This is a genomic window from Pseudoalteromonas sp. SWXJ133, assembly GCF_015864365.1.
Taxonomy (GTDB): domain Bacteria; phylum Pseudomonadota; class Gammaproteobacteria; order Enterobacterales; family Alteromonadaceae; genus Pseudoalteromonas; species Pseudoalteromonas arctica.
Map to the genome: position 1 here is coordinate 1 of NZ_JADYXJ010000027.1, position 57,671 is coordinate 57,671.

Below are 57,671 nucleotides of genomic sequence, written 5' to 3' on the forward strand. Positions count from 1 at the left end.
GGCAGGCCAGACTGGTTCTTTATCCTGAGCCAATGGGGCCTGGAAAAATAAAAGGTCTGCTGTGCTCTTTGGATGATAAACAGGCTTTTGGTGCGCAGGCCATTCTTGATGTCTATTTCGAGCGCTGAGAAATTGAAAATAGCTATGGAGAAATAAAACACCAGATGCTTGAGGATAGTATTCTTTTGCGTAGTCAGACTGTAGATGGAGTCAATCAAGAGCTATGGGGTATATTGCTAGCCTACAATTTAATTCGAGTAGAGATAAGTCGAATAGCCAAAGAGGCTAAAGTCTCCCCGCTGAGAATTAGTTTTGTCATGGCTTTGCGGGATATACAGGATGAAATACTCTGGTGTGCCATCGCTTCGCCAGGTTCAATTCCAAAGAAATTAAGGGCGATGCGAGAACGAGTGAAACGTTATATTCTTCCAGAAAAAAGAAAACGGCCCAAAAGTAGGACCGTTCGAATTTCAAAAACTCGGTACACCATTAAGTCAAAGCATGCTTAACTGAATGGTGTTAGCTATAAAGCGGCTTTTAAGTTTAATTATTTACAATTAACGTTTGGTAAATACAAGGCCGCCATCATTTGCATCAATAACAATCACGCAACCTGGTAAGTAGTCTCCATTAAGTAACTTTTGTGCCAGCGGGTTTTCAATCGTTTGTTGAATAGCACGCTTAAGCGGACGTGCACCGTACACAGGATCAAACCCACTTGCTGCAATTCGCTCAAGAGCAGCATCGCTTATTTCAAGCAGATATCCCATCTCAGTTAAACGCTCACGTAATTTCATTAACTGAATATCAGCTATTTCTTTTATATGCTCGTTTGCTAACGGGTGGAACACGACAGTCTCGTCTATACGGTTAATAAATTCAGGCCTAAACTCATTAATTAATACTTCCATTACTTTAGCTTTAAGGGTCGTGTAATCATTATTACCCGCTTGCTCTTGGATAATATCTGAGCCTAAATTTGAGGTCATGATAATAACAGTATTTTTAAAATCAACGGTTCTACCCTGCCCGTCAGTTAATCGGCCATCATCTAATACTTGCAGTAAAATATTAAACACATCAGGATGCGCCTTTTCTATTTCATCAAGCAATATCACTGAGTAAGGTTTACGACGTACTGCCTCGGTTAAATAACCGCCCTCTTCGTAGCCCACGTAACCTGGAGGTGCCCCTACTAAACGTGCAACTGAATGCTTTTCCATGAACTCAGACATGTCGATACGCACCATGGCATCTTCGGTATCAAACATAAAACCAGCCAGTGCTTTTGTCAGCTCTGTTTTACCCACACCAGTTGGACCTAAAAATAAGAAAGAACCAATAGGACGATTAGGATCTGCAAGCCCGGCACGTGAGCGTCGTATTGCGTTAGAAACAGCAACAACCGCTTCATCTTGCCCTATTACTTTACTGTGTAACTTATCTTCCATTTGCAGCAGCTTTTCACGCTCACCTTGTAGCATTCTTGCAACAGGAATACCTGTCCAGCGAGACAGTATTTCAGCTATTTCATCTTCACCTACTTGGTTTTTAAGCAGGGTCATTTCTTGCATTTCGGCTTGTGAGGCTAAATCAAGTTTTCGTTCAAGCTCTGGAATTCGCCCATATTGCAGCTCTGACATACGCTGTAAATCACTTGCCCTTCGCGCTACATCTAAATCTAATCTTGCTTGTTCAAGCTCGGCTTTAATTACTTGCGTGCCTTGAAGTGATGCTTTTTCAGCATTCCATATCTCGTCTAGCTCACGATATTGCCCATCAAGGTCGGTGATCAACTCTTGCATTTCAGCTCGGCGTTTTTGACTTGCTTCGTCTTTTTCTTTCGCTAGTGCGTTATCTTCAAGTTTTAATTGAATAATACGACGTTCGAGTTTGTCTAATGACTCTGGTTTTGAATCAATTTGTAATCGAATTGAAGAACCCGCTTCATCTATTAAATCAATCGCTTTATCCGGTAACTGACGGTCGCTAATGTAACGATGAGATAACTGCGCCGCAGCAACAATCGCGGGGTCAGTAATTTCTACTGAATGATGTAACTCATATCGCTCTTTTAAGCCACGTAATATTGCAATGGTATCTTCAACAGATGGCTCTTCAATAAGTACCTTTTGGAATCGACGCTCAAGAGCTGCGTCTTTTTCTATATATTTACGGTATTCATCAAGCGTGGTTGCGCCAACACAGTGTAATTCACCGCGTGCTAATGCTGGCTTTAACATATTGCCTGCATCCATGGCGCCGTCACTTTTTCCTGCACCTACAATAGTATGTATTTCATCAATAAATAAAATAACCTGGCCTTCTTCTTTAGCCAATTCGTTTAATACTGATTTTAAACGTTCTTCAAATTCGCCACGGTATTTAGCACCCGCAACTAACGCCCCTAAATCAAGTGATAGTACGCGTTTATTTTTTAATCCTTCAGGTACTTCACCATTAATAATACGCTGTGCTAACCCCTCGGCAATTGCTGTTTTACCAACACCTGGCTCACCGATTAATACAGGGTTATTTTTAGTGCGGCGTTGTAGTACCTGAATCGTGCGGCGAATTTCGTCATCGCGACCAATAACGGGGTCAAGCTTACCTTGCTCTGCTCGCTCAGTTAGATCAATCGTGAATTTTTCAAGCGCTTGACGTGTTTCTTCGGCATTTGGGTCATCAACTTTTTGACCGCCGCGAATCGCTTTAATTGCAGTTTCAATTTTAGTCGAGGTAATATTTAACGACCTAAATATATCGCCAAGTGGACCTTTATCATCGCATGCCGCCAGTACAAATAATTCACTTGAAATATATTTGTCTTTGCGCTTTTGCGCGTACTTATCGCATAGATTAATAAGTGAAGCCATATTGTTTGATAGCTGGACATCGCCACCTACACCTTCGACCTTAAATAATTTTTCTATTTCTTGTGAAAGCTTGGTGTTGAGTTCGTCAGCGCTGACACCCGTTTGTGCAAATAATGCACGTACACTAGAGCCACTTTGCTTTAGCAATGAATACATTAAATGTACGGGTTCAATAAATTGATGATCACGCCCAAGGGCTAGCGATTGCGCATCAGAAAGCGCAGATTGAAATTTACTTGTAAATCTATCTAAACGCATGGTGTTACCTATTAAATAATCTAATTGCTTAATTAATGGGTATGTTTAGGTGTTTGTTCAAGGTGTAGGGGGAAATATAATGATTAAAGATACTAATTACTTGCGCCAGATCAAACTTGCCATACGTCCAGTTTGTCCATCTCGTCGATAAGAAAAAAACAAGTCACTTTGAGAGACTGTACAATAGTCGCCACCCGTAATACTTTTAACTCCTAGCTGGGTAAGTAAAGTACGCGCAATACCATAAATATCAGCAAGATATTTGCCATTAGTTTGTAGTGTAAATGCTTGAATAAATAAAGAGGACCTTTTTTTAAATAACTCAAATACCTCAGCCCCAACCTCAAATCGGCTTGGTCCAATTGCAGGCCCTAGCCACGCACTTATATTTTCATATTTTGTACTAAAGCATTCTAATGTATTTTTAATAATTCCCTGCTCAAGCCCTCGCCAGCCAGCATGTATAGCTGCAACTTCTTTTTCATCATCACTCACTAATAAAATAGGTAAGCAATCGGCGGTCATTATAGCCAAAGGCTGATTTAATAACTGAGTATAAAGCGCATCAGCATCGTGTAACTCGTCAAAATCAAAATGTTCATCAACAATAATAACATTAGAGCTATGAACTTGATTTAGCCACACGGCAGGTTTAGGTAGGAGGTTTGTTAATAATGAGCGGTTTTTTGATACATGATTTTGATTATCACCAACATGGAATCCCAAATTAAAACTTTTAAATGGGACTTTTGAAACACCACCTCCACAAGTAGTACTTAACGTTCCTACTTTATGAAGGTTTTGCCATGTCGCTGACAATAAGTGCATTATCTATCGATATCAGGATTAGCTTTAGTATCTTCACGTAGTGCATGTGTCATAGCAACCATATCATCAGGGATAGGTGCTTGCCATGTCATCATTTCACCCGTGATTGGATGCGCAATGCTCAATTTTACAGCATGTAGTGCTTGGCGTCTAAAGCTACGAAGTAACTCAAATAACTCGGGTGTTGCACCTTTAGGTGGACGTGGACGGCCGCCATAAGATTGATCGCCAATTAGCGGATGATTTAAATGTGCCATGTGCACACGAATCTGGTGAGTACGACCTGTTTCTAAGCGTAAGCGCAAGCGTGTATGAGCACGGAATTTTTCAGCAACACGATAGTGCGTGATAGCCGGTTTACCCAGTTCATGTACTGCCATATGAGTACGCTGAGTCGGATGGCGGCCAATCGCTTTTTCAACCATACCACCAGCAGTCATAGTACCATTACACAGTGCTTCATATTCACGCGTGAAGTTTTCACGCTTTTGTAGCGCTGTTACTAAATGCGTTTGTGCTGGAATCGTTTTAGCTACAACCATTAAACCGGTCGTGTCTTTATCTAAACGATGTACAATACCTGCGCGTGGCACGTTAATTATTTCAGGGTAGTAATGTAGTAATGCGTTTAGCACTGTTCCATTAGGATTACCTGCACCAGGGTGAACCACTAGGCCCATAGGTTTATTAATTACCAAAATATCATCGTCTTCATAAACAATGTTTAATTTGATATCTTGTGCTTCGTATTCGCGTGGTGCTTCAATTGTTGTTTCAACACTAACAACTTCACCACCGAGTAGCTTTTCGCGTGGAGTGTTGAAAATTTCACCATCTACGGTGATTTTATCATCCAATATCCACGTTTTTATACGAGAACGTGAATAATCAGGGAACAATTGTGCTAATACTTGGTCTAGACGTTTACCACCTAATTCGGTTGGAACGTCGGCTTGAAGAGAAATTTGCTCTGACATTAGTAACTTTACCCAATTTACCAGTGCAAGCTTTGCTCGACTGGGTTAGAATCGCTTTTAATAAAAGCATAATATAATACGCATAGTTTACTCGGTTTTACCGACTTGGCCTAGCCGAAGACATCGAAGGTAACAAATAAAATGATAAATAAAATAGGGAAACGTGCATTTGCCATTGTTTTTTCAGTTTCTGTACTTAGTTTAGGCGCTTGTTCGTCTGCTCCAGACCAAGAAGACATTCAACGTGTACCGAATAAGTCTGCACACGCTTTATATGAAGATGCAAAAGAAACACTAGATTCTGGTTTATATGCTCGTGCAATTGAACTTTTGAGTGCAATAGACTCTCGCTACCCATTTGGCCCATTCTCTAAACAAGTACAAATGGACTTAGTGTATGCACATTACCAATCAGGTAATACTGAACAAGCACTTGCAACCATTGACCGCTTTATTCGCTTAAATCCAAACCATAAAGACCTAGATTACATGTATTACATGCGTGGTTTAGTAAACATTAAAGCAGATAAAAATGCGTTCCAAGAGTACTTTGGTGTAGATAGAGCTGATAGAGATGCAAACCGTACACGTGTTGCATTTACTGATTTATCGACACTAGTAAAACGCTTTCCAAAAAGTGATTACGCGCCTGAAGCTAAGCGTCGTTTAGTATGGCTTTTAAATCGTATGGCACGTTATGAATTAAAAGTAGCCACTTACTATTATGAGCGTGAAGCTTATTTAGCTGCTGCTAATAGAGGTAAGTTTGTTGTTGAACACTACTCACAAAGCAGTTACTTGGATCCCGCGCTTGAAATGATGGAAAAAAGTTACGACCAATTAGGTTTAACTGAGCTTAGTGAGCACGCAAAGCAAACACGAAGACTAAATAAAAGAACTAAATAAACAAAAAGGCGCTTAGTAAGCGCCTTCTTACTGCGTAGTAAAAAATCTTAAATCGCTTCTTCATCTTCCTCAGCAGTACGAATACGTATTACACGCTCAACATCAGTGACAAATATTTTACCGTCACCGATTTTTCCTGTTTGTGCCGTTTTTACAATAACTTCAATTGCACGGTCTACATCTTCATCAGTCAATACAATATCAAGTTTTACTTTAGGTAAAAAATCAACCATATACTCTGCGCCACGATATAACTCAGTGTGACCTTTCTGACGTCCAAAACCTTTTACTTCGCTTACCGTCATACCTGTAATACCCACATCAGACAATGCTTCACGCACATCGTCTAACTTAAAAGGTTTGATAATTGCTTCTATTTTTTTCATATTAATTACTTTTGAAAGCTCCAGTTGTCTCGATTTTAGACAATCATGGTGTTCATAGCAAACAAAGCAATTGAATTACGGTGATAAAACAACCGATCATGATATAATTTACTATATAAAAATAGCATACTTAAATAACTAGCAGTAAATGAGATTAATATGAAAAATAAACAAAACGGATTCACTCTTTTAGAACTCATGGTAACCGTTGCTATCGTTGGGATCATTGCATCCATTGCGATTTGGAATAGCAGCGATATGCTAGAAGAAAATAGAGCTGAAAATTTTTTGTTGGAATTAAAAAGAAATATTGCATATGCACGTGCTCAAGCAGCAATTACTGATGAGATTGTTATTGTGTGTCCGGTACTCAGAGCCAAAAAGTTTGGCAGTTCTAATCTAACGTGTAAAAGTGAGTGGGGCTCGACCAGTACTGTGATCTTATTTATAGATTCTGATAACAATGGAGGCTATGATAGTGCGAATGATAGTCTACTACGCGTAATGTCGGATATATCATCTAATGATAAAATAAAATTCACAGGCGACAGCAGCCTTCGCTTTAATACTAGCGGCCGAATTACAGCAAATCTAGTCAACTCAAAAATCAAAGAATTTACCGGCTTTATCTATTGTCCAAATAGCGATAACGAAAATAATAAAGCACTTAACGTATCAGTCTCTGGGACTGCTTTTTATCTTGGTGATACCACTATTACGTGCGATTAAAAAACATACAACCTTATCTTGTCATATTCGTATCATTTACTAGACTAAGTTAATCATCTATTAACTCAGGTCTTCACGGATGAGATTAACAATATCAAAAAATAAGGGAATAACACTTCTTGAATTAATGGTATCGATTGCTGTTGTCAGTATTGTTAGTCAATTATCCATGTGGTTTTATCCAGATTTTTTAGCAAAAAACAGGTTAGATAATCATATAAGTCTCCTACACAGAAATATAAATTACGGCCGCTTATATGCCATTGAGAATAGCACTTATGTTACATTATGTGCGCTAAAAGACACCCAATGTAAAGAAGGTGAATGGGGTGGTCAAATGTCACTATTTACCGATAAAGATAATTCGACCACGCTAGATGACGATGAATTACTCTTAAGTACATTTGAGAAAGTGCACGAAGCTGACAATCTTGAGTACCCTCGTAGTGCAATTACTTTTCGTCCTGATGGATCGTTAAATGGTTTTCAAAATGGTACTTTTATATATTGCCCTAATAACAATAAAGCCAATCTCGAAGGATTGGCTTTATCTGTTAGTCAAACAGGTAGAATACGCATTAAATCAACAGATAAATGCCAGAAGAAATAACTCTAATTATCTTCCCCAACAGTAACCAATATCTTTTCCTTTGTCTGTTTTGTCCCCTTGCGCGCCTTTAGTACCTGTATCAGTTATTGATAACTCAGTGCAATCGCCGTCTCCTTTTACCGGCCCTGCCACCGGTTTAGCAGAGATTGTGAAGGTATTTTTATCAATGACTTTAATTGATAATTCAAAATGTCCATTTTCTGTCTTACTCTGAATCCCTATATCACTCGTTAACTCGGTATACTCTCTGTTATCGACAAAGTACTGTTCTTCTTTGTTTGCTGCATCCAATAATGCTGCGATGGCCTCTGCGCGAGAAGCACGCTTTACATATTCAGTATAGTTAGGCAGCGCGATTGAAGCGAGTATGCCGATAATAGCAACGGCTATCATCAGCTCAATTAAGGTAAATCCTCGTTGTTTTTTCATCTAATTTCCTTAATTATTAACTTCGTCATTTTCTTCACGTTTATAAATATATGTTTGTTGTGTTTTAAAGCCAAACCCTAGAGTATTATCGTTTACTAACTGAATCTTACCATCGACAATAGTTAAACTAGGACCCTTTATTTCAGGTGGTTTCATTGGGTTTTCAGCATCTTCACCTTTAATACCAGGCCCTATTAAATAAAACTGACTTTCTTGTGTTACGTCAACGGTTGGATTGTCATCGCATTTACCGTCACCATTACCATCCACACATGAGGGACCTTCACCAAAGTATAACTGGGGTGTATCTGGTACATCATAGCTTGTTGTAAATTTAAGATCGTCATACACTTTCGTACCATAATGTAAGTGAAATGCATATAAAGAACCACCACCACCACTTAGCGAGCATTGGTTTTCAGTCGATGTACCTGATGATGGGGTAAAACTTGTAAAGTATGCAACACCTCCAACTACTGTTGCAGCCGCTAGTGACTTCTCTGCTGCACCTAGCTCATACCTCCAGCCATTAAATTTAGCCAAATCAACTTCTAAATCAACAAAATCATCAACGTCATCTAGTGCATTGCCAAATGGGTCTGAATTCATTTGCATCAGATCAGCAGGTAAAATAGTATCTGGAGCATTCGTTTTATACGATTTTGTAACCGTATTTTCATCTCTGATCATAAACAATTGATCTTTTTCATTGGTGCCAGTTGGTTTTGAGCGATTACCACTACCAATAACTATCGCATCATACGGTGTATCTAAGCGTGTTATAACAGTGCTACCATTAATTGTTGTTTCGCTTACTTTACTATAAATTGTACGTGCTACGAGTGGCTTATAGAAAAAGCGCCTGTCCTCGGTTGCTTTATTACTACCAAGCTCAGCTAATTTAAAGTGACTAAATTCACTAGTATTAGTACCTGGCATATCTATGCGCCAAACATCTCCACCGGTATCTGCCGCATAAATTCTGTCTATATATCCATCATAATCTGAATCAAGTGTCGTTATATTAGCCGCAATACTATGCTTACCTTTAAAGCCATTTATATCGGGTGTTAATGCCCACACTCTTTTACCTGTTTCAGCTTCAACAATATAGATACCTCGTCCTACATTATCTTCACTTTTAATTGCCGCATCTTTATTGGTATCGTACCCCGCACCAAAAATTAATAAAGGCTTATCACCAAATGCTTTAATATAGGCTATTTGCGGTTTTGACCATGTTTGTGCAAGCTCTTTAAAGTCGCCCTTTCCGCCTTCAATCGGACTATCCCATAGCTTTTTAGGCTGATCGGGATTTGTTATATCTAGTGCGTAATAGTTTTCCCCACCACGACGCATCCCTGCAAATACCCACACTTTATCATTACCACTAGCATCAATAATACCGTCATTTAAGCCATCACTATTTAAGTTTTTATTATTAAAATAAACGCTAATTGGACCATCCATACCATATTTTTTACCCGTTTCTTTGCTACGTAGTGGTTGAATAATACTGTACAGTGATGAGGGAATAAATGCCCAGCTCTCAGACACTTCATTATTAGTATCATCGTCTTTGAACATATGTAAAAAGCCAGCATTAGTACCAATAAGAATACGAATATCATCATTACCGTAGTCAAGCGCTACTGGCTTTGAATGAAGAGGATCACCAAAAATATCATCTCTTTGATCCGTAGTATCCTTATCTTCATCTTCGTCATCAACATCAATACCCATAGCCCATTTTATATCTGAGCTAGATAAGCTGATTGGGTTATTAGTGATTAAATCAAGAATGTCACTAACTATTGATGTAGTAAATCGAACAATATCACCTTGTTTATCTGTATATAATGTTCTTCGTTCTTCGGCGTTAGTTCCTGTTAAGGTGCTTAGTTGATAATTAACGCCACCTTGCGCTACTAAGTTACCATCTGCTGACTTACCGGCAGGAAGCCAAAATGTTTTTGCATCAGTATCTATTAAACCATCAGAATCGAGAGCTACATTGTTTGTTGAATCAACAATATTACTACCTGACATTTTTAATTTTTTTAAGTTACCGCCCCAACGCGTATTTGTCTCTGGATAGAACATTGCAAAATAAATAGCATCTCTACTACGGGTTTGATCTACGTTGTTACTAGCAACAGAAGGAGATGAAAAGCTATCATTTACCTCTCTAATACGTGAAATAGTATTTTTTAGTGCTTTAGACAGCGCTTCTGATGTTCGAGCCTCTAGATATTGCCCACCACCAACAGTTGCTGCTTTATCGAGTAAATCAATTCCTCCTTGGCTCATTCCAGTACCAAAGCCAATAGTATAAAGGCGAGCTGTATCTAAAACATCACTTGTTGGTGTATACAAATCCACCGGTCTATCGGACGTCCCGTGTAAAATTTTAGCCATTGCGACTAAATAGCTATCGCTATATTTACCATCATCAAAAGGAATAGCATCAGTAAAAAGACTATTGTGGACATCGGCAATAAAGGAATCTCTATCATTTTCGTTTGTAGGGTCACCATCTGTCATTAAAATAATGTTTATTGAATTATCGCAGCGTAATGGATCACTATTACTCTGCTCAAAAGGAGATCTATAAGTTACGTTATTATCAATACTTTTGTCTCTATCATTATAGTATCGACCATAATCAAGGGTTTTCCCTGTTATATAGCGATAAGCCTCCCATAACGTCTCTGTTATTGGCGTTCCACCATTGGCAGGTAAATCATCAATATCTTGTAAAATATTAGATTTATTAGCTCCAACTTTAGCTACTACATACCCACCAGCACTGTCCTTGAATCGCATTAAACCAAAATCAATATCATCATTATCACTAACTAATTGAGTAATAGCTCTTTGCGCAACGTTTAAGCGGCTATCATTACAAGACACAACAGGATATCCAAAATCATAGTTATTCCCACTAGTTTTCGTACCATTATAAAACCGACTTGAACGTATACCTTGAAAACTAGACTCCTTTTTGTAGCATTGGTATTGATCGCTAAAAAGGACATTACTTTCAAAACACGTAATCCGTGAAAAGCGAGGAGTGGTTCTTGCTACCCCATCCCACTGGTAACAGCGATCTCCATCTGCAACATCAAAGGCCATACTGCCTGATGTATCAAAAATTAATAAAACTTTGGGCTTTTCGTCTGTTTCTACATTATGGTTAACATACAACTCAATGTCTTCTGCGCTTGCTGCTAGACTGACTACTATGCCCAGTAATCCTGCTAGCACTTTGTTTAATTTATAATTCATATTAAATTCCCTTACTTATGCTAGCCATCTCTTGTGCTACGCCAGTAACAATCGTGAGTGTATGCTTGCTTTTAGAACCGTACTCAATCGTGGTAGCAACTTGTACCATGTTGCACGATATACCCGCTGTAAAATTGAAACGTCGTGGGCACTCTAAATCAAGAGCTCCGTTATTAAGGTTTATCATTTTACTTTGCATATCGTCATGAGTCGCAATTACCATACCCTCTTTGTCAGCAGCAGCAATCGAGGTGACTTCATCAGGACTCAAGAAAAACTGGTTATTTGCACCTTTATTTGCTTCATTAGAAATCATGCGCTGTACTTCACCAATAAGTTCATTTTCAGCCACCTCACGCTCTTGAGCAGCATTGGTAATTTTAATGTCGATGCTACTACTACTCATAAGAGTCACAGCTATACCCGTTACAGCAATTACCATTATTAGAGCAGTGATCAGTACTACACCCTGCTGCTTTTTCTGTGATTGTTTTAAATGCGCCATAAATTTGATCCAACATTATTTAATCGAATAGTAGTGGTAAATACCGTGCGTCTGAAAGTATCGGTAAATTTCAATTCACGTTTATCTTTATCTTCACCTAATGTATAAGTTTGGTTTTTAATTTTAACTCCAGGGTCTGGCTGCAATGCGCGTATTAATAAAAAAACCTGTACAGTTAAAATACCCTTTCGATTTTCCCAATCAGTATGCTCAATACCTTTGATACTTCGGTAGGTATCTACACGGTTATCACTGTTTGTATCAAGACCAAAAACAAACCGCATGTTCTCAACGCCTTCCATAATAGTTTCGGTGGTGATGCTCCCACCAACTAGACGCTTTCTCATTAATGCAGGTACAGTCAGGTTCTTGTTATTGACTTTATATGTTTGCTCTGAAATATAATAAACATGGTGGCTGTACGGCCAAATAGATGCATTAGCAGAACTACCCGAAATCACCTCTCGTTTAAATTGAGCGCTCTCTTGCTCTGCTACAAAGTAGTTTTCATCCGCTTGAGTCTCACTTTCAGTTAATTGGTCACCTTGTAAAAACTTTAACTGAATGATATCTGTGCCTTTGACAGGGTTAGTTACGCAGTTTAATTCTTTTGATACATCTGCAACCTTCGCATAAATAGTTCTAAAGTTACTCGCAGTTGCCAAGTCAGGAAAGCTACCATTGTTTAGTCCTTCAAAACAATCAGCTCCTGGGTTTGATAATGTTTTTGTATTTACCGCTGTAAATGAATCATCATAATAAGTACCCCAAAAACCAATTTGTTCGATATCGCGTTGCATTATGTTAATTGCAAGACGCCCTGATTCCTGGAGTTCACCAATAGTCATCGTATCTCTGGTGGTTACTTTCATACCTATATAGGTAAACATAACGCCGCCTAAAATTAACCCACCAATAAATAATGAAATCATCATTTCTACAAGTGTAAAACCTTTTTGCTTCATGTTAGCTCCTAAGGTAAATGTAACTAGTCAAAACAACTAAACGGCGTTTTTTATCAGCCGCTCCACACTTGATAGCGCCAGTCGTACTACTAGCATTAAACTCTTGTCGCCCTTGCCACGAAACAATTACCTCTAAATTAAATGCCTTACCACCTGAGCCAGCAACAGCTGTAGGTGCAATACATACAGTAGCATCATCTAAAGAGCCCGTATTTTCTCGAGCTCTTATAGCTCTTTTCCACTGTTCAAGATCTAGTGCAGCAACTTGCGCTGCGCTACAAGCACTTGTGAAGCAGGTCTGCGAGGTTGTCGTTGCAGTTTTACTATTAAATGTTTGTGTGTACAGTCCGGCTATTTGAGGGGTATCGTTAGCACGGATACGCTGCACAATATCATTACCAAGTGCAACTGCAGCAGCACGTTGCATAGAATCAAAGCTTGCTTGCTTTGCTTTTGCTTGCAGGGCAACTGCGCCTAAAAGACCAAAACTAAGAATAATAAATGCAATTAACACTTCAATTAGAGTGAAGCCTCTTTGCACTTTTGTTTGAGATGACTGCATAATAGAACCAAATAAAAATTATCTGATTATAAGTTTATGCTATTTATTTGAGGAATCAATGAGGACTAAGACAAGCGGTTATATTTGTTGATAAACGGTTAATTAAATCGGCTCATTCAACAAAAAAGTAGTAATTAAGCGTAAATGCATTTAACTCAGAGGCAACTTAATTGCGAAATAAGTCTAAAGCGTATTTTTAACTAATTTAAGCTCGCGACGGCTCACTGGCAATAACTCACTGCACCCTTGTAGCTCAATCATATGATTGCCATTCCCTTTTGAATGCAAAGCGATTACTTTTTGTTTATTCACTAAAGTATTGCGGTGAATTCGTAAAACATATGCGGGATATTGCAGCTCTAATTGCTTTAAGCTTTGTTCAAGTAAAGCCTCTCCACCTGAGAATATCATTTTGGTATATTTTTCTTCTGCACTAAAGTACAAAACATCATTTATATCAACACTACGTAAAGTACCCGCTAACTGATAAGATACTTTTACATTTTGTTGTTTTTGAATATGTACTTTATTTAAACGGCCTACTTGCTTAAGTACCTTCTGCAGTGATTGCTCTGTAATAGGTTTAACTAAATAACCTGCAGCACTTAACTGTAAAGCATCGAAAGCATGCTCAGGGTGGGCAGTTATAAAAACAACAGCAGGAGGTAGGGTTAAACGATTAAGTTCATTAGCAACTTGTAAACCATTCATACCGGGCATATCAACATCTAAAAAAATCAAATCTGGCGTTTGCTTTTTAGCAAGTGCTAAGGCTTCATTACCATTACTTGCCTCACCTTGCACAACTATACTTTTATCATGTGCTAACAAACGGATTAAGCGAGATCTCGCCAGAGGTTCATCATCAACAATGAGTACATTCATACACTGCCCTCAATTAGCTTAGGGATAACGACCTTGACCCTAAACACATCATTTTTATTAGTAATTGTTAGCTGTGCTTTATTTTTATAATAAATATTTAATCGCTGGCGAATATTTTCAAGTGCCATTCCGTTATTAGGCCTAGTTTGAGCATTAGAAATTGTTATAGGGTTGGAAACAATCATAGTTATATAGCCGGTAGTGATATGTAGCTCTACTTTTATTTCTGCACCATGCTCACTTGTTTCAACGCCGTGGCATACCGCATTTTCAATTAATGGCTGCAGGGTTAAGCAAGGAATGCTCAATGCGGGTAGTTCATTAGGTATTTGCCAATCAACTCTTAAGCGATTACCAAAACGCCATGTTTCAAGTGCGATATATTGCTTACTCAGCGTTATTTCATCTTCAAGAGATACATTCTTCCCCGGGTGCATTGCAGCCTGCGATAAGGCGGCTAATGCTAAAATAGCCTGTTCTGCCGCATCGGCATCATGATGGGTAAGCTCTGCAGCAGTGTTTAAACTATTATATAAAAAATGAGGACGTATTCTAGCTTGTAAGGCATCAAGCTCTGCACGAGAAAGTGCTTTAGTTTGCTGCTCTTTTTCAAAATGAATTAATAAAAATTGGACGAATAAAGCCGCCAGTAAAGCCACTATAATACAATTGCGAAGTGTGAAATAAATTAGGTTATTTGTATCATCTGTATCAAAAGCAAAATGAGAAAATAAAATACTAAAAATACAGGTAAATAATAAAAAAGAGACAAAAAATAGACTTAATTGAAAAGCTTGAGTACGTTTTTGTAAGAAAAATCTACAGAAGTATAAAGAAGAGGTACCGACTAAAACAATTAAATGCATAAACAAACTAATGATCCCAAGTCGAAGCCAAATATCTCCTTCTACATTAGGTGCAAAAGCTAAAACAATAGCAATAACTTGAGAAACAATAAGCGTGGCTAACACGCCTCGCTCATTAAAAAGAGCCGAAAAAAGCAAACCATCATTTTGAAGTGACTTGCTCATAACGACTCTCCTTTAATCTAAATGTTTAATATATTTAAATTAACGTAGCTCTACAGGAACAGCAAATACTATATTTTCTACTTCACCTGGATTCTCAACAACCTGTGTACCACCTAGCTCTTTTAATCGGCTTATTACTTGTTGTACAAGTACTTCTGGCGCAGATGCACCCGCAGTTACGCCAACTGATTTAGAGCCTGAAACCCACTGCTCTTGTACATCAGTTGCGTCATCAATTAAATAAGCAACAGTGCCCATTTTATCTGCAAGTTCACGTAGGCGATTAGAGTTAGAGCTGTTTTTAGCTCCTACAACTAATAGCACATCAACTTTATCAGCTAGGTCGCGAACAGCGTCTTGACGATTTTGCGTTGCATAACAAATGTCATCTTTACGAGGTCCGTCAATTGATGGAAACTTATTGCGTAGTGCATCAATAACATCTGCTGTGTCATCAACTGAGAGTGTTGTTTGGCTGCAATAAAAAAGATTTTCAGCATTTTTTACATTAAGCGCAACAACATCATCAACGGTTTCAACAAGATAAATGCCACCGGCTGAGTTATCATATTGTCCCATTGTTCCCTCTACTTCAGGGTGGCCATGGTGTCCAATTAAAATACACTCAATACCTTTACGACTCGCACGTGTAACTTCCATATGTACTTTAGTTACAAGCGGACACGTTGCATCAAATACTTTTAAATCACGACGTTTAGCTTCGCTGCGAACAGCTTGCGAAACACCATGTGCACTAAAAATAACAATGCTGTCGTCAGGTACTTGATCAAGCTCTTCAACAAATACCGCACCACGACTTTTTAATCCATCAACCACATAGCGGTTATGTACTACTTCGTGGCGCACATAAATTGGCTTTTCAAAAATATCTAGGGCGCGCTCAACAATACTAATAGCACGGTCAACACCAGCGCAAAAGCCGCGTGGATTAGCTAGTAATATTTCCATTAACCTTCCACCTCAATAATATCAACTTCAAACGTTAAACGTTGGCCAGATAAAGGGTGATTAAAATCAATCGTTACCGACTCACCTTGCACTTCGCGAACTAATCCAGGAAGCTCAGTACCGTCTGGTTGAGTAAACGCAATAATTGCACCTACCTTAGCTGGTGTTTCTGGGCCAAATTTACTACGGTCAACGTAGTAAATATTATCTGGATTTGGCTGACCAAATGCATCTTCAGGTTCTAATTCAAACGTTTTACTTTCGCCTGCAGTTAAACCTAATAAACACTTTTCGAAGTTTGCCGTTAAGCTGCCATCGCCCATTGTTAATTTAGCAGGTTTGTTGTGCACCTTGGTAGAATCAGCGGCAGAGCCATCTTCTAATTTAATAGAAAAATGGAAAATAACTTGCGAGTTTTCACCAATTACAGCTTGGCTCATGCTTTATGCTCCTTCGGACTCTCGCCGGTAAAGGCATCGAATAACAATAATGCTGCGCCAATACAAATAGCGCAATCAGCAATATTGAATACAGGAAAATGTGAGTCTTTATAAAATACGTGAATAAAGTCGATTACATAACCATACGCAATACGATCGTATAAATTACCAATAGCGCCTGCAAGTACCAGTGCATAAGCACCGCATAGTACTTTGTTTGTTGCAGGTAAGCGTTTTAGCCACCACACAAGCAAAGCACTAATAGCAATGGCAATCGCACTTAAAAACCAACGCTGCCAACCACCCGCTTCACTTAAAAAGCTATAAGCAGCACCATAGTTATGCACATAAGTAATACTAAAAACAGGGAGTAAGTTTATCGACTCTTGATAAGCCATAGTCCCTACAACGAGTGTTTTACTGGCAAAGTCTATTACTAGTAGTAATAGACTCAACCAAAGCCACACTAAACCACTTTTTTGGGCTAGTTTGCTCACTAAGAATAACTCCTAAGCGAATTGACGCTTTTCGCCTTCGCCGTCAACATTACTTACACAACGACCACAAATTTCAGGATGAGCAGGGTTAACACCTACATCTTCACTGTAATGCCAACAACGCTCACATTTAGCAGCATCTGTTGCAGCAACACTAATGAATAAACCTTCAATTTCGGTAGCTTGTGTATCAGCTGGCTGGCTATCAACTTCAGAAACATTTACGGCCGATGTTAATAATACAAAACGAAGTTCATCACCAAGCGCATTTAATTTAGCGGCAAGCTCTTTACCCGTGAATAAATTAACCGTTGCTTGAAGCGTTGCACCAATGACTTCTTCTTTACGTGCAGCTTCTAATAAACGGTTTACTTCGTCGCGTACTGTTAGAATTTCTAACCAGTCATCGTTACTAAATTGGCTATTTGTTGGCGCTTGTAAGCCATCGTACCAAACAGATGTAAATACGTAGTCACTACGCTCACCTGGTAAAGCTTCCCAAATTTCTTGTGCGGTAAAGCTCATAATAGGTGCCATCCAACGCGTCATTGCTTCTGCAATATGATAAAGCGCTGTTTGACAAGAACGACGTGCATGGCTGTCACTCTTAGCTGTGTACTGACGATCTTTAATGACGTCTAAATAGAACGAACCAAGCTCACCCGTACAGAAGTTCATTAGCTTTTGCGTTACTAATAGCATTTGGTAGCTATCGTATGCGGCTAAAATTTCGTCTTGCAACTGAGCAGCACGACCAACAATCCACTTATCAAGCTCAACCATATCATCAACAGCAACTTGATCAGTTTTTGGATCAAAACCATTTAGGTTAGCAAGCAAGTAACGGCTAGTGTTACGAATACGGCGGTAGCGATCGGCAGAGCGTTTAAATATTTCATCCGACACAGTCATTTCTGCCGTGTAATCCGTAGAGGCAACCCATAAACGTAGAATGTCGGCACCTAGTTTATTCATCACATTTTGTGGTGAAATAACATTACCTAGTGACTTAGACATCTTGCGGCCGTTTTCATCAACAGTAAAACCATGAGTCAATACTTGGCGGTATGGCGCATGACCATTAATAGCCACTGATGTCATCATTGATGACATAAACCAACCACGGTGTTGATCAGAGCCTTCAAGGTATAAATCAGCTGGACCAACCAAGTCTTCACGTGCGTCTACAACACATGCGTGTGAAACACCTGAGTCAAACCATACATCTAGCGTATCTTGCACTTTCATGTATTGCTTGGCATCTTCTTCACCAAGTAATGTAGCAGGGTCTAAATCGTACCATGCCTGAATACCAGATTTTTCAACTAACTGTGCAGCTTGCTCAATGAGTTCTTGAGTATTTGGATGAAGTGCACCGGTATCTTTATCAGCAAACAATGCAATTGGCACACCCCAAGTACGTTGGCGAGATATACACCAATCTGGGCGGCTTTCAACCATGTTCGAAATACGGCTTTCGCCCCACTCTGGCAACCACTGCGTGTTTTTAATTTCTTTTAAAGAATCTTCACGCAAGTTAGCCTGATCCATACTTACAAACCATTGTGGTGTAGCACGGAAAATAATCGGTGTTTTATGGCGCCAACAATGTGGGTAACTATGAGTTATAGCATGATGATGCATTAATGCACCGTGCTCTTTTAATACTTCAATTACGCTCGCATTTGCTTTAAATACATGCTGACCTGCAAAAAGTTCAGTATCTGGTAAATAAACGCCATTAGCGCCAACAGGGTTAGCTACTTCAAGGTTGTAATTTAAACCAGCCACGAAATCTTCTTGACCATGCCCTGGTGCTGTATGTACAACACCGGTACCTGAATCAGTCGTTACGTGTTCTGCAACAATCACGGGTACATTAAAATCATAAAAAGGATGGGCTACTTGTAAGTTTTCAAGTGCAGCACCTTTTACATAACCTAATACGTGGAAGTGATTAAAACCAAAGCGGTCCATTGCATCTTTAACAAGCTCAGAGCCTAAAATTAGACGTTGTTGTACGCCTTCATCTTCAACCTGCACCAATGCATATTCTAAATCGGCATGCACAGCTACTGCGCGGTTTGCTGGAAGCGTCCACGGTGTTGTTGTCCAAATAACAGTACCAACACTGCCTTCACCTTTATGACCATCAGCCAAATCAAATGCACTAACAACAGCATCTTGATCAACAAATGTAAAACGTACATCAATCGCTGGTGATTGCTTGTCTTGATACTCAACTTCAGCTTCTGCTAATGCAGAACCACAATCTGTACACCAATGAACAGGCTTAGCACCTTTATGCAAATGACCTTTTTCAATAATACGACCAAGTACACGAATTGCATTCGCTTCAAAGTCAAAGTTCATTGTTAAGTAAGGCTTATCCCAATCTGCAAATACGCCTAAACGTTTAAAATCAACTTTTTGACCTTCAACTTGTTTTTTAGCGTATGCACGGCATTTTTCACGAAACTCGCTCGCGGTTACTTTTACGCCCGGCTTGCCTACTTTTTTCTCAACCATTAACTCGATTGGTAAACCATGACAATCCCAACCTGGGACTAATGGTGAATCAAAGTCAGATAATGTTTTAGACTTAACAATAATGTCTTTTAATATTTTATTAACTGAGTGGCCTAAATGGATGTCGCCATTTGCATACGGAGGGCCGTCATGCAAAATAAAGGTCTTTTTACCTTTCTTAGCGCTGCGAATTTGACCGTATAGGTCGTCTTCATACCATGCTTTAAGCATTTTTGGTTCACGTTGTGCCAAATTGCCACGCATTGGAAACGGTGTTTCCGGTAAGTTCAAAGTATGTTTATAGTCGCTCATTTATCCTACATTCCGTCTCTATCGGCTACCTGATTTAAACCAAAACACTGCTTAGCGGCAGCAACATCAGTTGCTATTTGCGCCGTTAATTGTGTTAATGTCTCGAATTTTTTTTCATTGCGAAGTTTTTTTATTAACTCCACATGCATAAATTGTCCGTAAATATCCTGTGCAAAATCAAAAAGATGAACTTCTAATAATGCACGAGTTCCATTAAATGTCGGCTTATTGCCTACATTTGCAACTCCAAAAATCTGTTTTCCTGCAATCGTTGCTTGCACTGCAAACACCCCGTTGACAGGACACACTTGGCGTTTTAGGGCAATATTTGCCGTTCTAAAACCGAGTTCACGTCCTCTTTTCCAGCCGTGTATAACACGCCCAGAAATAGCATAATCGTGACCAAGCATTGTTTTAGCACTTGCTAAGTCACCAGATGCCAAAGCATCTCGTATTAAAGTGCTGCTTACTCTAGCATTTAATTGACGAAAACTCGCGGTGCTTTTTACGTCCATGCCCGCTTGCTTGCCCATGCTAGCAAGTAAGTCAAAGTTACCTTGGCGCTGCTTTCCAAACTTAAAATCATCGCCAACAGTGAGCGCTTTAACACCTAACTTTTTAATCAAAATATCATTAACAAATTGCTCAGCATGCATGTTTGCAAATTGCTGATTAAAGCTAATGCAAATAACTCGCTCAATACCTAAATCACTAAGCAAACGTAGCTTATCTCGTAAGCGCGTTAGCCGTGCTGGGGCATTATTTTTAGCAAAAAATTCTTGTGGCTGGGGTTCAAATAGCATTACAGTGCTAGACAAACTATGCGCTTTAGCATCAGTAAGTAAGCCTTTTAGTACTTCTGCGTGGCCTAAATGAACACCGTCAAAATTACCAATAGTTAACACACAACCAAAGTGGTGTGGGCGAATATTGTGTATACCTCTAATTAACTCCATGCCACCTAATGCCTTGTTTAGCGAGCTATTAATTACGACTAAAAATTAATTAAAGCCGCAGAGTTGCCGATTATAATCTTTTTTTTAGTTTGATTCAGTAATTGCTACACTTTTTATCGTATTTAGTCTAACGCCCATCAAAAATAGCATTGCAAAGTAACTAATACCTGCCAAAGCCACGAGTGCTATTAATAAGACTACCTGCTGTGTAAAAGCCCATGTAGCCCAGTAATAGTAACTGCTCACAAACCATGTAACAGCTCCCATAACCATACTTGCAACAACACATTTAAGTGTAAAGCGCATACTCATTGATGAAAACTGATACACATTTTCTTTTTTAAGCTGCCTATACAGCAAAAATGCATTACAACTAGCCGATAGCGAAGTAGCGAGTGCTAATCCTAAATAACCAATAAAAGGAGCCAGCATAATATTAAATACCATATTCAACACTAAGGTAATAATACCAATACGCACCGGCGTTTTTGTGTCTTGACGAGCATAAAAGCCAGGAGCAAGTACTTTAATCAGCATAAAGCTTACAAGCCCTACTGAATATGCGACTACGCCTAAACTTACTGCTTTAACATGATCAACACTGTCTTCTTTAAACGCACCGTGGTCGAACAATACGGTGATAATAAGCGGGCTGATGATCATTAGACCTATCATTGCTGGTAGGCCTAAAAATATAACAAAACGCACCCCCCAGTCGAGAGTATGCTGAAAGTCACTACTTTTTTTACTGCTATGTAACCTAGAGAGCGCCGGTAAAATAACTGTCGCAATACCAATACCAAATAAGCCCAGCGGAAATTCAATTAAACGGTCTGAATAATAAAGCCATGCAATCGAGCCTGTCATCAGTAATGAAGCAATCATGGTATCAAGCAACAAATTAATTTGGCTAATAGATACGCCAAACAAAGCAGGAAGCATAAGTTTACGTACTTTTTTTACGTTTTCGTCTTGCCATGCCCAGCGTGGACGCGCCAACATTTTTGCACGGTATAAAAATGGAAGTTGAAACAACAACTGCACAACGCCACCAATAAATACGCCAATTGCGAGAGAATAAGCCCCGACACTAAATCTATCATGTAAAAAAATTGCACATGTGATGATAGAAATATTAAGCAGAACAGGTGTAAATGCAGCAACAGCAAAACGGTTATACACGTTCATTACCGCACCACTAAGTGCAACTAAGCTTACAAAAAACAAATAAGGGAATGTAAATTTAAGTAATGAACTTGCAAGTTCAAACTTTTCGGCATTAGGTCCGCCCTGCCACCAATCTATAAACCAACCAGTGCCAAACAATGCTGCAATAACGGGTGAAGCAACAACACCTATAATAGTGACAATCAGTAAAATGCTTCCTAATGTGCCTGCGGCTTGTGCAACAAAAAGTCTGACCTTGTCGTCGCCTTGCTGTTCTTTAATTTCACTCAGCACGGGTACAAATGCTTGTGCGAAGGCGCCTTCTGCAAATAAACGACGTAAAAAATTAGGAATACGGTTAGCAAATAAAAAAACATCAGCCGCCGCACTCGCGCCTAATAAATTGGCAACAACAGCATCTCGAACGAGCCCTAAAATACGCGATATCATAGTCATACAACTAACAATCATACCGGAGCGAAATAAACCTTTTGACACCTTAAACCTACTCAAAAATCCTCAAGATAAGCGATTATGCCACAGTCTTTTTTATAAATCGCTTTAAAGCACTAGGCTGGGGGTCTGTGCTTTGTTACAATGTCGGTATTAACTGCTAAAGCGGCAAATTGATGCTCGTTATATGGTGCAGTTTTTCTTGGATTGTTAAATTTAAATTGACATCCATGATAGAAACAGGCATATTCCACGGCCTTTAATTTAAGCTTTATTTTAAGATTGTTAGGAGCAAACCTTGGCTAACATCAAGTCTGCAAAAAAACGCGCTATCACAAGCGAAAAAAACCGTCAGCACAACGCAAGCCGTCGTTCAATGATGCGCACTTACTTCAAAAAAGTAATTGTTGCTATTGAAGCGGGCGATAAAGAAGCTGCACAGCAAGCTTTTTCTGTTGCTACACCTATCCTAGACCGTTACGCAACTAAGGGTCTAATTCACAAAAACAAAGCAGCTCGTCATAAGAGCCGTATAGCAGCTAAGATTAAAGCTCTATAATTTGTTTTTGATAGAATATAAAAAACCGGCTTTTGCCGGTTTTTTTTTGTTTAAATTTTTAAATGTACTTTTCGTTATTAAACATTTTCTAAATCAGGGTAGAACTTATTAAGCATTGCCGCTATTTTTTTAGGTGTGAATGGCTTTACTACAAACCCTTTAGCGCCTTTATCAATTGCGTCCTTAACATTTTCAATACCAGAGTGTGCAGATACCATCACCACATTTGTCTCAGGGCTTAACTCGTTGATTTGTGCAATCAAATCTTTACCGTCACCGTCTGGTAATTCAATATCTAAAAAAATGATATTATAATTTGCAGCTTGGCACTCACGAATACATTGTGAGGCAGTAGATGCTTCCCTTACTTCGTCTATCCCTAAGTGCATGAGCGTTTGACTCAAAAAGCTACGCACTGTGCTAACGTCATCTACAATTAAAATTGATAGCTGCGTATTCATCTTTATTCCTCGTATGCTATAAGCTAGTTTTAAGTTATCACAATAATTAGCTTAGTTTATAAATTCACTCATTTAATTATAGAGACCTAAGAAAAAAAGGCCAGATTTGCTTTATATCTAAAACCCCAAATAAACAGCTATTGCTAAGTAAAATAGTCCAAGAAAGAAAATAGTAGAGTAAGCTCTACTCCCTCTCATTTTTGCTTCTAAATGTAAGCCTCCTAATTGATACTGTTATATACAAAAGCTACTAAGCTGCTAAAAACATCAAGAAATTGCTCACAGCGGTTTACTTCCGGCAGTAGACAACCATTTTTACCATTAAAAAAACTAATCTGAAAATTTAAAATTACTTGGTTGAAAGGTGTGCAAAATATCAACATAATGGCGCTCCTTTTTTCAACAACTGAACTATTGAAACGACCATGCTAAACGAGCTAGATTGGCTTTTAAATACTACATTACTTGCACTAGGTTTAGGTGCATTCTTTATTAACCAGATAACACTACTGCGGGTTGCCGCCATTAGTGCATGTGGTTTATTATTCTTATCATTTAGCTTAGATCTTATGTCGTCGAGTGTTATTTCAAATATGAGTTTAGTGTTGATCAATACTTTTTACTTGTTTAAAGTTTATACATTTGGGCAGTTTAATGTAACCCAAAATTAACAACTTTTCCTTAGAATAGTTAATAGCCCAGCATTGCTGGGTTTTTTATCAAAAGTTTAAAGATATTAGAAGGTACTTTGAACTAAAATAAAATTTAACCTATACATTTTCGTAGAAATTATTATCTCTTCATCTGAGCTTTGTTTATTTTTATCTTCCATATAAATTACTACACCTGATACCCACAATAGCATCAAGGCACTATCAATCATCACAATTAAACTTACACGATAATAAAAACTAAATATAAAGCACAGAGCTTTAGATTCTCATGGCAAGTTTTTGTGAAAGACATAATAGAATTTATAATCGATTGCCATCAATGATGATATATGCTTTGTATTAATACCAATCCGCAATAATTTTAACCAATTTGAAGAATTAAATCTTGACGCTAACCACGTTAAAAATTTTTATATAGAACAAATAAATAACCGAATTTTTGTCTTTTAATCGACACGGTTTTCTTACCTCAAAATATGCCACTTAATTAAGCAGATTGGCATAATGCGCCATGAGATTAAAAGTAGATATAAAACTGGGGATCTAAAAAATGCGATAATAAATGGCTAAAATAGCTATTTGCTGTTTTAACCACCTATACAGTGCTGAATCATCACTGCGGGAAGGTTATACTAGGACGCCGACAAAAATAGCGACCAGTAGAGATACAACAATTGGGAAAAGTATAGTTAGCGAGATTAGTCAGCTATTGTTGACTCAATTTTAGGAGGAGTATCATCTGCGTTAGCTTGATTAAACCAAGCTGAAACACCGAGTATAATAATTGAAATTACGACTAAACTTAACTTTACACCACTTTGATTCGACTTCATAAGACCCTCTTTTTATTTTTATTAGTGAGAACATCTTCAGACTAATAAAAATTACCTATGTTAACAAGCTATTTTTAAACTAATTACCTATCTACTAATAACCTTTAGTTCTATTTATTGAATTATTAAGTGCTAGGCCTTCCTTTAAACATTCAATATTATCGACAATTTGATCTATAACACTATTTAAATCAGAAAGTGCCGCGCAATGTGGTGTAAGCGTAATTTTTGGGTTCTCCCAGTAAGGGTGGTTTTGTGGTAATGGTTCTTGATCAAATACATCGAGGGTAGCAGCGCGTAATCTATCGTTATTTAATGCATTTAGTAAGTCTTGCTCAACCACATGAGGACCACGTGCCACATTAATAACAACCGCATGTGAAGGTAGCTTTGCAAGCATTGAGTGATTAATAATACCTGTCGTTGCTTGCGTGAGGGGTAATAGGCAAACGAGATAATCAACCTCAGGAAGCATATAGTTAAGCCCTTCTTCACCATAAAAAATATCTACATTAGTCGTGCTTTTATTACTTTGCGCCCAGGCACTTACTTTAAAACCATTAGTTACAAGTTTTTGAGCACAGGCTCTACCTAATTCACCGAACCCAAGTATACCGACATGTTTATTACTGTATGCACGTTTTGGCTTCCATGTTTGCTGCGTCTGTTTAATGTAATACTCTTTTAAACGTAACTTTTGCGCCAACACATGTGTAAGTACATACTCAGCCATATCCTCAGCCAGTTGCATGTCAACAATACGTACTACTTCAACATTTTGTGCAAGCAGTGTTAAATCAATGCTGTCTACTCCAGCACCAAATGACGACACAGCCTTTAAGTTAGGGAGCTGCGCCCACATAGATTCTGGTGCCTTCCATGCAAGTACAAAATCCACATCATTTACGTTTTCGCAATCAGGCCACTGCTCTATCAACGTATTTGGTAATCGTTCTTGTAACTTCGTTATTAGTTTTGTGTTGTCACGCCCAGTTATAGCAACCAATACCGACATAAATTCTCCTAACAATACATAGTTTATAAGTTAGCACTTTAAAAAGTCACACAACTGCAAAGTAACTGTCACACCCTTTTTTTAATATTACATGTATGGCAAATAGGCCAAACGGAATATGAGGTTAATATGATAAGTGTTGATAAAGTAATTGCTGCAAACTTACCACAACTAGAGAACTCTCCAAAAGTAAAAGGTTTAGTAAAAAAAGGCCTAGGCTATTTATTACATGAACAAGAATTTATCGCTTTTGGTGATACGTACCCCCATCTACAAGGATTAGAATTTGTAGAGCAAGTTCTTGATGAGCTCAATTTTGATACTCGCTATAAACCTAAGCAAATAGAGCATATTCCCAATGAAGGTAAACTTGTTATCGTTGCCAACCACCCTATTGGCTCTTTAGATGCTTTAGCACTTATTAAAGTGCTTTCAACTGTAAGACAGGATTTAAAAGTAGTGGCAAACCGCATGTTGATGTCGGTTACCCCAATGCACTCACTTTTGCTCCCCGTTGATAATTTATCTGGTATGAGTAAAAAGCAAGAGCTTAGTAACATACAAAACCATTTAAAAGATGATGGTGCATTGCTTATATTTCCGGCAGGAGAAGTGTCGCGATTAGGGCCAACTGGCATTAAAGACTGCAAATGGAATAGTGGCTTTTTACGTATGGCAAAAAAAGCCAATTGCCCTATTTTACCTATTTATATTAAAGCCAAAAACAGTCCACTTTTTTATGGCACCTCAATGATTTATAAACCGTTGGCAAGTTTACTATTAGTCGCAGAAATGTTTAAGCAGCGCCAAAAATCTTTAGAGTTTGAAATTGGAGCCTCTATCCCTCCTCAATCTTACTTAATAGAAAACCTTAAAGATAAAGAAGTTGTAAACCTTATCCGTAAACAGCTTTATAGGCTTACTACAAAAAAAGCGCTGCCGCTAAAAACACAAACACCTATCGCTGTTCCCGAATGCAGGAAGGAGCTAAAAAAAGCAATTGAGCAGTGCCAACTACTCGGCAAAACGCAAGACGGTATGCATATTCATCTATATCAATATACTGGTAGCTCACCTATTTTTAGAGAACTAGGGCGCCTTAGAGAAATCGCATTTAGAGCAGTAGGCGAAGGTAGCGGTAAACGCCGTGATATAGATAAATACGATATGGATTACCAACATCTTGTACTGTGGGATCCTATGCAACTGGAGTTGGTGGGCGCATATCGATTAGCCTGCGCACAACAGATAATACAAAAACATGGCCGAGAAGGTTTATATACTGATAGTTTGTTTTCTTACACTGATGCTATGACGCCTTATCTACACCAAGGAATTGAGCTTGGTAGAAGCTTTGTGCAACCTAAATATTGGGGTCGTAAGAGCCTCGACTATTTATGGTATGGTATTGGCGCTTTTATAAAAAGCTATCCACAGTACAGATATTTATTTGGAGCTGTAAGCGTATCAAACGCACTACCCGAGCGAGCAAAAGCCATGCTCGTTTATTACTATCAGCATTACTATAAAAGCAGTATTGAACTAGCTACGCCTAATAATGAGTTTAAGTTAACTGAGCAACAGCTAATCCAATGCCATACTCTTTTTTGCGGAGATAACGTGAAAGAAGATTTTGTAGAGTTAAAACATGTGTTAGCTAATATAGGTGCTCAAGTCCCTACTTTATTTAAACAATACACTGAACTTTGCAAACCGGGTGGTGTGCAATTTTTAAGTTTTAGTATTGATCCCGATTTTAATAATTGCATTGATGGATTGGTGTTAGTCGATCTTGAAAATGTTAAAGAAAACAAAGCTAAACGTTATTTAAAATAACTATTAATAGATAAGACCAGCCCACCTAGTACTTTCATAACTTACAAAGTACTTAGTTCATATTTAATTATTTATAAAATACCCACTCAATAGCATTTTGGATCTTCTAGAGCTTTTTTAAATCCCCCTGTTTTAATTGTTTTACGAATGCGACTAAAGATATGTTATGGCAAAATTTATTGTTCAAAAAGCCTTTATTAAAATACGAGCCTATAGCCAAGCAAGGTCAGTATTAATATATTCATGTGACTGTTAATCAAACAAATATGTCAATCTTTATGAAAGCAGAACGACACTAAAGTTAATCTAAATCAATAAAAAATTTCACAAGAATAAAATATTTTTAAACTTTGATCTAGAACAGGTTTTCATATTTATTTCTCGGTAATACTAGCGTCAATCAAACAGTAGTTCTTGGAGAACAACATGAAAACTCAAATTAGCATCGCATTATTAACCTCTCTATTAGCACTCTCTCCTGCTGCGCACGCTAACTTTAGCGTAAATGTTGGCGCTATTAACGTAAATCCTGATAATAGTAGCTCAGCAATCAATGAAGCGCCTACACTGGGTCTTAAAGGTGATTCTGATACTCAACTGGGTATCACCGTAGATTATGCATTTAACGATCAATGGGTGTTGGAACTGATAGCTGCAACACCTTTTTCACACGATGTGAATGGCGCTGGTGGCTTAGCGGGTAATAAAATTGCAGATATAAAACAACTTCCGCCGTCATTAGTTGCGCAATACCACTTTTTAGATACAAGCTATGCGCTAAGACCTTTTATAGGTGTAGGCATAAACTACACTGCATTTTTTGATGAGCAGCCTTCTGAAGCACTTAAAGCGACGCTGGGAACAGACGATGTAGAAGTAAAATTAGATGATTCGTTTGGTTTTATAGCGCAGGTAGGTGCTAACTATAAAATTGATGCAAACTGGGGTTTACACGCTATGGTATCAATTATGGATATTGATACAGATGCGACTGTTTATGCTAATGGTGCAAAAGCACTTACATCAACTGTTGAGCTTGACCCTGTTGTTGCTATGTTCGGTGTTAGATATAGCTTTTAAAGCATATAATAAAGAAGCACGTAGTTACCCAATTACAATGTGTGTTGAAAGGCCGAAAGGCCTTTTTTCATTTATAAAATTATAAGTTACTTGGGTAAGTTACTTGGGTAAGTTACTTATTTTTTTCTGCTCTAGCATTTCTTTCCAGTGCATAACTTCACTTGGCAATATAGGCGTTTGACCATCAAAACCAGCAACTTCAAGCATTTCTTCAATACTTATAATACCCTTTTTACTTTTAAATACACCGCGTACATAAGCGATAGCATGTAAGCCTCGTTCTGAGTGAAACTTTTGCTCAATATAAAAGTATTTATGATCCCATCCAACTAACCTAGTGCTTATTGTGTATCGCTGCATAGGTTTAATATCACGGATATAAGTAATGGCCGTCGCGTTGACAATCGGAAACCAACGACGTTTCATTATTTGCTTTAGTAAACCAACTCGCTCAGTCATCCAAGTGCGAGATAAATCCATCATCGCGAGATAACGTGAATTAGTTAAGTGTAGATTAATGTCACAATCAGTAGGTAAAGCTTTGTAATCAATATTTACTGTATCAAGTAAATTTTGATATTGCTTGTTACGTTTAATTTTGAAAAATAATAATAAAAGTCGAATATATAGATTCACAAAAAAGGTCTTACCAGTTAAATATATTTCAGTGTAGCATAGCCTCTTACGAGGACGTATATTCTACTTTAATCTTAAATCGTTATTACAATAAGAAAACTAGCCTATTAAATAGGAATTCATATTATCAATTGGCTAACCAGAACAACACCTAATTACGTTTCAGTGACTGACTTTATTATTATCCGATAAAAAGCTTATATTATTATAAAGAAGGTGATAACAAAACGGGCACTAAAAGCGAGTACCCATATTTAAAAGCTAAACTTTAACTGTTTTTCGATTAATGCCGTAATCACGTAACTTATTAGCTATGGCTGTATGGCTTAGGCCTAATCGCTTAGCTAACTGGCGTGAGCTCGGATAAGCTGGGTAGAGTTTACGAAGTAAGGTTGCTTCAAAACGTTTAACGGCTTGGTCTAGTGAGCCTTCAAAATCAGATTCTAAATACCCTAAATCATGGGTAAAAGTGGGTAACTGTAAATGCTCAACACGTAGCTCGCTGTCATCTAGTAACGACACTGCACGGTAAATTGCATTTTCAAGCTGACGAACATTTCCTGGCCACGGATACGCTTGTAAAAAGCTCAAGCACTCTTGCGATAAAACAGGTATTGCATGGCCATTTTGCTGCGCATATTTTTGAATAAAATGCTCAGCTAGTGGTCCTACATCTGCTTTCCTGTCTCTGAGTGGCGCAATTTCCAAAGTGAGCACGTTTATACGGTAATATAAGTCTTCTCTAAAAACCCCTTCTTGTACCATTGCGGGTAAGTCTTTTTGAGTAGCAGCAACAATACGAACATTTACTTTAACCTCGTTCTCATCACCTACTTTTCTAAATGTACCATCTTGTAAAAAGCGCAATAACTTAGTTTGTAGTTGAGTCGACATTTCGCCAACTTCATCTAAAAATACAGTTCCACCATCGGCTTGCTCTAATACACCGCGCTTTGGCGCTGTATTTTCTTCGTATCCGGCATAACCAAATAATTCAGACTCAGCAACATCATCAGGAAGTGAAGCACACGACAGCGCAATAAAAGGCTTAACAGAGCGATTGGAAGCATAATGGCACGCTCTAGCTAATAATTCTTTACCAGTGCCTGTTTCGCCAGTAATCAAAATTGGGGCTTCTAATTGCGCCATTTTGCGTGCTTCGCGCACTACTCGGCGCATTGACGTACTAAAATTATGGATAGTGGCAAAACTTTCTTGTCCGTAACGTCTAAATGCACTGACTTGCTGCCCTAACCGACTTTGCGATTTAATGTTAATAACCGCACCAGCAAGAACATCACCTTCACTACCTTGCGGTACCGCAATTGGCAAAATGTCTGCAATAAAATCCTCACCAGCAACTTCAACGCGAGTGGTTTGTCCGAGTACTTCTTTACCTTCTAACCAACGTGTAAAGTTAAAGCCTTTAAGTAAGTTATTAATATTTTCCCCAATAACTTCTTTTTCAGCAAGCTGTAAATCTTTACATGCTGCATCATTACACAAGCGTACCCAGCCTTTAGCATCAATAGAGATAACTCCATCAGGTAAGGCACGTAGTAAAGTATTTAGTTCGTTGTGTTCACGCTCAGATGGTAAGAATGCAGTGGTACGTACATCATGTACGCCGTCGATTAAACGTATCGATGGCATAATTTTTTGGAATTGTTCAAATTCAATTTCAGGAAAACTAACGTACATACGACAGTTGACAGAATCAACTTCAATTCCTTTTAGATCAACGCTGTAGTTAACTAATATATTAAGGATTTCTTGAGCAATACCAATTCGATCAGCACAGTGAATATCTAGACGCATACATCCTCAAAGAAGGAAAAACTATATTAGCCGAATAATACGCTAAGTCGCTTTGAGAAGGTAGTTTATTGTAAACATTTTTGGACAAAATAGCTTTTAGAGCCAAAGGGTGGGATGTAATTAAATGAAGAAAAACAGCACTGATATTTATACTTAACTATACCAGTGCTGTTTATTAAATCTTATTATGGAACTACTTACCTTGTGGGTAAGCTGACCAATCACCACCATCTAATTGTATGAATGGTCGTTGGTTAACATACATCATTATTGTGCCTTCATTTTCAGCAACTTTAGGTGCTTTAGGTAGGTTTTCAAGTAAATTAGCAACACTATTATTCCCACCAAACACATCAGTTTGCAGCGTCTTACTTACCAGCTCTGAAAGCGCAAAGTAACTTGTTGAATCATCAACCACAATTTGCGAGTAGTTTTGTACGTCTGGGCCTATAAATTTAATCGCTACAGGTACAGACACAATCGCAGGGCTAGGGATTTCACGTAAACCTGCAAATTGCACTTTATCACCTTTTAAATTAGCGCCGTGTTCAGGCACTATCATTAACATAACATTGCGGCCACGCTTTTCTAATTTTTTTACAAATTGGTTAATATCTGCAAACAAGTTTTTATGTCTGATGGGGTATGTTTCTTTACTATTCACCCTTGGTTGATTCTCTAGCTGATTACCGTCATGTAAACTTGTTGTGTTGTAGTACATTGCACAAGGCTTACAATCATCAGCTTGCTCTAACCAACTATCCAGCACTGCTTCATCTGAGTAAATTGGACTATTATCAAATCCTCGGAGCGCAACTGGCATTGAATCAATATTAAAAGGCGTGCTATCTAAGCCTCCGTACTTATTGATTAAGCCTTTAAACTCATCAAAATGTCCGTCGTGATTCATCACAACATTATTTTGATAACCTAGTCTCTCTAGGTTTTTAAATAAGTGGCATTGTTCAGGCGCCTCTTTAAATAGTGCTGTTTGGCTCGTTTGCCCACAACTGGCACGTAGCAGCCTTACCGCAGCCGGACCGCTGTATGATGTAGCCGAGTTGAAGTCTGAAAACACCACATCAAAATCTTTATACATGTCAGTAATACTTACACCAATAGCATTTAAATCAGCAACAGCCATTGAACATATGTTCAAAATAATTACATCAAACAACTCGCCATTTGCTTGGCTTGGAAAATGGCTCATTAATAAGCTTTGTTGTTGATAAAAATCAGCTAGTTTTTGATCGGGAGATTGAGCCGCTTGAGTGATCACTTGTGTTTGGGGATTGCTTTGATTTTGTGTAACCGATTGAGGGTTAGCCGCATTATTAACGAATTGTGATTGAGAGCTGCTCCCTTGCCAACCCACAACTAACAGCCCAATGATAGTGACTGTTGTAAAGCGTATCCATTGCGATGTATACCAAAAACACACACTAATTACGAACAATGCCAATAACATATCAATGTTAATAACACGGGTTAATAACTCAACAAAGTAACCGAAACTAAAATCTTGAACGTTACCCGCTTGTTTAGTCAATCTGTTTATTGGTGGCAACCATGAGTCTTGGTAAAGTAATACCACAGCAAACACAGCACCTACTATATGTTTTGCCTTCTCTATTAATGGCTGTTTAAATTTAATCGCAAGCAATGCAGCAAAAGCCGCATTAGTTAATACGTTAAAATCAATTGCACCGTAATAAAACAGAGCAAACTTAACTAAAAAATAAAGGTTCCAAACCCCTAAACCTGATAATTTCACTGCTTATCCTTTTTTACTGTATTTGGTGTATAAGGCTCTAGTACTTTATGTTTAAAAGTAAGTTTATAATAATATTTTGTTATTTTAGATAAAATGTATTTGCCTAGCACACAAAGCACAGCGCCAAGCAGCATTGCAAAAAATATGGTAATTAAAAGCTGGTTTATACTCATAAACTATCTCTTAATTTCATTACATAAGGCTTAGCATCGGGGCGGCTTTCGTTAGAAAAATCGGGTGCTTCCATATTTTCAGTAACACTTTGTGCTATATCAGGTGCAAATTTATAATTATTATTTTCAGCAAGTTTTTTTGAGAAATCTATAATACTTTTACCTTTATAAAAACGCCTCAATTGCTTACATTCTTGTTGAATATAAAAATGGTCAGAAATTACATTTTGCTGCACAAAAAAATCACTCGTTTTTAATTTAAACAAATGCTTAATTGCATTATCAACATCATTTTCTCTACAAGCATGCAGGTATAAGTAAACTGTATTTTCTGCAAGACTAAATACATCACCTTCACGCTTAATGTGAAATAAATGCAAAGGGTGAATAGGATCAATTCTTGGTAATAATTCAAGCTTCACTAACACACCACTCACACCTAAGTTAACCGCTGAGTCACTATGAATTTCTACTTGTTTTGTAAACTCATTGAAAGGTAAGTAACCTTTAGAAAAGGTATTTTCAGTGTATTTCAACACATCCTCAACTGAGGGTGGCAAAGGTCTTGAAAACTTAAACCCTTGAATAGATTGAATTTGTGAGAGTAATCGAGAGGGCTCTGAAAAGCTGTACAAAATAAGGTTTACACCCAAAGTTAAAAATAAGCATTCATCTTGATGACGAATAACACCATCTACATTTTGAATAACAAGTTTTAACCAGCGTCCGCAGTTTTTTCTAAGTTCAAAGCACTGTTTACCTAATAATGCTAAATCGGTGTAACGCGTTACTGAAAACACCAATGTGGCAGCTTCTAATTTTGGGCCTATAGCGAATAAATCATTATTATTTTTTACACTTTTATAGTGCAAAGGTAATTTAGTACCTTCGGGCACAGCACTTTGTACGAGCCAGACGTCACCTTCATCAGAGAAGTCTGAGCCTTTAGGTTTATTCCCCTCACTTATCGACCCCGCTTCAACAACAAACTGATTGTTACTTAATATTAGACGATAATACTCACCAGCAATAACACCTGTGCTATGTCGCCAATAATCATATCCAAGTACTCGCGCTACAGAATCGTTATCGACAAAAACAAGCCCATCAAATACATTATTTAATCGCCTAACTAAAAAGCGATAATTAGCAATACCAGGCCCTGATATTAAAAATAATAATGTTGCCCCTGTACTACGAACAAAATCGTTGTACCCCTTCATCATCAGTTCTAAGCTTTTTTCACCAGCACTGTTTAGCAGTCTCGTATTAAAGTGAACAAAAATAAGCGCTTCGTTTAGGCGTTTATAAGCACTTATCTCTTTTATAATACCTGAATTAATTCGTTCAATTGAATAGTGCAGTGTTTCTGGAGTCAACGAAAAGGGATGTACTCGATTATGCTCATAAGCATAATTTAATGGCGCAGAAAAAGAAGAATCAAAAAATGACTCAACCTCTTGAGAAACTATAAATATATCATTAATTAAACTTGGATTAATTGCATGTAAAGCAAGTTCTATCACTAAATTATCTAAAGGGGCTAAAACAGCATAACTTGAAGCCAATTTTAACTCTTTTGCAACAGGCTCTAATCCTGTTATGTTAAAGTTATGCACTTGAAATGCCCTATTAAAAATACTTCTTTACTAGTTTTAACCGTTATTCTATATATAATAGCAAAATATTGTCTACTTTTAATCAAAATAATTAACGTAACTACAAAGGTGAAGATGAATAACTTAAGCTCTAAAAACTCACAAACGTTAACATCAAGTGACGTAGAAAACCTTGTACTGCGTTTTGGTGGAAAGAGCGATGACTACATAGAAATTGTAAACAAGCAGCAAAATAAAAATACAATTAATAAATATGCATTACTTAAAGAAATAAATAACGAACTAAACATTCAAGCTCGTTCAATTAACGATAGGTAAAACATCCGTTGCAAAGAGTTTTCATTAAAGGTATCAAAGGCGGCTTAGGTAGCACTTCTGTAGTTGCTAACCTTGCGTGCGTACTAAAAAAATCTGACGTTGATGTTATTGCTATCGATTTAGATACTAAAAGTGACTTAGGTTTGCATTTTGGTTTACCGTGGAAATACACCAAAGGCTGGAGTAATGAAGCCTGCATTGAAGATGCACTTGCGCATTTTCATCAAGATAACGATGGTGTTATATTTTTACCGTTTGGTGACAACGATGGCACTAGCATCAATGACATCACTACCATGGTCGATAAATGCAAAAATCTAAATTACAGCGACCAAGCCTGGGTACTTTTTGACTGTCCTTCGCATATCAACCTTCCTTACTATCCGTTAGAGAAAAACGATATTGTAATTGAATTGGTTAATTGTGATGCCATTTGCCATAGTTTAATTTATAGACGCCTACAAACACTCAAGAATTCAGATAACAATTGGAAGCATTACTTTTTAGTTAATCGCTATAATTCTGCATCAACGCTAGAATTTGACTTGTTTTCCCTATGGCAATCAACACTTCCTCTTATAGCTCCCTTTTTTATCAACAGTGACGAAGTTATCAAAGAGTCAACCGCCTATAGAAATGTAGCACTCAATTGCGCGCCATATAGTATCGCAAACGATGACTTTGAAACGCTAGCTGGTTGGCTAGTTAGTAAAGCGGCCTTATAAAATGAGTATTACACTATTTTATCAGCGCCCCATTCACAGCACTTTATACTTGCTGCTAAGTGTTTTATTTACTGATAAGTTAGTAAGGTACATTTTATTCAAGTTTCATAGCTACTTTAATCAACACAAAGTAAATGTAATTGAAGCTTTTTTAATGCCATTTATTACACTTTTAAGCTCGCTATTTATAAACATTAAGCAGCATAAAATCAGCTTTGAGTTTACCCTTTATGACTACTACCCCCATTTAAGGCTACCTTACCGAACCTATATTTACTCAAATATATTACGCTTTGTTATACAAAGTGTTTTTTTAGTATTTTTTAAAAACCAACTTAAACCGAGCTCAGTAAAAGAAGATGCCATTAATTATTTTTACGGTGGCGTTAGCTTTCTTTTAAGACAATTACGTTGGTTTGATTTAAAGTTAGGTAAATTATTAAAGCGCCTACTATCAAAAAATAAAAAAGGTCCTAAAAAAAGTGCTACTAAGGCAATAGCTGATGCGCGTGTATGGCAAAATAAATTAGTTAAGTATGTCATTCTCGCGTTTATTTTATTTTTATTAGCAATATTCATTACAATTCCTTTTAGCTTAGAAGCTCAAGCCATTTTTATAAGCTTTATTTTGTTAGTTGCGTATGCACTTAAGCGGGTAAAAGGCCAAATGGCAACCATTGTTATGATCACCCTGTCAGTAACTACGTCTTCTCGTTACTTATGGTGGCGTTATACTGAGACTTTAAATTGGGATGATCCGCTTGCACTTGCACTAGGTGGCGGCTTACTACTTGCTGAAACTTATGCCTGGCTTGTACTTATTTTAGGGTTTTTCCAAACAATTAATCCACTTGAGCGAAAACCAATACCTTTACCAAAAAATACTGACTTATGGCCAACGGTTGATGTATATATTCCAACTTATAACGAGCCATTAAGCGTTGTAAGACCCACTACTCTCGCTGCTTTAAGTATCGATTGGCCTGCAGACAAGTTAAATGTTTATATATTAGATGATGGTAAGCGCTCAGAGTTTAAGGAATTTGCAGAGGAAATTGGAGTCGGCTATTTAGCTCGTTCGGATAACAATCATGCTAAAGCCGGTAATATGAATAGCGCTATGCGCTATACTGATGGCGAATATATTGCAATTTTTGATTGTGACCACGTGCCTGCTCGCTCGTTTTTGCAAATGACAATGGGCCAATTTTTAAAAGACAGTAAGCTGTGTTTGGTTCAAACGCCGCACCACTTTTTCTCAGCAGACCCATTTGAGCGAAATCTTAATAACCACAGTCAAATCCCTAACGAAAACATGTTGTTTTATGGACTAATTCAAGACGGTAACGACATGTGGGATGCAACCTTCTTTTGTGGTTCTTGCGCCGTATTAAAACGAGCAGCACTTGATGATATTGGCGGCTTTGCGTTTGAAACAGTAACTGAGGATGCTCACACGGCTCTTCGTATGCAGCGAGCTGGTTATAAAACTGCTTATATAAACATTCCACAAGCCGCAGGTCTTGCCACCGACAGTCTATCAGCGCATATAGGTCAACGAATTCGCTGGGCGCGTGGTATGGCGCAAATATTTAGACTTGATAATCCGTTAATGGGTAAAGGCTTAAGCTTTCCTCAACGGTTATGTTATATAAATGCAATGCTGCATTTCCTTTCTGGTATTCCCCGCATTGTATTTTTAACAGCCCCTTTAGCGTTGATATATTTTAACGCGTACATAATTTATGCCCCTTTTATCGCTATTTTTATCTATGTGGTGCCAACGTTAATTCAGATAAAAGCAACTAACTCACGCATTCAAGGTAAATACCGTTACTCCTTCTGGGGGGAAGTGTATGAGTCAGTACTTGCTTGGTACATATTAAAACCAACTACCGTTGCTTTATTTAATCCTAATAAAGGTAAATTTAACGTAACCGAAAAAGGCGGTTTAAATGATGAAGAGCATTACGACTGGGGGATTTCAAAACCGTATTTAATTCTCTTACTTATTAACTTACTTGGAATAATAGTGGGTGTATTACGTCTGTTTTTAGGTGATTCAAGCCAGATTGGCGTACTTATAATAAGTATGGGTTGGGCTTTTTATAATATTATTATTTTGGGTGCTGCGGTTGCGGTTGCTGCTGAGGCTCGCCAAGTGAGACACTCGCATCGTATAAAGGCAAACTTTCCTGCCGGCGTTCGTTTAGCAAATGGTCATACTTTAAAAGTAAAAATAACGGATTATTCAGATAACGGTGTAGGCATAGAGACTGAACACGCACATTTATGCCGCGTTAACGATAAAATTGAATTACTAATGAGTCGCGGTAACAAGCAATTTTCGTTTACAACTTATGTATGTAATACCCGTAAAAAACAAATTGGCCTTACACTTAAAGATTTATCTCTCGAAAAGCAAAGAGCTTTTATACAATGTACTTTCTCCAGAGCAGATGCTTGGTTAGATTGGCAAAATAACTTTAGACATGACCGTCCATCATATAGCTTCAAAGAAGTACAAAAAACCAGTTTACGGGGCTTTAGTAATTTACTATTTCATGCTCCAAGAGCGTTACAACCAATAATTAAGTTTATGACTAATACTGTCATTTACATAAATTCATTTACTCCAAAAAAACCGATAGTGCATAATAATTATGATTAAAAAGTTACTTAATACATTTCTAGCATTGTTACTTATTAGTAGCGCATATCAAGTGCTCGCTATCGAGCCTATGCACGACAAAACTATGTTTGTAAATGGCTACCCTGAGAGCGCTCAGGTATCTAGTCTACGTCTTAGCTTTGAAAAGTTAGGATTCAACGACTATAAACTCGACGGCGTGAATAATAATTCTCGAGTCGATTTCACAAATAGAATTGATAAATTAAGCACTAATTTAAAGCTTAACTTTTCGTATACTAACTCACCTTCATTGCTGGCTAATGTATCGCATTTAAAAGTTTATTTTAACGATAACTTAGTTACTGTTTTACCTATTAATGAGCAATTAAGTATTGTAAAAAATACGGTAAGTCATAGTCTAGACCTAAATGCTAAATACATTCAAGACTACAACCAAATTCGCTTTGAACTAGTTGGCTACTACGACTTACGATGCCAAGATTACTTTAGCCGCTCAATTTGGACTGAAATAAACAAATCAAGCCACATCACGCTTGATCAAAAACAGTTAGCAATTGATAGCCGCCTTGAATATTTACCAGAACCATTTTTTGATGCTAAAGATTACAACAAATTAAACTTACCTTTTGTATTTGCAAGCACACCTAATACACAAGCTATAGAAGCGGCAGCCACTTTATCAAGTTGGTTTGGCGCACAAGCAGACTGGCGTGGCGCTAACTTTCCCGTAGTTTTAAATAAAGCACCAGAGCAGCACAGTGTGGTGTTTATTACTAATGACTCAAAACCTGATTTTTTAAAAGATTATCCAGATGTTGAAAAGCCAACCGTCGAGCTAATTTCAAGCCCTATTCACAGATACAATAAAATGCTGCTAATTTTAGGGCGTGACGAAAAAGACTTAAAAACAGCGGTTACTGGTCTTGTGTTTGGTCATAAAATTATGACTGGCCGAAGTGCAAGCATCGAAGCAATTAACAAACTCCCACTGCGTAAAGCTTATGATGCGCCGAGATGGCTTAGAAACGATCGTCCCGTGCACTTTGACGAACTTATTGACTATCCAACTCAGTTACAAGCTGAAGGCCTTAACAATGGGCCTATTAAACTAAATGTTCGTTTTGCACCTGATTTATTTACTTGGCGTGAAAAAGGTATCCCTATTACTTTGCAATACCGTAATACGCCAGAGAGCGAAACCTTAAATTCACGTTTAAACATGCTAATAAACAAAGAATTTATAAGTGGTTTTTTACTTGATAAAAAAGACACATCGTTAACTACTGCTAAAACGTTGCTGCCTTTAATCGCTAATACAGACACAACGCAAAGCGCTGAAGACTTTTCATTAGACGGTATTAATCTTGCCAGCCGAAATGAGTTAAATTTTGACTTTAGATTTGCAGTACTTAAAAAAGGCGAGTGTGCCATTGCTCCACCTGGTGGCGAGTACGGGGTAATTGATGGAAACTCTAACATTGATGTAAGTGGGTTTGATCATTACATGGCTTTGCCTGATTTAAATGTATTTGCAAATAGCGGATTCCCATTTACAAAATACGCAGACTTACAACAAACTTTAGTATTGATAGATGAAGTTCCATCACCTAAAGCACTATCTGTATTGTTTAATTTAACAGGCCACTTTGGTGCTATTACAGGCTACCCCGCTCATAGAATAAGTGTTGCTCATTTAAATCAAGATGCCAACTTAGATGATAAAGATATCTTAGTTATCGCAAAACCTAATAGCATTGCTAATAACTTAGATGAAGATGCGCAAACCAATATCCTGCTTGATAATAATCAGCGCGCTATAAAACAAGCCATATACAATGGTGCTTACGATGAGCAGACAACAGATAAAGTCCAAGTAAGTATAAAAAGTAGTGGTGATATGGCCGTTATTACTGGCTTTCAATCACCGTTTGATTCAGAGCGTTCAATTGTATCGCTTAGTGCAACATCACAAAAAGCCTTTACTCTACTAGATGATGCGTTAATGAGTTCAGAAGCTCTTGCGCAAATTAAAGGCAGTGCTGCGGTCATAAATTCTCAAGGCATTAAGACAATTAAAACTGATGAGCAATATTTTGTTGGTCATATTCCTGTGCATACCCTAATTTGGTTCCATTTATCGGATCACCCATTTGTACTAGCGCTATTGTCTATTTTAACACTACTGTTGATCTCATTTATAATATGGCGATTACTGCAAGCATTAACATACAAGCGATTAGCTGAAGGAGATAAGTAATGAAGTCACTCATTAATGTATTTTTTACCGTGATTGCATTATTTACCTTTAATGCCAATGCACAAATAGAGCAATGCCAACCATGGGATGCATGGCAAACGTTTAAAAGTAACTTTATAAGCCAAGATGGTCGCGTTATTGATTTGGGGAGTGAGCAAAAAGTCACAACCTCTGAAGGCCAATCTTATGCCTTATTTTTTGCTGTCGTAGCAAATGACAAAGCAATGTTTGACCTAGTCCTGGATTGGACGCAAGAACATTTGTCAGAGGGTGATTTAAGCACTCGTTTACCAGCATGGCAATGGGGTGTTAACAATCAAAATGTTGGCGGAATTTTAGATTCAAATCCAGCGTCTGATTCTGACTTATGGATAGCATACAGTTTATCGCAAGCTGCTATTCTTTGGGATGACCGCCGCTACAGCATATTAGCAGCCGTACTTGCGAAGCGGATAATGCGTGAAGAAACCGCCTATATTTCGGGGCTAGGTTTATCATTACTACCCGCCCCTACTGGTTTTGAATTTGATAATGAGCGTTTTAAGTTAAACCCGAGCTACTCACCGTTATTTATTTATCAGCAGTTTAAAATGCTTTATCCACACTCGCCTTGGCATCAACTGCACGAAGGCTCAGCAAAGTTGATTTTAGATACAGCAAAGCAAGGTGTTAGCCCTGACTGGGTAATGTTTGATGCAAATAACGGCTTTTATTACGATAAAAAAACGAGCGACTTGGGCAGTTACAACGCTATTAGAGTGTATTTATGGGCAAGTATGATGGCAGACAACGCGCCTTATAAAAAAGAGCTATTAGCGCAATTCAACCCTTTTATAGAAACAATTAATAAACGTGGTTACGTGCCTTTAAATACTTTTGCTAAATCAGGAAAATCTGAAAAAAGAGGCCCTCTAGGCTTTAACTCAGCTTTATTACCTTTACTAGCGACTAATAACGATAATTCTACAGTAATGGCGATTCAGCAAAAACTAATGATTGATAAATCATTTACCCAGACTCGTTATTACGACAGCGTACTTAACTTGTTTGGTACAAGTGCTTTAAATAAGCGTTTTTCAATTACAGCAGATGGGACGCTACAACCGGTATGGAGCACTGAATGCCGTTAAGGTTTGCCCTCGCTTGCACATTAGCGCTTAGCTCTGGATTAAGCGCTAACACAGTCAACGATATTGATACGCAATCTGTTGATTGGTTACTAAGCCAAATAGGTATTGGTGAAGCACAGCAAAATAAAAAACTAGTTGAAGATAGCTTGCGAAAGCTAGTCGCTATTGCCCCTGCCCGCATAGAAACACAGTGCGCAGTAGCGCGTTATGATTTTGCCAATGGCGAATCAGCGAAAGCCAACCAATTACTAAGTAAAATAGATAATGGGCTTACCAAACAAGCTCCGTGCGTTGAAAAGCTAAAAGTTCTTTCTCGTACTGAAGGAAAAGACAAATCTTCAATTCAGCAAGCTAAATTATTGGCTCGTGCGGGTCGTTATGAACAAGCTCGCGAAATCTATAATAATATTTTTAAAAACGTCTACCCTACATTAGGTTACGAGCTTGAGCATTTAAGCTGGTATGGACAAGATAGCTCCCAATGGGAAAGTGTTAAAAAAGGCTATAATAAATTAACTCAAAGCTACCCAAGTATTGCGCAGATAGAAATTGCTTATGCCCGTCACATACTTAGGCGTAATCTTACAGATAAAAAAGCGATTGATATTTTAAGTAAATATGGCGCAGGCTCTACTTTTATTAATGAAGTAGAATATATTTGGCTTAGTGCTTTGCTAGAAATGCCCTTAACGAATGATACAGTTAAGCAGTATCAGCGCTATTTCACTCTTTATCCTTTTAGTAGTAAAGGTGAATTACAATACCAAGATTTTCTAAAAGATTATAAAAAACGTCAAACACTTCTTGTCGACCCCGCCTATCAGCTTTGGGTTAGGGGCGATAGATTACTTGAGAAAAATAAACTTGCTGCCGCAGAGCCTTTACTTTTAAAAGCTTTAAGAGGCCGACCGCAAGACGGCGCTATAATGCGAAGCCTTGGCACACTCTATTTACGCCTTGGTGAAAACCAAAAATCGTATCAATATTTTACTCGTGCACAAAAGTACACAACTGAGTTCGCTGAACGTGAAACACTACAAGAATTAGCAAAAACAGCTAAGCTTTGGCTTTATATACGCGAAGCTAAAAATGCCATTAATAATAAAGAATTTAAAACGGCTAAGCTTAAGCTTGATTTAGCAGCCACCTTAGAGCAAGAAACTAATACAGTAATATATAACAAAGGTTTATTACAATTTGCTCAAGGGCAATATTCACAGGCTGCACTTACATATCAAATTGTTTTAAGAAGTGATCCACTTAATAGCAGCGCTTTAATAGGCCTACTTGAAATAGCTGAATTAGATCAGAATGAAAAAGCCCTAACCTCTTTTTATAACAGCTTATCGTTTAATCAAAAGAAACTAATTAAAGAATCTTATTCTGTATCTTTAAGCAGTCAGTACCGCGCAAAGGCAAATACGTTTGCACAGTCGGGAGATTTAGAGGAAGCCGAAAAAGTATTAAAAGACGCTATTGAAATAGCGCCAGAACAGCCTTGGTTATACTACGATTTAGCCTTTATATACCAACAAAAGGGGCTGACAGAAGAGGCCCGCGCTTTATTTAATAATGTGCTGTGGCAATTCCCGTTGAACCCTCAGATTCGTTACAGCCACGCGCTTTTTTTACGCTCTCTTGATGACTATCAAGGTGCTATTAAAACCTTGCAGTACATTCCATTTAAATCCAGAGATAAAGACATTATTGCGCTTGAACAGCAGCTGCAACTTAATGAATCTTTAACACAAAGTGAGCGCCACCTTGACGCTAAAGATAAAGCCACTGCTATTTATCATTTAAGTAACTTAGAAGCACAGAGCTTAACACCTGCTATGCAGGCTGAGTTATCACGAAGCTGGTATAGAATCGACGAAAAAAAGCACGCTATAAAACTTATAAACAAAGCACTGAAAGCTGAGCCTTCGCTTTCTGCTTATTGGCATACACTTTATGGTGAATGGCTTTTAAATCAAGGTGATGAGAATAAAACGAAGCAATGGTTTGAAAATTACGTACTACCAGAGAGCGCCACTGAAAACGAAACAACTCAATATGTACAACTACAAAATAGCTATATTACTCAGTATTACATTGGTAGTGATTTAATCGCGAAGCTTAACCAGCTGGATCAAAAATATAAAAATACTCCAGCAACAACTACTGCCCTTATTAATGCAAATTTAGCACTTGAACAGCGCGAAGCGGCCGTTATTTTGTATCAGCAAAAAGTACAAAATAAACAAACCATAGAGCCTCAGGCACTGCTCGCTATTGCTAATACCTACCTAGAACTTGGGGACGACTTTCAAGCAAAAGAAGTAACGCAAAAAGCGATTACGCAAACCACGTCGCAAGAAGGTTATTTACAACGCCAAATCATGTCATCTCTTAATGAGTTTAATTACTCAGGGGATGCACTTTATTTAGCTAACCAACTTGTTGAAAAGTCACCCAACGATCAAGAGTTACGCTATTTAGGTGCTCAAGTAGCCAGTAAGTTTAATGAAACCGAACAAGCACAATCTTGGTACGCACAAACCCTATTTCCTAATCGTACATTAAATGAAAAAGAACTTTACGGGGCGCTTTCAAAAATAGATGAAAACGACGAATGGTATGTAAACGGTGCTAAACGGGAGCTAATAAACGAGCAAAATAAAAACCAAGCTTACATTGCCATTGGTGTTAACTTTAGCGGACAAACAAGTACTGAAAGCGAAGCAACGCTTGGTGCAGGCTTAGTCCCAATTGAAGCTTACTTTCCTCTTTGGCAAGGCCAAGGGTTTATTAAAATAGACCCGACTACTATTAGCGCACAAACAACGCGTTTTGATGAGCAATTTGCTGGCAGTCGCTATGGACAAGGTGCACTGTGTATTTTCACCTGTTCAATCGATGAAGTAACACCACAGGAAAGTGGTGTAGATGTAGGTATTGGTTGGCAAAATGAAAACTGGCGTGTTGATGTAGGTACGACCCCACTCGGCTTTTTAATTGAAGATATTGTATGGGGTGTAAATTACGCAGACAGTTTTGGCGACTTTGGTTACAGCCTCGAACTTGAAAAGCGCCCAGTTACAAGTTCGGTACTTTCTTATGCAGGTCTTAAAGATGTAAAAACAGGTGAAGTTTGGGGTGGTGTACGCTCTACAGGCCTAACTGCTAATGTATCGCACGACTTAGGCGGAAAATGGGGTTTTTGGTCAAGTGCCGACTTTACCCTGTATAAAGGCCAAAATGTAAAAGACAATCAACGCTATCGTATGATGGGCGGCACTTATTACCGTGTAATTAGCAATCAAGATCGTGAATTTACCGCAGGCGCTAGCTTATTACATTGGGCATACAAATATAATTTAAGTGAAGAAACATGGGGCCATGGTGGTTATTACAGCCCACAAAACTATGTAGGTTTATCTGTACCTCTCACTTATGATGCACGTTGGGGCGATGATTTTGTTTATCGATTAAAAACCGGTGTTTCGTATTCACAAACAACGACTCAATCTATTGATTTCTTCCCCAACAACACTAATCTGCAATTAGACGCATACGCTATAGAATCAATAACAGGTGTTGACCCTATTTTTGAAGGTGAAACAAGTTCTGGTGTTTCATATAACCTTGAAGGTAGTTTTGAGTATAGAATTACGCCAAATTGGTTTTTTGGTGGCTACTTAGCCATTGATCGTTCTGACTTCTACGAGCCAAATTTTGGTCAGCTTTATATACGTTATTACTTTAATCCTGTGTACGGAACACTTGAGTTTCCAGGTACTCCAATTGTTCCTTATGCTGAGTTTTAACTTGGCATAGGGTGATATACCGCGAATACTTCCCCTAGCACTAAGGTATATGTATACTTGAGCGCAATTGTAACTAGGATAAGGGTGTGTCTCTTACCTTGTGGTGTTACTGCCATATAGCAAATCATTATCTTAGCTACAAATAATATACTGATGGTCGAGCATTTTAGTCGTTACAAATTCTAAAATAGCTAAAGCAAAAAATTATAAGGCCATCATAACAATACTTAAAGTTAGGAAGTAAATATGAGTTCAGCTCCAGATAGTGGCTGGTTTGGCCACCCTAAAGGACTTTCAACATTGTTCTTCACTGAAATGTGGGAACGAATGAGTTATTACGGTATGCGAGCTATGCTCGTATTGTTTATGACAGCAAGCTTACAAGAAGAAGGCCTTGCCTTTACTGTTGCATCAGCTGCTGCAATCTATGGTTTGTACACAGGCGCAGTATACTTTTTAGGTTTACCTGGTGGTTGGCTAGCTGATAGATTGTTCGGCGGTCAAAAAGCAGTATGGTATGGCGGCATAATTATTATGATTGGTCATATTATTTTGGCTATTCCACATGATTATTCTTTTTTCATTGGCTTAATATTTGTAGCAACAGGTACTGGTTTGCTAAAACCAAATATCAGCGCAATGGTCGGCCAATTATACAGCGATGCTGATGAGCGTCGTGATGGCGGTTACGCTATTTACTACATGGGTATTAACTTAGGTTCTTTAATTGGTTACTACGTTTGTGGTTACTTTATGGAAAACGTAGGTTGGCACTGGGCGTTTGGTGCAGCAGCTGTTGGTATGGCTATTGGTTTAGTGCAGTATAAACGCTCACTTAATAACTTACCTGAGCACAGTGCTTTACCAGCTAATCCATTAGGTCCAAAAGGCACTTCACGCGCTTGGGGTGGTATTGCTATATTTATAATTGCAGCGGCTGCAATTACCACCGCCGCGATGACTGGCACTATTATTATTAACCCTACAGTTGTTGCAGGTTACACCGCGATTGTATTCACTGTTATATTTTTTGTTTATTTTGGTGTTATTTACTTTACGGGTAAATTAACTGATGCCGAAAAACAAAGAATGTGGGCACTCTTTTTAGTATGTATTGCATCTGCATGTTTTTGGTCAGGCTTTGAACAAGCCGGTTCATCATTAAATTTATTTGCTCGCGACTATACTGACCGTCTTATTGGTACTTTTGAAATCCCTACCACTTGGTTTCAATCATTAAACTCGCTGTTTATTATTGCTTTATCGCCATTTTTTGCAGCGCTTTGGATTAATTTATCTAAAAGTTTAGTGTCACCTAGCTATAGTGTTAAGTGTGCGCTTGGTTTAATTATCATGGCATCAGGATTTTTAGTTATGTTTATGGCGGCTCATTACGCAGCTGAAGGCTTAAAAGTAGCGCCTTACTGGCTTGTTACTACGTACTTTTTGCATACTGTGGGTGAACTTTGTTTAAGCCCTGTAGCATTAAGTGCGGTAAGTAAGTTATCGCCTAAACGTTACACAGGTCAAATGATGGGTGTATTTGTATTAACTTACTCAATCGGTAATATTATTGCAGGTTTACTTGCTGGTAATTTCGATCCGAATAATGTTGATGAAATTCCTAACTTATATTTACAAATTGCATTATTTAGCATTGGTGTTGGTGTTGTTTTAGTACTAATGACCTTTAAAGCTAAAGTATGGGAAAAACAAGGGTTAGAAGAGAAAGCCTCTTAATTGTTGTTTATTTTAAATATAACAACATAACCTGAACATTCCTCCATAGCTTCTATGGGGGAATTTTTTTATTCAACTTTGCCCCCACACACTCGTTAACTGATATTATGTCCTAATTAGCTATGGAATAGACTCAGGGACAGCAGTACATGCAATTATTAACGATATCACGTGTTATTACATTTATAATTATTAGCTTTTTTTTATCCGCCTGCGGTGCCGGTGATGAAGTAACAGTCAATCCAAACGATCCAGTGGAGTCTGAGCCTAGTGGTTTAATTATTACCAATATTAATGGCTTACAAACGTCATTAGATGAAGGTAACTTTACTATCAATGCCCCCGGGCAAATAGTTGCTAGCGATACTGAAATAACCTACGAAAAATCAATCCTCGATGAAAATAATCAAACAAAAAATATCATTTCAGATATACATACGCTCACTCCAGGTACATTGCAACTTTCAAGCTTAATGACAATCACCATAAAAATACCTGACGACTACGCCTTAGGTGGGCAACTAACTATTGCTCATTTAAACGGGGGTTCTTGGTCTAGCATTACTAATTCAACGGTATCGCAAGGTTTTGTTAGCGCACAAGTAGATCAACTAGGTAGCTATGCATTAGAAATGCAACGTACTGTGGCATTTTCTGATGTTGGCCCTACATGTGATGCTAATGCGACAGAGCAATCAATACGATTTGTTCACGTTGCCGACATGCATGCTCGCTTTGGGTATCAAGAGCAGTACTTTAGTCGCATCAAAGCCTATTATAAAAAAGTGCTAAGCGAATCGCCGCATACATTATTTACCGATGGTGGCGATGATTATGAAAAAGGAACTGTTGCAGAGCAAATATCACAAGGGTTAGCCTCTGATGAAACTGTAAAGCTAATGGCTTTTGATTTACGTGTTTTAGGCAATCATGACTATGCGTGGGGTCCTGAAAAGCTACTTGAGTTTTCACAAGACAACAATGCTGTTGTACTTGCCAGTAATACCCGTTTTGAGGGAGAGAAAAACCAGAAATTTGGTGGTGTCGATTTTGCTAAGGTACAGGTTGGCTGCATAACATTCGGTGTGTTTGGGATGACTTCGGTACCATGGGATGAGCTTGACAAGCCAATTGAAGGTGACCCTATTCCTGACTTTATAAAACAATTTAAAATGAGTTGGAAATGGCAACAAATCGCACAAAGTATTGTAAGCCAATACAGTGATGACGTTGATTACATGATTATGCTAAGCCACTTGGGCAAAGGAACTGATGTTGAGATAGCAACCAATGTACCGGGTATAGACTTAGTACTTGGCGGGCATACTCACGGTGGTGAGGACTTTATAGAGCTTGATAATAACGCCTTAGTCATTCAGCCTGATTTTTATGCACGCGGTGTTACCGATTTAAACTTGATCTTTAATACTGCCAATAAAACACTAAGTAGTTACGATTATCAACATGTAGATACGCGAACATCTATAGAACCTGACGAAGAAACCAAGCTAGCTATCGATGAAATAATGGGACGTTACGCACCCGATGCTGATACCGAAATTGCCATTTCAGAAAACTATCCGAGTGATTTTGAAGTTGCGGGTATTACTGCACTTGCAACTAAACATTCAAGCTCAATTAATGCAGCACTGCTTAACCCTGAGCTTGTGCAAAAAAGATGGACGCCAGGTACAGTTACACAAGAAGATTTTCACAAAACATTTTATGTTGAAAGACAGCCATCAAACACACCTGGCTTTAATTCACTGTATCAAGTAACTGTTACGGGCACTGATTTAAACACAATGATTGCCAGCCAACCCGATTGGTTTGTGTTAAAGCCAGAAGATATTCAAGTAACGACAAATTATAATGTCGCTTTATTTAAAGGTGCGGCACTTAATCCAGATTTATTTTTTAGCAGTGTTACTTTCAATGATGTTAAACCAATTGCCGAAGCATGGTGGCTACTTGATCAATACGCACGCTTTAGAACAACTCAATGTCTTCACCTTGATACAGACACACAGCTTAATGCTTGCCAAGATGTGGCTAATATAACAACTTGGAACTTTGACGATCCAACAAACCCACTAACTCCAGACTCTGGCCCATCGGTTTTAAGCTACTTTGATCCAGAAAATGACGGTTGGGGCCCAGAAGATACACGCTATGAGACAACCACTGCTCTTGATATTGCGGATTTAACTGATGGTCCTTCTGGTGTAATGGCTTTTACTGATCACTCACCTACAGAGGGTTTTAAAATTGAATTAAACACGCAAGCAAATGGTGACTTTGCAAGTGAAGGTATGGTATCTGACTATACTCTAGTAATGGATTTATATTGGCCGTCTGAAGGCAAAGATATTTATCGGGCTATAATACAAGCTGAAACAGTGAATTACTCAGAAGATGATGCTGATATATTTATTGATCCCACTGGTGGCTATGGCCAATCTACCTTTAAAAGCGGTTATTTTGGTGCTACTGAGCCAGAAAAATGGCACCGTGTAGCATTTGTGTTCTACACAGCACCGACAAATGGCGTATTTGAGGTATATATTGATGGCGAATTAGCAGGTGTAAAAGAATTTGGTGAAATAGACAAACGCTGGGCGCTCGATAAAGCGGTACTTTTATTTACCGATAATAACTACGAAACAGTACCCGGTTACTTAAACGCACTACTTTATGCTGGCCGTGCAATGACCCGTGGCGAAATTAAAAGTATGGGCGCTGCACAACAAAAATTAACCTTTGAACAACCAACGCGTGTGTTAAATCAAACGATTGAACGTCACTACAAAGCAGCTCCAGCAATAAAAACTAACTTATGGATAGAGCAGCGAAACAAGTTCTTTGGTAACGCCTCTCAAAGTGTAAACAATTAAATACAAACAGGCTTTGACTTGTTGATTATAAAAGGAGGTTTAACACAGGTTAAACCTCCTTTTTATCGTTTAAAAACAACTAATTAATAATAAAAGATCACCATTCAATCCTATGGTATATTTCTTCATTTCACTTAACTGTATTACAAACGCGTAACTTTATAATAACCGTCCTATTAAATTTACACATACCACATTTACTAAATAGCGCTCCCCTCTTCCCCAAATCAAAAATCTGGTTGATTATCTACTGCAATATGACAACAACACATAATCGCAGTGCTTAATTGCGGGAGTAATAATGATGAGTGAAGTAAATAACTATTTAGGTTTAGTCGGTATTGAATTTACCGAATACGCAACACCTGATGCTGATTATATGGATAAAGTATTTACTGATTTTGGCTTCTCCAAGCTTAAAAAATTCAAAGGTAAAGACATTGTTTATTACAACCAAAACGATATTCACTTTTTACTGAATAACGAGCGTGAAGGTTTTTCTGCCGAATTTGCTAAAAGCCATGGTCCTGCTATTTGTTCAATGGGTTGGCGTGTTGAGAATGCGCAAAAAGCATTTGAAACTGCAGTAGAGCGTGGTGCAAAACCAGCCACTGATTCAACACATAAAAACATGCCTTACCCGGCAATTTATGGCATTGGCGACAGCCTAATTTACTTTATTGAAAATTTTGGCGACAAAGGCACTATTTACGAAAGTGATTTTGAAGATTTAGAAACGCAAAATGTTGTAGAAGATAAAGGCTTTATCCGAATCGATCATTTAACTAATAACGTTTATAAAGGCACCATGGAAAAATGGGCTAACTTTTATAAAGACGTATTTGGTTTTACAGAAGTACGCTACTTTGACATTAAAGGTCAAAAAACAGCGCTTATTTCGTATGCACTTAAATCCCCTTGTGGCACCTTCTCTATTCCAATAAACGAAGGTAAAGGAAACGATAATAACCAAATTGACGAATACCTTGGCGAATACAACGGCCCTGGTGTTCAGCATTTAGCGTTTTTAACAGATGATTTAGTAAGCTCTCTTGATAAGCTTGATAAATCAACAATCGCTACTTTGGATATTATTCCAGAGTACTACGATACTATTTTTGACCGCGTACCTTGGGTTGCAGAAGACAAAGAAAAAATTCGTCAGCATCAAATACTCGTAGATAGCCAGAGTGAAAATTGTTATTTATTACAAATTTTCTCTAAAAACTTGTTTGGTCCAATCTTTATAGAAATGATCCAACGCGTTGATGATGGTGGCTTTGGTGAAGGTAACTTCCAAGCATTATTTGAATCAATCGAACGCGACCAAGAGCGTCGCGGCGTTTTATAAAATATTTGAGTAAATTAAAAGCAGCGAACTTCGCTGCTTTTTGTCGTTTTAATATTTAAAAAGTATTGCGCTGAGTACAAGTATGATTAAATAAACTATACCTTGTCGCCATACAGTAAAATCCAAAGGAAATGTAATGAGCCTAATTAACGAAACCCATGATATTAATTTAACCAGCTGGGTAGAGTCAGCTAATGTTGATAATTGTGACTTCCCTATTCAAAACTTACCGTTTGCAGAGTTTCGTCGCAAAGGGTCTGATGAGGCCTTTCGTGGTAGTGTTGCAATTGGCGACCAAGTAATTGATTTAGCAAAACTGAGCAAATTAAACGTTTTAAAAGGTGACGCAAAAACAGCCGCTGATGCAGCAAGTGAAGCAACCCTAAATACATTTATGGGTTTAGGGAAGCAATATTGGTCAGCACTTCGTTTAGCGCTTTCAAAAGCACTACGAGCAGGCTCTGAGCACCAACAAGCACTTAGCGATACACTTGTTGCACAATCTGATATAGAGTTTTCACTACCTTGTCGCATCGGTGATTACACCGACTTTTACACCTCTATTTACCATGCAACCGCCGTGGGCAGTTTATTTCGCCCTGATAACCCATTACTACCTAACTATAAATGGGTACCTATTGGTTATCATGGTCGCTCTTCTTCAATTGACGTATCGGGTCAAACATTTCATCGCCCTAAAGGTCAAACTAAAGCGCCAGATGCAGAAGTACCGTCATTTGGTCCGTGTAAGCGCCTTGATTACGAACTAGAAGTAGGTATTTACTTAGGTAAAGGTAATGCACTGGGCGATGCAATTGCGATTGAAAATGCAGAAAATCACGTATTTGGCTTTTGTGTATTTAACGATTGGTCAGCACGCGATTTACAAGCATGGGAATACCAACCGCTTGGTCCATTTTTAGCTAAAAACTTTGCCTCAACTGTATCACCTTGGATTGTTACAACCGAAGCATTAGCGCCTTATAGAACAAGCTGGACACGTGATGAAAACGATCCACAGCCCATGGACTATTTAGAATCAAAAGCGAACCGCGACCAAGGTGCTTTTGATATTCAAATGGATGTTAAAATTCAAACGCAAAAAATGCGCAGCGAAGGGCATAACCCTACACGCGTATCAACATCTAGCTTTAAGCACTCTTACTGGACTGTGGCACAAATGGTTACTCACCATACAGTAAACGGCTGTAACTTTATGCCAGGTGACATGTTAGGTTCTGGCACTCAATCTGGTCCAACGCATGAAGAGGCGGGTTCTTTACTTGAGCTTTCTCGTGGCGGTAAAGAAAAAATCACGCTAAGTAATGGCGAACAACGCAACTTTTTAGAAGATGGCGATAACGTTATTATGCGCGGTTGGTGTGAAAAAGAAGGTTATGTACGTATTGGTTTTGGCTCTGTAGAGAGCACAGTACTGCCTACAAAATAATACGCATATTAAAAAACATCATGAAAAGGGATGCTTACTAAAAGCAGCCCTTTTTTATTAATTTTCGAATAGTTACAATATTTTTCTGGCTTTTTAAACTCAAATTGCTATCTTGATCTAGTTAATAGCCAGTATTTAGATGCCATGTCAGTATTTATAAAGTCTTTTTATCAAAAATTTTTCCCGGCTCGTCAGCTGCTTATTCGCCAAAATGGAGAGGTTAAGCATGTTGTTTTAGCACCTTGGTTTCAACTTCTTGTAGCATTGCTTATTTTAGTTACTTTTGCTTGGCTGAGTATTTCGAGTTTTCGTGTTTACACACAAACAAATAAAATTTCTGACATAGAACAAAGTCAAATAAATAAACAAACACTTTGGCAGAAAAAAGCCTCTGAACAGCATGCCCTTCAAGCTACCCAATTAGAACAACTTGCAGTACTTGAGCAAAAACAAGCGCTGCTACAGAACATGATAGAATCTCTTCCAAATTCGATTAGTAAAGATGCAATTAAATTTGATGAAGAACTTCAATCACCAATTAATGAAAGTAGCGGTGAGTTTCATGAGCCGTTAATCGATGAAAATAAAAAAGATAAACAAGTACAATCAATAAGCCCAATTACATTTACAGAAAGATCTGTTCGTTTAAATAACTATTACGAACAAAATTTTACTCTGTTAGGTAGTCAGATAAAAGAGCGACACGAAGCTATTTTATCCATGGTTAAAGGTGCAGGTCTTGAGTCGGCTCTTGAACAACATTTAATATTAAGCGCACAAATTACAGCGCAGGGTGGTCCGCTTGATATATTTGACGAAACAAAAATCCCAAGCCACTTTCTAGCCATTGTTGATAAATTATTAGTATTAAATAATTTAGAAAATTTTTTGACTGAGTTGCCAAACACTCTTCCCTTGGTTAATGCTAAATATTATATTTCGAGCAATTTTGGACTCAGAAAAGATCCGATGAATAGCAATCATGCATTTCATAAAGGAATTGACTTAGCTGGTTGGCATAAAACCAAAATATTTGCCCCTGCCGACGCTGTAGTTCTTAGAGCTGGTCGCAACGGCGGTTATGGTAACTTTATTGAGCTTGAACATAAAAATGGCTTAGTAACACGATTTGGTCATTTAAATAAAATCAAAGTTAAAAAAGGGCAGCTAATCACTAAACACGACGTAATTGGTCTAATGGGTAGCACAGGTCGAAGTACAGGTACTCATTTGCACTACGAAGTATTACTTAATGGCAAGCAAGTCAATCCTCTAAAAATAACAAAGGCGTTTTCTAGTGTTCAGTAAAAAAAAGCAAAAAGTAGATAACTCATCTTCAAATAACTCACCTTTAAAAAAGATAAGTCAAACTCCCTCTATCATCTCTGAGGATGTACGTATGACTGGTACTTTAATCAGCCAAGGAGAAGTGCAACTAGATGGTCGTATAGATGGTGATATTAAAGCTGAACATTTAGTTATAGGTTCTACTGGGGTTGTTGAAGGCATTGTTGAAGCTAAAAGTGTTGTTGTAAAAGGTAAAATTATTGGTACCTTAAATGCCAGTGAAGTAAAAATTCAGCATACGGCACATGTAAATGGCGATGTATTACATGATACGTTGAGTATTGATGCTGGTGCAGTTATTGAGGGCAGCTTAAAGCAGCGCTTTGAAAAGGAAAATGTTGAATTGATTAATGATAAATCTAAGCCTTCTGTAAGTGAGGTTAAAGTATTGCTTAAAGAAGATGATGCCAGTGGTTTGTCTTTTACTAATAAGAAAGCTGTAGAGAAAAAGTAAGTTACTTTTTCTCTGTAATGTACATTGTAATATCGGCAGTGAAAACAAGTTCATTGCGGGTATTAAAAAGTTTAACGGATACTACTAGGTCCTCTTTGTCAATCCATTTATGTGGTAAATCAATTTCAGCGACGGCTCTTACATCTGTATCTACTTTAGCCAAATACCTAACTGTCATCCCTTTAGGGATCCAACGATGCGTTTTAACGGGTACTGTTGCATCTACCATTACACCTGCACACAACTCAGCTAAGTTACACTGCGCAATAGCATGAATAGTTCCAATATGGTTATGGACGCTGCGACGATTTTTTACCACTGCACTACAATGCCCTTCTCGAAGATCGAGCACGTAAGGTTTCATCGAACCAAAATATGGCGCTTTAAAACAAACAGCTTTAGTAAAAAGCCAGTTCCCAAAAGGTAAGCGCTTAAATTTGTGCCATGTTTGTACAAGTGCAGATTTATTACTCATTATTATTTTCCATCAACAGTTACTTTTATCAAACTAACACATCAGACCAGTTTTAAAAAGTGCATTTACACTGCCTTTTTAGCTTAATCCAATCAAAAAATAAAAATGACAACCTATGCAGGGGTCATAAGCCCTTTCTTTTTTACGAGTGCCCACCTAAAATACTCGGCAAAAGGAGACTCAATGCAAACACAGCCCGCTAAACCTAATATGACTTTGTTACTTATCTTAGTGTTACTCGTTATATTTTGCCCTATGGCAATTGATATTTACTTACCCGCTTTTCCTACTATTGCAGAACAATTTGCAGTTACAGAACAACAAGTTCAGCAAACCGTTGCTATTTTTATGCTAACAGTAGGTTTGGGCCAATTAATTGCGGGGCCTTTGGCCGATAGGTTTGGCCGAAAGCCAGTGGCTATAGTGGGTATAAGTTTATATGCAGGCTCAGCATTACTTGCCTATTACTCGCCTTCTTTTGAGATATTGATGATTGCACGTGCCCTTCAAGGTTTTGGAGCCTGTGCCACATTTGTTGTCGCATTTGCGATAGTACGTGACAAATATGGCAGTGAACGAAGTGGACAAATGATCACCTACCTTAACGGGATTGTGTGCTTTATTCCGGCAATGGCACCTATTTTAGGAGCTTGGCTTACCGTACAATTTGGCTGGCGTATGAACTTTATGTTTTTAACCGCGTTTGCAATTGTAGGCCTTGTTGTTACGCTATTCTTTTTTAGAGAAACTCGTCCTGCTGATAGCCATTATCAGGGGCATATTTTAGATTTACGTCGCTTTACACCTATTATAAAAACACCGGTATTTTTGTTTAATAGCCTAATTTGCATGGTCTCAATGTCGGCCATATTAGTTTATGTGACGCTAGCTCCAGGCTGGCTCATTACGCATTTAGGCGGCACCGTAGCCGACTTTACTTTTTGGTTTACGTTAAACGCCGTAATAAGTATTGTCGCTAGTTTTATTTTACCAACGTACATTAAACGAAATAGCCAACGTGCTTTACGTGTCGGTGTGAGTGTACTGGTTTTTTCAGGCGTTTTAATGCTAGCCCTTAGCGGTATAGAAACGGCATTTGCGCTTATGTTACCTATTTTAATTGCAGCATTAGGCTTTGCTCTAAGTTTAGGCTCAGCAGCAGGTATGGCTCTGTCGAGTTTTCCTAAACAAGCAGGCACAGCCTCGGCATTACTTGGTGCTATGCAAATGAGTGGCGCGAGTATACTCGTTGTTTTAACCCAATATTTAGGGTTAAGTACACCGTGGTTAATTGCTTTTCATTTATTATTACTAGTTCCGCTTTGGATTATTTTAATGAGCAAAAAAGCACATACTTTACACCCAACTAAAAGCGCTCAATGATCAATCCTGATTTTTTAGTCTCGTTTTTATTAGCCAGCTTTTTAATGGCTGTAGCACCTGGGCCATCAAATGCATTTTTGATGGCACAAACATTTGCTAATGGTCGAAGCGCCGGTATGCAAAGTGCTTTTGGTTTTGCATTAGGTGGGGTTATTCATACTCTATTTGCTGTTGTAGGCCTAAGCGCAGTCCTAAAAGCTTCCCCTAGCGCCTATGCCGCAGTGCAATATGCAGGCGCAGCATATTTATGTTATTTGGGGTTTATGATGATTAAAGGCACGCTAAAGCAGCCAGAACCTATATCTGAGGGCAAGCAAACCGATAAACCGCATATAAGTACCAGTAAAAAAAGTAATGTCATGTTTCAAGCTATGATGACTGAAGTGCTAAACCCTAAAGTGGCGCTGTTTTTTATTGCATTTATTCCGCAATTTGTAGATCCAACGCTTTCATCTGCTACTTTTCAACTCGCTTTTTTTGGCTTACTTTACCCTCTTTTTGCTTTTCCGATTGACTGCACGTATATTTATTTTGGCGACAAAATTGCACAGTTTTTTAGACGTAACCCAAATAGCCAACTTTGGATTGATAGGATCACCGGCATTGTATTTATAGCCCTTGCTATCAATCTATTATTTTAACTAACCTG

Annotated in this window: 46 protein-coding genes; 21 read left to right on the forward strand and 25 right to left on the reverse strand. The window is 38.1% G+C overall.

Annotated features, from left to right (window positions below; genetic code table 11):
* Positions 1-557: 557 nt before the first annotated feature.
* From clpB to rluD, 3 genes are all read right to left on the reverse strand, one after another.
* Positions 558-3,134: an ATP-dependent chaperone ClpB gene (gene clpB / locus I6F40_RS16700; protein ID WP_166378772.1), complete on the reverse strand. Its 2,577-nt coding sequence runs from the start codon at positions 3,132-3,134 to the stop codon at positions 558-560.
* 96 nt (positions 3,135-3,230) lie between these two features.
* Entirely contained in the window at positions 3,231-3,962 is a 732-nt protein-coding gene (gene pgeF / locus I6F40_RS16705) for a peptidoglycan editing factor PgeF (RefSeq protein ID WP_197193221.1), read from the reverse strand.
* Positions 3,962-4,939, reverse strand: coding sequence for a 23S rRNA pseudouridine(1911/1915/1917) synthase RluD (gene rluD / locus I6F40_RS16710; RefSeq protein WP_002962209.1), 978 nt, complete (start codon positions 4,937-4,939; stop codon positions 3,962-3,964). Before rluD ends, pgeF begins: the two co-directional genes overlap by 1 nt.
* Positions 4,940-5,080: 141 nt before the next feature.
* Between rluD and I6F40_RS16715 the strand changes: the two genes are divergently transcribed.
* A complete protein-coding gene (locus I6F40_RS16715; RefSeq protein WP_007581382.1) occupies positions 5,081-5,845 on the forward strand; it encodes an outer membrane protein assembly factor BamD in 765 nt (254 codons plus the stop codon).
* Positions 5,846-5,892: 47 nt separating this feature from the next.
* Here the strand turns inward: I6F40_RS16715 and glnB are convergent, their stop codons facing one another.
* Positions 5,893-6,231: a nitrogen regulatory protein P-II gene (gene glnB / locus I6F40_RS16720; RefSeq protein WP_002962211.1), complete on the reverse strand. Its 339-nt coding sequence runs from the start codon at positions 6,229-6,231 to the stop codon at positions 5,893-5,895.
* Positions 6,232-6,390: 159 nt separating this feature from the next.
* Between glnB and I6F40_RS16725 the strand changes: the two genes are divergently transcribed.
* Both I6F40_RS16725 and I6F40_RS16730 read left to right on the forward strand, forming a co-directional pair.
* Positions 6,391-6,960: a GspH/FimT family pseudopilin gene (locus I6F40_RS16725; protein WP_166378776.1), complete on the forward strand. Its 570-nt coding sequence runs from the start codon at positions 6,391-6,393 to the stop codon at positions 6,958-6,960.
* A 79-nt stretch (positions 6,961-7,039) separates the two neighbouring features.
* Positions 7,040-7,570 (forward strand): GspH/FimT family pseudopilin, encoded by a 531-nt coding sequence (locus tag I6F40_RS16730; RefSeq protein WP_166378778.1) that lies wholly within the window; start codon positions 7,040-7,042, stop codon positions 7,568-7,570.
* 6 nt (positions 7,571-7,576) lie between these two features.
* On the opposite strand, the gene I6F40_RS16735 is transcribed toward I6F40_RS16730, so the two are convergent.
* From I6F40_RS16735 to murJ, 13 genes are all read right to left on the reverse strand, one after another.
* The gene (locus I6F40_RS16735; protein ID WP_166378780.1) at positions 7,577-7,999 is read right to left on the reverse strand and encodes a type IV pilin protein; all 423 of its coding nucleotides are present in this window, start codon (positions 7,997-7,999) and stop codon (positions 7,577-7,579) included.
* A gap of 9 nt (positions 8,000-8,008) precedes the next feature.
* The gene (locus I6F40_RS16740) at positions 8,009-11,287 is read right to left on the reverse strand and encodes a pilus assembly protein (RefSeq protein ID WP_166378782.1); all 3,279 of its coding nucleotides are present in this window, start codon (positions 11,285-11,287) and stop codon (positions 8,009-8,011) included.
* 1 nt (position 11,288) lies between these two features.
* Entirely contained in the window at positions 11,289-11,792 is a 504-nt protein-coding gene (locus tag I6F40_RS16745) for a pilus assembly protein PilX (protein WP_166378784.1), read from the reverse strand.
* Entirely contained in the window at positions 11,780-12,757 is a 978-nt protein-coding gene (locus tag I6F40_RS16750) for a PilW family protein (protein WP_197193222.1), read from the reverse strand. Before I6F40_RS16750 ends, I6F40_RS16745 begins: the two co-directional genes overlap by 13 nt.
* 1 nt (position 12,758) lies before the next feature.
* Positions 12,759-13,319, reverse strand: coding sequence for a type IV pilus modification protein PilV (gene pilV / locus I6F40_RS16755; protein ID WP_166378788.1), 561 nt, complete (start codon positions 13,317-13,319; stop codon positions 12,759-12,761).
* 183 nt (positions 13,320-13,502) lie between these two features.
* Positions 13,503-14,204, reverse strand: a complete 702-nt coding sequence (locus I6F40_RS16760) for a LytR/AlgR family response regulator transcription factor (protein ID WP_197193223.1) — start codon at positions 14,202-14,204, stop codon at positions 13,503-13,505.
* On the reverse strand, positions 14,201-15,235 hold the full coding sequence (locus I6F40_RS16765) for a sensor histidine kinase (RefSeq protein WP_197193224.1): 1,035 nt from the start codon (positions 15,233-15,235) through the stop codon (positions 14,201-14,203). Before I6F40_RS16765 ends, I6F40_RS16760 begins: the two co-directional genes overlap by 4 nt.
* Positions 15,236-15,274: 39 nt before the next feature.
* Positions 15,275-16,204, reverse strand: coding sequence for a 4-hydroxy-3-methylbut-2-enyl diphosphate reductase (gene ispH, locus I6F40_RS16770; RefSeq protein ID WP_007581370.1), 930 nt, complete (start codon positions 16,202-16,204; stop codon positions 15,275-15,277).
* Positions 16,204-16,644: an FKBP-type peptidyl-prolyl cis-trans isomerase gene (fkpB, locus tag I6F40_RS16775; RefSeq protein WP_002958231.1), complete on the reverse strand. Its 441-nt coding sequence runs from the start codon at positions 16,642-16,644 to the stop codon at positions 16,204-16,206. The genes ispH and fkpB overlap by 1 nt, the downstream gene beginning before the upstream one ends.
* Positions 16,641-17,141: a signal peptidase II gene (gene lspA / locus I6F40_RS16780; protein ID WP_007376920.1), complete on the reverse strand. Its 501-nt coding sequence runs from the start codon at positions 17,139-17,141 to the stop codon at positions 16,641-16,643. Before lspA ends, fkpB begins: the two co-directional genes overlap by 4 nt.
* Positions 17,142-17,153: 12 nt before the next feature.
* Positions 17,154-19,982 (reverse strand): isoleucine--tRNA ligase, encoded by a 2,829-nt coding sequence (ileS, locus tag I6F40_RS16785; RefSeq protein ID WP_101164150.1) that lies wholly within the window; start codon positions 19,980-19,982, stop codon positions 17,154-17,156.
* 5 nt (positions 19,983-19,987) lie between these two features.
* On the reverse strand, positions 19,988-20,938 hold the full coding sequence (ribF, locus tag I6F40_RS16790) for a bifunctional riboflavin kinase/FAD synthetase (protein ID WP_024607280.1): 951 nt from the start codon (positions 20,936-20,938) through the stop codon (positions 19,988-19,990).
* 84 nt (positions 20,939-21,022) lie between these two features.
* A complete protein-coding gene (murJ, locus tag I6F40_RS16795) occupies positions 21,023-22,561 on the reverse strand; it encodes a murein biosynthesis integral membrane protein MurJ (protein ID WP_442960757.1) in 1,539 nt (512 codons plus the stop codon).
* A 295-nt stretch (positions 22,562-22,856) separates the two neighbouring features.
* On the opposite strand from murJ, the gene rpsT reads away from it, so the two are divergent.
* Positions 22,857-23,117, forward strand: coding sequence for a 30S ribosomal protein S20 (rpsT, locus tag I6F40_RS16800; RefSeq protein WP_002958225.1), 261 nt, complete (start codon positions 22,857-22,859; stop codon positions 23,115-23,117).
* 77 nt (positions 23,118-23,194) lie between these two features.
* On the opposite strand, the gene I6F40_RS16805 is transcribed toward rpsT, so the two are convergent.
* Positions 23,195-23,578, reverse strand: a complete 384-nt coding sequence (locus tag I6F40_RS16805) for a response regulator (RefSeq protein ID WP_197193225.1) — start codon at positions 23,576-23,578, stop codon at positions 23,195-23,197.
* Between the two features lie 425 nt (positions 23,579-24,003).
* Here I6F40_RS16805 and I6F40_RS16810 point away from each other — a divergent pair, with 425 nt between their 5' ends.
* Positions 24,004-24,249 (forward strand): hypothetical protein, encoded by a 246-nt coding sequence (locus I6F40_RS16810; protein ID WP_138681448.1) that lies wholly within the window; start codon positions 24,004-24,006, stop codon positions 24,247-24,249.
* A 701-nt stretch (positions 24,250-24,950) separates the two neighbouring features.
* Here the strand turns inward: I6F40_RS16810 and I6F40_RS19830 are convergent.
* The gene (locus I6F40_RS19830; RefSeq protein WP_269435507.1) at positions 24,951-25,085 is read right to left on the reverse strand and encodes a hypothetical protein; all 135 of its coding nucleotides are present in this window, start codon (positions 25,083-25,085) and stop codon (positions 24,951-24,953) included.
* A 94-nt stretch (positions 25,086-25,179) separates the two neighbouring features.
* A complete protein-coding gene (locus I6F40_RS16815; RefSeq protein WP_166378801.1) occupies positions 25,180-26,100 on the reverse strand; it encodes a 2-hydroxyacid dehydrogenase in 921 nt (306 codons plus the stop codon).
* Between the two features lie 129 nt (positions 26,101-26,229).
* Between I6F40_RS16815 and I6F40_RS16820 the strand changes: the two genes are divergently transcribed.
* Positions 26,230-27,936 carry a GNAT family N-acyltransferase gene (locus I6F40_RS16820; RefSeq protein WP_166378803.1) on the forward strand — a complete coding sequence of 569 codons (1,707 nt, stop codon included), beginning with the start codon at positions 26,230-26,232 and terminating at the stop codon, positions 27,934-27,936.
* Between the two features lie 426 nt (positions 27,937-28,362).
* A complete protein-coding gene (locus I6F40_RS16825) occupies positions 28,363-29,016 on the forward strand; it encodes an OmpW/AlkL family protein (RefSeq protein WP_166378805.1) in 654 nt (217 codons plus the stop codon).
* 99 nt (positions 29,017-29,115) lie between these two features.
* Here I6F40_RS16825 and I6F40_RS16830 read toward each other — a convergent pair whose 3' ends face one another.
* The 4 genes from I6F40_RS16830 to bcsE form a co-directional block, all read right to left on the reverse strand.
* Complete coding sequence (locus I6F40_RS16830) at positions 29,116-29,652, reverse strand: thioesterase family protein (protein ID WP_166378807.1); 537 nt, start codon at positions 29,650-29,652, stop codon at positions 29,116-29,118.
* Positions 29,653-29,913: 261 nt separating this feature from the next.
* Positions 29,914-31,470 carry a transcriptional regulator TyrR gene (tyrR, locus tag I6F40_RS16835; RefSeq protein ID WP_166378809.1) on the reverse strand — a complete coding sequence of 519 codons (1,557 nt, stop codon included), beginning with the start codon at positions 31,468-31,470 and terminating at the stop codon, positions 29,914-29,916.
* A gap of 193 nt (positions 31,471-31,663) precedes the next feature.
* The gene (gene bcsG / locus I6F40_RS16840) at positions 31,664-33,244 is read right to left on the reverse strand and encodes a cellulose biosynthesis protein BcsG (protein WP_166378812.1); all 1,581 of its coding nucleotides are present in this window, start codon (positions 33,242-33,244) and stop codon (positions 31,664-31,666) included.
* 169 nt (positions 33,245-33,413) lie between these two features.
* Entirely contained in the window at positions 33,414-35,036 is a 1,623-nt protein-coding gene (bcsE, locus tag I6F40_RS16845) for a cellulose biosynthesis protein BcsE (RefSeq protein WP_197193226.1), read from the reverse strand.
* Between the two features lie 114 nt (positions 35,037-35,150).
* Here bcsE and bcsR point away from each other — a divergent pair, with 114 nt between their 5' ends.
* The 12 genes from bcsR (at position 35,151) to I6F40_RS16905 (ending at position 55,164) form a co-directional block, all read left to right on the forward strand.
* Positions 35,151-35,354 carry a BcsR/BcsP family cellulose biosynthesis protein gene (bcsR, locus tag I6F40_RS16850; protein ID WP_166378816.1) on the forward strand — a complete coding sequence of 68 codons (204 nt, stop codon included), beginning with the start codon at positions 35,151-35,153 and terminating at the stop codon, positions 35,352-35,354.
* A gap of 8 nt (positions 35,355-35,362) precedes the next feature.
* The gene (bcsQ, locus tag I6F40_RS16855) at positions 35,363-36,079 is read left to right on the forward strand and encodes a cellulose biosynthesis protein BcsQ (protein ID WP_197193227.1); all 717 of its coding nucleotides are present in this window, start codon (positions 35,363-35,365) and stop codon (positions 36,077-36,079) included.
* Position 36,080: 1 nt separating this feature from the next.
* Complete coding sequence (gene bcsA, locus I6F40_RS16860) at positions 36,081-38,750, forward strand: UDP-forming cellulose synthase catalytic subunit (protein ID WP_166378820.1); 2,670 nt, start codon at positions 36,081-36,083, stop codon at positions 38,748-38,750.
* The gene (gene bcsB, locus I6F40_RS16865; protein ID WP_197193228.1) at positions 38,743-40,989 is read left to right on the forward strand and encodes a cellulose biosynthesis cyclic di-GMP-binding regulatory protein BcsB; all 2,247 of its coding nucleotides are present in this window, start codon (positions 38,743-38,745) and stop codon (positions 40,987-40,989) included. Before bcsA ends, bcsB begins: the two co-directional genes overlap by 8 nt.
* Entirely contained in the window at positions 40,989-42,119 is a 1,131-nt protein-coding gene (gene bcsZ / locus I6F40_RS16870) for a cellulose synthase complex periplasmic endoglucanase BcsZ (protein ID WP_166378824.1), read from the forward strand. Before bcsB ends, bcsZ begins: the two co-directional genes overlap by 1 nt.
* A complete protein-coding gene (locus I6F40_RS16875; protein ID WP_166378826.1) occupies positions 42,110-45,928 on the forward strand; it encodes a cellulose synthase subunit BcsC-related outer membrane protein in 3,819 nt (1,272 codons plus the stop codon). Before bcsZ ends, I6F40_RS16875 begins: the two co-directional genes overlap by 10 nt.
* Positions 45,929-46,174: 246 nt before the next feature.
* Complete coding sequence (locus tag I6F40_RS16880; RefSeq protein WP_166378828.1) at positions 46,175-47,668, forward strand: peptide MFS transporter; 1,494 nt, start codon at positions 46,175-46,177, stop codon at positions 47,666-47,668.
* 149 nt (positions 47,669-47,817) lie between these two features.
* Complete coding sequence (locus tag I6F40_RS16885) at positions 47,818-50,562, forward strand: metallophosphoesterase (protein WP_197193229.1); 2,745 nt, start codon at positions 47,818-47,820, stop codon at positions 50,560-50,562.
* A gap of 304 nt (positions 50,563-50,866) precedes the next feature.
* Complete coding sequence (gene hppD, locus I6F40_RS16890) at positions 50,867-51,913, forward strand: 4-hydroxyphenylpyruvate dioxygenase (protein WP_024589439.1); 1,047 nt, start codon at positions 50,867-50,869, stop codon at positions 51,911-51,913.
* A 136-nt stretch (positions 51,914-52,049) separates the two neighbouring features.
* A complete protein-coding gene (fahA, locus tag I6F40_RS16895) occupies positions 52,050-53,363 on the forward strand; it encodes a fumarylacetoacetase (RefSeq protein WP_197193230.1) in 1,314 nt (437 codons plus the stop codon).
* 144 nt (positions 53,364-53,507) lie between these two features.
* Positions 53,508-54,671, forward strand: coding sequence for a M23 family metallopeptidase (locus tag I6F40_RS16900; RefSeq protein ID WP_166378835.1), 1,164 nt, complete (start codon positions 53,508-53,510; stop codon positions 54,669-54,671).
* Positions 54,661-55,164: a bactofilin family protein gene (locus I6F40_RS16905; RefSeq protein ID WP_197193231.1), complete on the forward strand. Its 504-nt coding sequence runs from the start codon at positions 54,661-54,663 to the stop codon at positions 55,162-55,164. The genes I6F40_RS16900 and I6F40_RS16905 overlap by 11 nt, the downstream gene beginning before the upstream one ends.
* 1 nt (position 55,165) lies before the next feature.
* On the opposite strand, the gene I6F40_RS16910 is transcribed toward I6F40_RS16905, so the two are convergent.
* Complete coding sequence (locus tag I6F40_RS16910; protein ID WP_197193232.1) at positions 55,166-55,639, reverse strand: hotdog fold domain-containing protein; 474 nt, start codon at positions 55,637-55,639, stop codon at positions 55,166-55,168.
* Positions 55,640-55,822: 183 nt separating this feature from the next.
* Between I6F40_RS16910 and I6F40_RS16915 the strand changes: the two genes are divergently transcribed.
* Positions 55,823-57,022: a multidrug effflux MFS transporter gene (locus I6F40_RS16915; protein ID WP_166378841.1), complete on the forward strand. Its 1,200-nt coding sequence runs from the start codon at positions 55,823-55,825 to the stop codon at positions 57,020-57,022.
* Positions 57,019-57,663: a LysE family translocator gene (locus I6F40_RS16920; protein ID WP_166378843.1), complete on the forward strand. Its 645-nt coding sequence runs from the start codon at positions 57,019-57,021 to the stop codon at positions 57,661-57,663. Before I6F40_RS16915 ends, I6F40_RS16920 begins: the two co-directional genes overlap by 4 nt.
* The last annotated feature ends 8 nt before the right edge of the window (positions 57,664-57,671 follow it).

What these genes read in the sequence shown, in the direction of transcription:
- clpB (WP_166378772.1), bottom strand. Translation starts at nt 3,134, where the DNA reads ATGCGTTTAGATAGATTTACAAGTAAATTTCAATCTGCGCTTTCTGAT.
- pgeF (WP_197193221.1), bottom strand. Translation starts at nt 3,962, where the DNA reads ATGCACTTATTGTCAGCGACATGGCAAAACCTTCATAAAGTAGGAACG.
- rluD (WP_002962209.1), bottom strand. Translation starts at nt 4,939, where the DNA reads ATGTCAGAGCAAATTTCTCTTCAAGCCGACGTTCCAACCGAATTAGGT.
- I6F40_RS16715 (WP_007581382.1), top strand. Translation starts at nt 5,081, where the DNA reads ATGATAAATAAAATAGGGAAACGTGCATTTGCCATTGTTTTTTCAGTT.
- glnB (WP_002962211.1), bottom strand. Translation starts at nt 6,231, where the DNA reads ATGAAAAAAATAGAAGCAATTATCAAACCTTTTAAGTTAGACGATGTG.
- I6F40_RS16725 (WP_166378776.1), top strand. Translation starts at nt 6,391, where the DNA reads ATGAAAAATAAACAAAACGGATTCACTCTTTTAGAACTCATGGTAACC.
- I6F40_RS16730 (WP_166378778.1), top strand. Translation starts at nt 7,040, where the DNA reads ATGAGATTAACAATATCAAAAAATAAGGGAATAACACTTCTTGAATTA.
- I6F40_RS16735 (WP_166378780.1), bottom strand. Translation starts at nt 7,999, where the DNA reads ATGAAAAAACAACGAGGATTTACCTTAATTGAGCTGATGATAGCCGTT.
- I6F40_RS16740 (WP_166378782.1), bottom strand. Translation starts at nt 11,287, where the DNA reads ATGAATTATAAATTAAACAAAGTGCTAGCAGGATTACTGGGCATAGTA.
- I6F40_RS16745 (WP_166378784.1), bottom strand. Translation starts at nt 11,792, where the DNA reads ATGGCGCATTTAAAACAATCACAGAAAAAGCAGCAGGGTGTAGTACTG.
- I6F40_RS16750 (WP_197193222.1), bottom strand. Translation starts at nt 12,757, where the DNA reads ATGAAGCAAAAAGGTTTTACACTTGTAGAAATGATGATTTCATTATTT.
- pilV (WP_166378788.1), bottom strand. Translation starts at nt 13,319, where the DNA reads ATGCAGTCATCTCAAACAAAAGTGCAAAGAGGCTTCACTCTAATTGAA.
- I6F40_RS16760 (WP_197193223.1), bottom strand. Translation starts at nt 14,204, where the DNA reads ATGAATGTACTCATTGTTGATGATGAACCTCTGGCGAGATCTCGCTTA.
- I6F40_RS16765 (WP_197193224.1), bottom strand. Translation starts at nt 15,235, where the DNA reads ATGAGCAAGTCACTTCAAAATGATGGTTTGCTTTTTTCGGCTCTTTTT.
- ispH (WP_007581370.1), bottom strand. Translation starts at nt 16,204, where the DNA reads ATGGAAATATTACTAGCTAATCCACGCGGCTTTTGCGCTGGTGTTGAC.
- fkpB (WP_002958231.1), bottom strand. Translation starts at nt 16,644, where the DNA reads ATGAGCCAAGCTGTAATTGGTGAAAACTCGCAAGTTATTTTCCATTTT.
- ileS (WP_101164150.1), bottom strand. Translation starts at nt 19,982, where the DNA reads ATGAGCGACTATAAACATACTTTGAACTTACCGGAAACACCGTTTCCA.
- ribF (WP_024607280.1), bottom strand. Translation starts at nt 20,938, where the DNA reads ATGGAGTTAATTAGAGGTATACACAATATTCGCCCACACCACTTTGGT.
- murJ (WP_442960757.1), bottom strand. Translation starts at nt 22,561, where the DNA reads ATGACTATGATATCGCGTATTTTAGGGCTCGTTCGAGATGCTGTTGTT.
- I6F40_RS16805 (WP_197193225.1), bottom strand. Translation starts at nt 23,578, where the DNA reads ATGAATACGCAGCTATCAATTTTAATTGTAGATGACGTTAGCACAGTG.
- I6F40_RS16810 (WP_138681448.1), top strand. Translation starts at nt 24,004, where the DNA reads ATGCTAAACGAGCTAGATTGGCTTTTAAATACTACATTACTTGCACTA.
- I6F40_RS19830 (WP_269435507.1), bottom strand. Translation starts at nt 25,085, where the DNA reads ATGAAGTCGAATCAAAGTGGTGTAAAGTTAAGTTTAGTCGTAATTTCA.
- I6F40_RS16815 (WP_166378801.1), bottom strand. Translation starts at nt 26,100, where the DNA reads ATGTCGGTATTGGTTGCTATAACTGGGCGTGACAACACAAAACTAATA.
- I6F40_RS16820 (WP_166378803.1), top strand. Translation starts at nt 26,230, where the DNA reads ATGATAAGTGTTGATAAAGTAATTGCTGCAAACTTACCACAACTAGAG.
- I6F40_RS16825 (WP_166378805.1), top strand. Translation starts at nt 28,363, where the DNA reads ATGAAAACTCAAATTAGCATCGCATTATTAACCTCTCTATTAGCACTC.
- tyrR (WP_166378809.1), bottom strand. Translation starts at nt 31,470, where the DNA reads ATGCGTCTAGATATTCACTGTGCTGATCGAATTGGTATTGCTCAAGAA.
- bcsR (WP_166378816.1), top strand. Translation starts at nt 35,151, where the DNA reads ATGAATAACTTAAGCTCTAAAAACTCACAAACGTTAACATCAAGTGAC.
- bcsA (WP_166378820.1), top strand. Translation starts at nt 36,081, where the DNA reads ATGAGTATTACACTATTTTATCAGCGCCCCATTCACAGCACTTTATAC.
- bcsB (WP_197193228.1), top strand. Translation starts at nt 38,743, where the DNA reads ATGATTAAAAAGTTACTTAATACATTTCTAGCATTGTTACTTATTAGT.
- bcsZ (WP_166378824.1), top strand. Translation starts at nt 40,989, where the DNA reads ATGAAGTCACTCATTAATGTATTTTTTACCGTGATTGCATTATTTACC.
- I6F40_RS16875 (WP_166378826.1), top strand. Translation starts at nt 42,110, where the DNA reads ATGCCGTTAAGGTTTGCCCTCGCTTGCACATTAGCGCTTAGCTCTGGA.
- I6F40_RS16880 (WP_166378828.1), top strand. Translation starts at nt 46,175, where the DNA reads ATGAGTTCAGCTCCAGATAGTGGCTGGTTTGGCCACCCTAAAGGACTT.
- I6F40_RS16885 (WP_197193229.1), top strand. Translation starts at nt 47,818, where the DNA reads ATGCAATTATTAACGATATCACGTGTTATTACATTTATAATTATTAGC.
- hppD (WP_024589439.1), top strand. Translation starts at nt 50,867, where the DNA reads ATGAGTGAAGTAAATAACTATTTAGGTTTAGTCGGTATTGAATTTACC.
- fahA (WP_197193230.1), top strand. Translation starts at nt 52,050, where the DNA reads ATGAGCCTAATTAACGAAACCCATGATATTAATTTAACCAGCTGGGTA.
- I6F40_RS16900 (WP_166378835.1), top strand. Translation starts at nt 53,508, where the DNA reads ATGTCAGTATTTATAAAGTCTTTTTATCAAAAATTTTTCCCGGCTCGT.
- I6F40_RS16910 (WP_197193232.1), bottom strand. Translation starts at nt 55,639, where the DNA reads ATGAGTAATAAATCTGCACTTGTACAAACATGGCACAAATTTAAGCGC.
- I6F40_RS16915 (WP_166378841.1), top strand. Translation starts at nt 55,823, where the DNA reads ATGCAAACACAGCCCGCTAAACCTAATATGACTTTGTTACTTATCTTA.
- I6F40_RS16920 (WP_166378843.1), top strand. Translation starts at nt 57,019, where the DNA reads ATGATCAATCCTGATTTTTTAGTCTCGTTTTTATTAGCCAGCTTTTTA.